We start from the raw sequence: 57671 nt of genomic DNA, 5'->3' as shown, positions 1-57671 counted from the left end.
AGCTGCTCAGAAGCATTGCGGGCTATTTCAAGGTTCAGCATTTGCTTTTTCTTATTCCTATCGGGGCCTTCGCCATTTACGACAGCGTTTTTTCGGCGTTCTCCTCTGTTCTGGCCATGTTGTGGGAGATGTATCCGGATGTTCCCCGCGCGGGGATCCAGATGATCCTCGCCGTGCCTTCGCTCGCCAGCATCCCCACCACCTTGTTGGCGGGGATTCTGACATCGTTTGTGCACAAGAAGACCATCGCGGAGATCGCCCTGGCGTTTCTGCTGGTCGGCGGACTTGCTCCGGCGGCGATCGCGGAGCCTCACATCGGCTTGCTGTTTGCGAGCAGCGCCCTTATCGGCATCGGGCAGGGGTTGCTGCATCCCCTTGCGAGCATGCTGGTATGCCAGTATTGGGAAAGCAAGAGCGAGCGCAGTCGTGTGCTCGGTTTCAAGCAGGCGATCAACTACCTCGGCGCCGCCGCCGTTTCCCTTCTGGTCGGTTTTCTAGCCCTCATCCAATGGAATTTCGCGTACCTGATATACATAGGCGTTATCCCCGTTCTGATTATCACGGCTACGCATCTGCCGAAAGGCCAGTTAGAGGAGCGCCTGATCAAGCGTCGGCATCTGTCCTCGGGGGTAAGAAAGCTGCTTACTCCCGCCTTGGCCTACGCATGCTTCATCTTTTGCGCGGTGTCGCTTTTCAACTTCGCCTTCCAGTCGAACATCGCGATGCTCATCAACGAGAAGGGCTTCGGCAACGTGGTGGACACTGCGGCGATCACAGCGATACTCCAAATCGCCTCGTTTGCGGTCGGCGTTTTTTACGGGCAGATAGTCAAGTTGTTTCGCCGATATGTGCTTCTGCCCGGGTTGGCCTTGCTTACGGTGGGTTTTCTGATGGTTGCGCTTGCGCCCGATATGCTGGCGGTTCTCGTCGGGGGGACGATTTTCGGCATAGGGGCGGGGATCCAGTATGTCACCACGCTGTACAGCACGTCGAAATCGGTAGATCAGAACGTCGTGTCCATGGCGCTTTCGCTTGTGCTGGCGTTGACGTCGCTCGGCTTCTCCGTCTCTCCTCTCGTCATCGAGGGCGTGAAGGATTTGCTGTTCGGCGCGGGAGGCGGGGCCGATCTGTCGATGATCGTCGCCGGTGCGGGATGCGCTGTGCTGTTCGTTATCGAATGCGTTCACTGTCGGTTCTTTGCGGGCGACGACCGCCTCGATGAGACCGTGCCCGACGAGCTGATGGATTGAGCTCGCCTCTGCCGCGCGGCCTGCTGCGAGCGCAGTGCCCTTCTGCGTGGCTCATCGGCCCCGCCTGCAGACGTGCGTTTCGAGTTACCTGTACGCCACCCGAAAGGAGCGATTGTGCCTGATTGCTACATGTGTTTGCCGACATGCGAGAACTGCAAGCCCAAGATGGTCGTGTGCGCGGAATGCGGTGCGCGTACGCTCATGGATCTCAAGGCCTGCCCGCTGTGCAAAGCCCCTATTACCGAAGAAGCGCGCGAGCGGGCGTGGGAAGAGTGGCGTTCTCGGCATGAATAAGAGCGGCTGCGCTGCGGGCGGGTCTGCGCGCGTCCGATGCGGTATCGAATACGGGAAGGAGCCGATCACATGTGCTATCCATGCGTGAATTGCGGAAAATGCGGAGCGAAGCTCCCGCCTGCTCAGATTCGCTGTNCAACCAAGCGGGAAAGTGAGAAAAGGGGGGGGCGAGGCCCCCGCCTGCTCAGATGCGCTGGCCGAAGTGCAAGACGGGGCTTACCGCCAAGCATCCCGTGTGCGAGAAGTGCGGTTGGCGCCTGCCGTTGCCGCCGGGCAGCGCCCCGGGTGCAACCGGCGCCGAGGGGCGATCCGCCCGGATGTGATTTTCGCTCCGACGGCTTCGGCGGTCGGCCTCTACCCGATATCCTTCAAGTAGGCAACCTTTGCATGATGCTCGATATCCGTTGAGACCACGCGTTCGACGGTTTCGAGGAATTGGTCGATGGAGCTCTTCTGGTAGTCGTCGCGGAGGACCAGATACGACGTGATGCGGGCGCGATCGTCGTCGATGGGGCGACTCATCATGTCGCGCTGCATGCTCAATAGAGGCGATGCGGCTACGGCGGGCGAAATGAGGAATATCGCTTTTTGGTCATGGGTGTTCATGAAAAACTCGTTGAGCGTTTCGCTTGAGTACGTTTGCAGGTTCGGTCTCATTCCCAGGGCCCTGTTGAAGAGGTCGAGGATGGCGAATCTCATGGGGTCGAAGCAGCGCGTGGAGGTCATGTTGATGGGCGTGTGCACAAGATCGTCTAGCATGAGCGTTTCCTTGGCGGCGAGGGGGTTGCTTTCGTGCATCCAGACGCTGAGCTGCTCTTGTATCACAGGGAAGAAGATCAGGCCCTTCTTCTCGCTTACCCTGCCGATCCTGTCCGTTCCATTGCAGTCGACGACCATCGCGATGTCGATCTTGCCCTCTTCGAGCAGCTCGATCGACTTCCTGCCTTTTTCCGAATAGTACTTGGTCATTACATAGGGGTTCTCGAGCTTGAGCCGCGATACCGATTTGAACAGGATTTCGCTCATCAGGTCGACGATGTAGGGTTCCTGGATGGTGAGCGCCTCGATGTTCTGCTTCGATATCTCGTGCACGCGCTTTACAGCGTCTTTGTACAGGTGGTGAATCTGGATGGCGTCTTTGAGAAACGCAGCGCCGGCAGCGGTCATTTCAAGGTCTTTGCTGCGTGTGATCAGGTCGACGTCGAGTTCTTGTTCGAGTTCGGAGATGTGCTTGCTCAGGGTGGGCTGCGACATGTTCAGGTTGTTCGCCGCGGTGGTGAAGTTCAAGTAGTGGGACAAGACGATGAACTCGTACAGGGATTCGATTTTCAATGCAGATTCCCCCTTTTTCGGATTGCTCCTTGTTTATCACATTGTATCACCTGAAGCGCTGCTCTTTCCCTGCGTCCGGCATCGCCCGACAACGAAACGGGGCCGGGCGCAATGCCCGGCCCCGCCGTTTTTTCTGGAGCCAGTGACAGGATTCGAACCTGCAACCCGCAGTTTACAAAACTGCTGCGCTACCGTTGCGCCACACTGGCACGTCTTAGGGACGCGAAAGCGTATTGTACGATAAACCGCAGAAAAGGAAAAGCAGAACTTAACGCGTCCCGCATTGCCTCATTCGTTCTACACCGTGCCCATTTCCCATGAGTTCATGTACTTGATCTGCTCGTCGGTGAGCGTGTCGATCGTAACGCCCAGGGTTTCGAGCTTGACTCTCGCGATCTCGTTGTCGATGTCCTCGGGTACGACGTAGCAGTCGGGCTTCATATCCTTCGCATGGGCGAGCATGTATTCGGCGCACAGGGCCTGGTTCGCGAAACTCATGTCCATGACCGACGCGGGGTGCCCTTCGGCGCCCGAGAGGTTCACGAGGCGGCCTTCGGCCAAAAGCACGATCGTGCGGCCGTCTTCGAGCGTGTACTCGTCGACCATCGGCTTGAGCTCCTGCTTCTTCGTTGCATGCTCCTCGAGCCACGGGATGTTGATCTCCGAATTGAAGTGGCCGGAGTTGCAGATGATCGCGCCGCTCTTCATGTTCTTGTAGCACGGCTCGTCGATCACGTTGAGGTTGCCGGTGACGGTCACCCAGATGTCGGCTATTTTTGCGGCCTCTTCTCGCGGCATGACGGAAAACCCGTCCATATGGGCTTCGAGCGCCGCGGTCGGGTCGATTTCGCACACGACGACGTTGCAGCCCATTCCCTTCGCCCGCATGGCGAGGCCCTTGCCGCACCAGCCGTATCCGGAGACGACGAACGTGCGCCCGGCGAGCAGGCGGTTCGTTAGGCGGACGATGCCATCGAGGGTTGATTGGCCCGTGCCGTAGCGGTTATCGAAGAAATGCTTGGTCTTCGCCTCGTTGACGGCGACGATGGGGTATTTGAGCGCTTCCTGCTTCGCCATGGCCTCGAGGCGGATTACGCCCGTCGTGGTTTCTTCGGTGCCGCCGATGATGGATGCAAGCGCGTCGGGACGGCTTTCGTGGATGCGTCCGACGACGTCTGCGCCATCGTCCATGGTGATCTGGGGCTTGGCGTCGATGATCGCATCGACGTGGTTGTAGTAGGTTTCAGTGTCCTCGCCCTTGATGGCGAAAACCGGTACGCCGTAGTGCTTGACGAGCGCGGCGGCGGTATCGTCCTGCGTCGAGAGCGGGTTCGATGCGCACAGATACACTTCGGCTCCTCCTGCGACGAGCGTGCGCACGAGGTTGGCGGTTTCTGTCGTGACGTGCAAGCAGGCGCCGATCCTCACGCCTTCGAGCGGACGTTCGCGCTCGAAACGTTCGCGGATGCTTGCCAACACGGGCATGTCGCGGTCTGCCCAGAGTATTCTTTCGAGTCCCGCGTCGGCCAGTTCGATGTCTTTGATGTCGTATTCCATGATTGTCCTCCTAAAACTACAACAGGGTAGCATATGGATTGAATCTCATGGTCGCCAATTATGGAGGCGGTGTGCAGAACCTCTGTTGAATACGGCGATTCGCGCGGGAAATTCGGAAGAAAAGGTAACGAAGGTGGCATCTTCGGGGACTTTTCAAGTCGAAGTGACTATAATTTGTCCAGCTTAAACACCCCTCACATGCTCCCTCTGGCGCAGAAGCCCTTGGAATACCGTGTGTCGGGAGAGGAAGGCAGGCGACGTATGGGACGGCGCCTAATAAAGGAGCTTAGGAAAAGTGTTCGACCAATTCTTTTCGCAGATATCGTTTGTTGACGTGTTCAACTTCTGCGTGTTCATTACGTTCAGCATCTGCTACACCTACCAGCTCTATTACGTGTTCGTGGTGCTGACCCGCAAGCCTCCCAAGCATGTGGCTGAAAAGAATCATCGGTTTGCCGTCATGATCTCGGCGCGCAACGAAAGCGCGGTCATCGGCGATCTCATCCACAGCATCAAGGTGCAGAACTACCCTCAAGAGCTCATCGATATATTCGTCATCGCCGACAACTGCGACGACGATACGGCCGAGGTTGCACAGGAAGCGGGTGCGACGGTTTTCAAGCGGTTCAACAACAAAGAAGTGGGGAAGGGCTATGCCCTCGACTACGGTTTCTCGTGCGTGCGCGACCGCTATGCCGATCGCGGCTACGAAGCTTATTTCGTGTTCGACGCCGATAACGTGCTCGACGTGAACTACTTCCGCGAGATGAACGCAACGTTCGATTCGGGCGCGAAGGCGTCGACGAGTTACCGCAATTCCAAGAACTACGATTCCAACTGGATTTCGGCGGGGTATGCCGTCTGGTTTTTGCGAGAGGCCAAGTTCTTGTCCCAAGCGCGCCTTACGCTCAACACGAGCTGCGCCATTTCGGGCACCGGTTTCTTCATCGCCGCCGACATAATCGAAAAGCACGGCGGCTGGAAATGGCATCTGCTCACCGAGGACATAGAGTTTTCGGCTCAAAGCATCCTCGATGGCATTCGCATCAGCTACTGCCCGACGGCGATTCTCTACGACGAGCAGCCCATCACGTTCCGTGACTCGTGGAACCAGCGTTTCCGCTGGGCAAAGGGTTTCTACCAGGTGTTCGCCCACTACGGCGCGCGCTTGGCGAAAGGCACCGTCACCAACCCCAAGGGCAAGCGTTTCGCCTGCTACGACATGCTCATGACCATTGCTCCGGGCATGCTGCTCACCATCGTGGCGGTCACGTTCAACGCAATCATCCTCGCTCTGTCGGCCGCGGGCCTCATGTCGACGGGCATCGCCATCGCATCTTCGGTATCTTCGATCTTCTTCTGCCTGTTCAACTACCTTGTGTTCATGTTCATGTTCGGCGTGCTTACCACGTTCGTGGAATGGGATTCCATCCATTCGACCACGGCGAAGAAGGTGCGCTATATGTTCACGTTCCCCATCTTCATGCTCACCTACATTCCTATCGCGCTCGTGGCTCTTGTGAAGAAGTGCCAGTGGACGCCGATTCGCCACAGCATTTCGGTGGATGTGGCGGAGCTTTCCGATGCTCACAGCCAGAAGAAGGGCGAGCGCATCTAGCCTTGCGGCGGGCATCCGCCCGCACGCTTAGCCAAACTCCTAGACGGCGGCTTCGGCCGCCGTTTCTGCGTTCGGTTCGTTTTCCAGGGCCCGGTTCACCAGACGCGGGCGAACGTGAGGCAGCTCACTTCGTTGCATCCAAGCGCGCCGAGCGCATCGGCTGCATCGGCGAGCGTCGCTCCCGTTGTGCAAACATCGTCGAGGAGCAGTACGCGGCTGGGGCTGCGCGCGCTTGCGAGCGGGGAAAAGCGCCCGATCATGTTTCGGGCACGGCCCTTCCTGCCAAGCGCCCGCTGATCGAGGCTTTTCGGGCGGGCGAGAAGCGGCTCGACGCCGATGCCGAGCCGCTCGGCCGTCGCCGTTGCCAAAAGCTCAGCGTGGTCGAACCCGCGCCGCCCGAGCGCCGAGCGCGTTGCCGGCACGAATGTTGCGACCGCAGGATCGCCGCCTGCTCGACGCAGCCATTCGGGCGGGACGAGCGGAGCCATGATGCTTGCCATGGATTCAGCCAGGCGGCGCTCGCCCCTGTCCTTGTACGCGGCAACGATGCGCGCCGCATCGGATCCGTACTCGATCGCGCTTCTGCATGCGCCGTACGGCAGGGAGCTCCTTCCGAGCGATCCGAGCATGACGGGATTGCATTCGGTGCAGAGGGTCGAGCCGAACGGCGCGCCGCATCGGGGGCACGCACGCCAGTAATCGATGAAGGGAGGCGATCGGCGACAGCGCTCGCACAGCACCGATCCCGGTTCGTCGCATACGGCGCAGCGGGTGGGCCAGAGCGTTTCGCATGCGGCGCGCGCCAGAAGCAGCCCGGCTGTTGCGGCAAGGCTCGCTCTTGCGGTTGTCTGCACTCGGTTCATATGCCCCAGCATAGCGGGTCCGCCTTGCACGGCGAAGGCTGCGGCTTCGCCGTGCCGCGACGCCGATCCGACGGGGTTTGCAGTGCGATCTTGCCCGGATGGAGTCTCGGTCTTGCGTCAAAACGATCTCGATCTTACGAGCGCATGCCTGATTGTTTGTCTTTCGGGGGCACACCCGATGCGAGTTGGGTGCGCGCGTACACCGAGAGGCTGAGCCGAGGCGTCGCACTGCGCATTTTAGATGCGTCCTCCTCGGCGCAGGGCATTTCTGCTACACTAGCAAGCACGCTTCTTTCGAGTCTGTAGTTGCGGGATTATTCCCTAGTCCACGGCAGATGCGGTCGAAAGGACCCACGTAAGTTATCGGGCGGCATGCCGCGCGGTAACGAGCATGGCGCATCCTAGATGTAAGCCGTACCGCCCGTTTTATGCGCGACATACGGTTGCCTCGGGCGAGAGGGTCATGGGTGCAAGCTCATCCCCGGTACGCGGGTGTGGGGGCAAAGACTAGGTCAGTCGAAGGAAGCGCACATGGCAATAACTAGATGGAGGCATAGCAGTGTTTAAGCGTCTAGGAACGCTCGTGCTCGGGTGCATGCTGGCCCTCGGCACGGCTTTTGCGCTGGCAGGTTGCGCGACCCAGGATTACAAGCCGTCGGAGAAGAATCCTTCGGTTTCCCCCGATACCATTATCGAGGAAGGCGTGCTCCGCGTAGGCGTCACCGCCGAGAACAACACCCCGTTCGCCGGTCAGGCATCGGGCAAGATCGTCGGACTCGACGTTGATATTGCCGCAGCTCTTGCCGACAATCTGGGTCTCAAGCTCGAGATCGTCGATGTGGGCACCGATGTCGATGCCGCGCTTGAGAACAAGCAGGTCGATATCGTCATGGGCGTCGACAAGACGAGCGCGCAGGTGAAATGCTGGCGTTCGGAGGTATATGTGGAAAGCGCCGTTGCGCTGTTTGCCGCACCGTCGACGACCGCGGTTCCCACGAAGGATTCCGCTCCCAAGATCGCTGCGCAGAGCTCCTCGATGAGCGCATGGGAAGTGACTAATCAATTCGGCGACGACGCTTTGAGCGCGACATCCGATCTGAAGGGCGCATTCGAAGCCGTCAGCTCGAATTCGGCGCAATACGCAGCTGCGGATGCGGTGATCGGTACATACGCCGCTCATACCTCGAACGTCGATGTCCATATCGTGGCGCTCATGCAGAATCCGAGCGGCTATTGCATCGGCGTGCTCGACACCAACACCGACCTCAAGACCACGATCAGCGATGCGCTTGCGAGCCTGACGGGCAACGGAATCATCTCGCTGGTCGAAAGCAAGTGGCTCGGTACGGCTGTCGACCTTTCGAACATTCCCCTGACGGCGGGCGCGGCTAACGCGAACGCCGCCGATACGACAACCGGTTCGACTGACGGGGCCGATGAACCCGCAGGCGACCAGGGCGATGCGGCCGACGCTTCGGCTGACGGCGGAGAGAGCGCCGATTCCGACCTCGAACCGGGATCCAATGCCGTGCAGCAACCGGAAGGAACGGGCGATTCCGCGTAAAGCGAAAGGCCTTTGCAGCTTCGGTAAGCCGTTTAGATCGATTGAAACGAGAAAAGCCCGCACTCGCGGGCTTTTTCATGCGGCGTGCCCGCTGTGAGAATCAACGGACACGCAAGCGCGCGGCCGACACCTGCCTGTGCGATAAAAATAGGCGCTGAACTGCTTCAGCGCCTATGATCGTACACTATGCGGCTTGTGCGCGCCTATGTGTGAATCAGCTCAAGAAGTCCTCTAAAATCTCCTGTTCAGCCTCTTCTTCGGTCAGGCCGAGGGTCATGAGCTTCGTGATCTGGTCGCCTGCGATCTTGCCGATGGCGGCTTCGTGCACGAGCATTGCGTCTTCGCTTGCGGCTTCGATGCCGGGGATGGCCGTGACTTTCGCCTTGCCCATGATGATGGCGTCGCACTGCACGTGCCCGCGGCATTCGGCGTTGCCGATGACGAGCGGGTTGAACACCTGCACCGAGTTGTCCTGCGCAACGCTGCGCGAGATGACCTGCACGCTCGAACCTTCGCCGTTTAGCTCGACCTTCATGTTCGAGGTGGCGATCTGATCGTCGTGGGTCAAAAGCTTTTCGGTCAGCACGAGCTTGGCGTCGCGTGCGAGCTCGGCGTTCGTGTCGCGTACCGTGGATGTGACACCGCGCAGCTGGGTGAGCTCCATCTCGCAGCTCGAACCGTCTTCCATGTACACGTTCGTGACGGGGTTCAAGATGCGATCTCCCGTGCCCTTGCCTTCTCCGTAATGCTTTTCAACGTAGCGGACGTGGGAGTTCTTGCCACAGTAGAAGCTGTGTATTCCGTCGTGTTCGGATGCCTCGTGGCTTTCGTTGTGGATGCCGCAGCCCGCGATGATGGTCACGTCGCAGTCATCGCCGATGTAGAACGTGTTGTACACGACGTCTTTAAGGCCCGCCTGCGTAACGATGACCGGGATGTAGACGGTCTCGCCTTTGGTGCCCGCCTTGATGTGGATATCGATGCCGGGATTGTCGGTTTTTGTGGCTATCTCGATGTTGGCCGATGAGTGGCGCTCGACGAGTTGGCCGTCTTTGCGGATGTTGAAGGCGCCTTTCGGCATGCCGTGGATGTTCGCTATTTCCGCCAGCAGCCCCTCGTCGATGGGGGATAAATCGACTGCCATGGTTACTCCTTACAGTTGCAGGTTTTGCAGACGGCGGGTTAGCACGTCGTCGGGATTTCGGTCAGATGCAGCTCGGGCGGCTGCGTGAAGTTGCAGATGGGGTTGTCTTTCGCCATGAGGCCGAGCTGGGGGATCAGCTCGGTGGCGGGGCCTTGCGCCTCCACGCGGCCTTCCTTGATCCATACGATGTCGTCGGCAAGCTGAATGATGCGCTCCTGATGCGAGATGATCACGATGGAACGGCCGTCGCGGGCCTCGTGTATGTCGCGGAACGTCTCGGTCAGCCTGTCGAAGCTCCACAGGTCGATGCCCGCCTCCGGCTCGTCGTAAATTGCGAGCTTGGGATCGCGCGCGAGGATCGTGGCGATCTCGATGCGCTTGACTTCGCCGCCCGAGAGGTTCTTATCGACTTCGCGGGTGAGGTAGTTGGCCGAGCAAAGGCCGACTTTGGACAAGTACTCGTTGCAGGACAGCATCGGAAGCTTCTTTCCCGCCGCGATATCGAGGAGCTTTTTCACCTTCATGCCCTTAAAGCGGGCGGGTTGCTGGAACCCGTAGCCGATGCCGAGCTTCGCGCGCTCGTCGATGGGCAGTTCGGTGATATCGGTCCCGTCGAAGACGATAGAACCCGATGTCGGCATCTCGACGCCCATGATGAGCTTGGCGAGCGTTGACTTGCCTCCGCCGTTGGGGCCGGTGATAACCGTGAACTTGTCATCTTCGATGGCGAGCGACAGGTTGTCGATTATGCGCCTCTTTTCGTTCGAGCCCTCCGAAACGGGGACTTCGAACACGAGGTCCTTGATCTCTAACATGCTATACTCCGTCTCTCGTGCGATTTGATACTCAATAAGTAACATTCAAGGCGCGTACCGTCAAGCATCAAACCGATCAATACTTTTCACTGGCTCATTCTACCGTTAAATGCCAGCGTGGGCACGTCTTTTTACCCGAGCAGGTCGATGACTTCGTAATCGGACGAAGAGCCTTCAATGATGCCGCGGTTGCCGAATGCGCAGCGCACGTCGTGACCGATCACGCGAGCGAGCTCTTCGCCGTGCCGACGCAGTTTGCCCGGGGTGGTTTCCAGCAGCTGCTCGCGGGTCTTTTCGCGGTATCCCGCCGGTCGTTCGCAGAAGAAATCGCCGTCCTGGCGCCGTGCCATGTCGCGCGGTTTGACAGGCGCGTCCATGCCCGCGACCGAGCTGATGATGTAGCCTCGCATCTCCGACTCGTCGGGGTCGAACGAGGCGAGCCATGCCGCCGCGCCGTCGAAGCGGGCTATCGTCTCGTCGAGGTTGGGATCGCGGTAGGAGTGGAACTGCATCGCGCCCGAGCGCAATGCCCGGAATCCGGCTCCGTAGGCACCGCCTTTTACGCGCACCTCGTTCCAGAGATAGTCGTAGGAGAGGGCTTTCGAGGCTACCTGCCAGCTTCCTTCGTAGGATATTCCCTCGAGCCGCGCATTGTAGCCCTTTGCGGCGAAGCATACGTCGGCGGGCACGATGAACGCCTCGTTCAAAACGCGCGGTTCGGGGACGACGAGGGCGTTCGGTTCGTCGGAGCGGTCGAGTTCGAGCGTGCCTGCGAGCTCCCAGAAGCGAGAGCGGTCTTCCGGGGCGCCCGTGAAGCTCACGATCGTTCCGTCGACGGCGAATATGCGCTGCGCTGTGCTGCGAAGCCTTTCGACCAACGCAGGAAACCGCGCGTCGAAATCGGCGAGGAGGCTTTTCAGGAACCGGTAGAAATCGACGCCGCTCAGCTGCTCGCGGATCAGGGCCGATTTCGATACGTAGGACGAACAGCGCAACAGCGCCGAGGAGTTGCCTGCGGTCGCGTATCCTTGTTCCATGCGGATTCTCGTCTGCGTGAGTATGTCGCGGATTTTTTCGGGGTTGTCGAAATTAGTCGAGCTCCTGATCTCGAGCGGAAGATCTACGGCGTGGGCGATGTTTTCGGAAAGCGAGCTGGTGGCTATCACGAATTTGGGAGAGATCGCATCGGCGTCCTGCTCGCTTGCGTACACATCGACGAAGAAACGCAGGCTTCCCAGGTAGGTTTGGGTGAGCTTGTCAAGTTCCTCTGCGCTGTGCCCGCGCGTATCGAGCTTGCCAAGCAGCATGGCCAAAAGCGTCGCGTAAGGCAAGTCTTCGAAAGAAAGCCTGCCCATATCGAAATAGGCGAACACGTAATCGATGCCCCGGGTGGGAACCTCGTGATACAAACACGGCAGGGGGGTGCTGTCGATGCGCTCCCAGGCGGGCTGTACGGGCGCTTCGGCAATATCGTCGAGCGTGAGCAGCGGCAGGGTCGCGAGCGCCTCGGGGGAATCGGGGTCTTCTTGGAGGCGGCGAAGCGCGGCCACCTCGTCCATCACCGATTCGATGTCGGCTTCGTCCATGGTTTCCCTCACGGCCGCAAGGCGCGCTTCCTCGCAGTTCTCGTCGAGGCTTTCCACCGGCTCGAGGATGGCGAGCGCCCTATGATCGTTTTCGAGGACGATTTCGCGCAACAGGTTTTCGAAGTAGCCTTCCGGGGCGCGGCGGCGCAATTCGGCGAACGCGTCTTCGAAGCGCAGGTAATCGGTTGCCATGGAGTCGTCGTAGAGCCACCCGGCCATCGCGCTCATGGCGAGCACCACGCCGTCGGCGGTTCCGAAATCGCGCTCGCGCAGCAGGAACTCGGCGCGAGCAAGCGATGCTTCGATGCGTTCGGGATCGAAGCCCTCGTCGACCAGCATGCGGGCCGTCTGCTCGACCGTTTCGCAAAACGCATCGGCGGTATCGGGCTTCGAGCCCTTTGTCATGACGAACAGCGCCGGTTGAAGCTGCGCGTCGATGAGATAGCCGTCTACGTCGTCGGCTATGCCGGCTTTGAGGAGGGCTTTCTTGAGCGGCGCTTCGTTCGATCCCATGAGCACGTCGGCGAGGATGTCGGTGGCGATAACGCGCAGCCGATCGCTTGCCCGTCCGATGACGTAGCCAAGGCCCATCGCAGCGTTTTCGGGCGCGGTCTCCATCTGCTTGACGATATCGAGATTCACGACGGGAGCCTGCAGCTCGAGCGGGTTGGGCGCTCCTGCGGGCTTCTGCTCTTCGGAGAGATAGCGTTCGTCGAGGAATGCGAGCATGCGGTCGATGTTCATATCGCCGTACAGCACGATGTAGCTGTTGTCGAGGCGGTAGTGACGGGCATGCTCGTCGAGGAACTGCTCGTAGGTGAGCTCGGGTATGACTGCGGGATCGCCGCCCGATTCGTGCGCGTAGGCGGTGTCGGGGAACAGCGCCGCGGAAAGCGCGTTGTAGAGCACCGAATCGGGATCGGAAAGGGCGCCCTTCATCTCGTTGTACACGACGCCGTTGTAGCGCAGCGGCTCGTCGGGCCCGTCGATCTCGTAGTGCCATCCCTCCTGCTCGAAGATGGCGCGCTTCTCGTAGATCGCGGGGTGGAGAACGGCATCCATATAGACGTCCATGAGGTTCAGAAGGTCCTGCTCGTTGGTGCTCGCCACCGGGTACATCGTTTTATCCGAGAACGTCATGGCGTTCAGAAACGTTTGCATGGAGCTTTTGATGAGGTTGACGAAGGGCTCTTTGACGGGGAATTTGTCAGAGCCGCACAGCACCGAGTGCTCGAGGATGTGAAAGACCCCCGTGCTGTCTGCGGGGGGAGTTTTGAACGCGATCGAGAACGCTTTGTTTTCGTCGTCGTTCTCCAGAAAGAGAAGCCTGGCCCCGCTTGCCGTGTGGCGCAGCGTATAGGCGCGGCCGTCGATTTCTTCCAGGTTTTCAGCGGATTCGACTCTGAATCCGTGCAGGGTCATGCCGATTTCGAGATTCAAGGCAAGCCGCCTTTCTGTGTGTGGCGCGGCGTGCGGAAGATGCTTGCGGCATCGATGTTTCCTCGTCGGTGCAAGCATCCGGCAACCGTGCGTATCCGTTTCGTGTATCGCCGCTTATGATACCGCTAAACCGGACGCGCGGCAGCGCGAGTAGCCGATGATCGCGAGAACCGTAGGGAATCGGTTACCGGGGGCGTCGGTTGGGGCTGGGTGGAACTTGCGTCCGAAAGCCGAGCCGCTGCAGCTTGCGGCTTCAAACGAGTGCGTGCGCACCCGGGCTTCCCATGGCCGGCGGCGCTGAGCGCGACCTACCGTGCGGTTCGGGCCGCCATCGCCTTCGCTGCGAGTGCCGTTTGCGCAATGCCGATGACCAGGTAGAAAACCGAGGCGACATTCGGGAGGTACAGCATTTCGAACGCGCACCAGCCGATGAGGAGGATTCCCGCGGCCAGCGCCCAGGCGCAGGCCGCGGCTTTACGCGAGGAAAACAGCGCGGTGGCGACGATGTTCGCTATGCCGTTCACGAGCAGCAGGGCGAGTCCCGGCCAGAAGAGGTTTTCGATCATGAAGCCGGGCAGGGGCAGCGCCTGCAGTGCAGGCACGAGATCCGATAGCCCCATGGGCGCATCGTCTGCCCAGATCATCATGATCATGCCGAATATGGCGGCGCATGCGCCGTTGAGGGCGCAGATAATGCGGAGCGCGATCTCCTGCTTTCGGTCGCAGGTCATTCGCCTGCTCCTCTCACGCAGTCGCGCAGCGGTGCGATGAAGGCTCTTTCGGTACCGTCGAATCCGGCTTTCATCTCTCGGTCCATCACGGCTATTCCGGGGTCGCTCTCGGCGAGCTTTTCGGTGCGGGAAAAGAACACCTTCATCATGGTGCGGTCGAGCGCCCCGAGCTTGTCCATCGAGAAGCCCCCGCGCATGTAAAACCAGGGAAGGTCGGGGTATTCGGCTTCGGGAAACGTCCGCCGCACCGCTTCTTCGATCTCGGCGGACGAGCCGCCTTGCTCGGGCATGGGGCTCGCCCCGGTGGCGAACAGCACGAACCGTTTCTCGGGGTGCGCGGCGATCTGCCGCTTGAGCCATTTCGCACCTGGAATCGATGCGGCATGAAACCAGCTTCCGAATATTACGGTATCGAAATCCGCCAGATCGACGGCGTTTCGGTTCTTGTAGGCTATGGCATCGCATCCGATGTCTTCGGCGATCCATCGGGCGTAGCGTTCGGTGTGGCCGGTTTGCGAACAGTAAATGACAACGGGTTTCATGGAAGCTCCTTTGCGGTTGCGTGCGAGAGGTAGAACGATTCGAGATGCGCTTCGATCAGGGGTCGGGCTAGATCCCATGACGTCCCATCGTGCAGCATGAGGAACACGGGCCCGTAGAATTCAAGGGCGAGAAGATGGGCGTCGGCCCGATCGAACTCCCCGGTTCCCATCAAGTAGGCGAAAACGGTTTCCTGCAGCCTGATGGGCTGTTCGGCGAAAATGAGGCGGTAGGCGCGCGTCGTCTGCTGGTTTTCGAACTGATTGATCACGAGCAGCTTGCGCAGGCGCACCATATACGGATCGCAGAAAAGAAACTCGAACGTTGCGAGCACCTTCTCGCGCAACTGGTCGAAGGGGATGCTGCCGTAGCCGCTCGCATCGTCGGTCGTGAGGAACAGGGCCCCTCGGCTCCGAAACCCTTCGCCCATGCTCTCGAGCGCCCGTTCGATAATGGAATCGAATATCGCCTGCTTGCTGGGGTAGTGGCTGTACAGCGATGCATCTTTTATCCCGACGGCTGCGGCGATGTCGCGTACGGTCGTGGCTCGGAATCCCTGTTCCGAGAAAAGCCGCATGGCCTCGTCGAGAATGACGGTTTTTGTATCACGGGAGCGTTCCTTTCGCATGAAGCGTCTCCTTTTGCGGATTTTGGGCGGCATCGCGCGTCTCTGCAATCGCCGTGGGCGCCGATGCCAGCGGCGAGTTCAAGCTAGCGTTCGCTAGCCACAATACTAGCAAATGCTAGCTTTGTAAAGAGGAAGGTTGATGGCTTTGCCGGAGCTTCTCGACTCCATGGGGCGCATGGTTCGAAAAAACCGCGATCGCCCGGCTCGTTCGGCAAGCCGACCGACTGGAAGCGATGCATATCGGATGGAATGTTGCTTGCGCTTATCGGAAAGTTGTGTATACTAGCCCCAACCCGAATGAAAGGTTCGCATGTACCAGGCCAAGAACAACAGCTTCATGATGAACGCGCAGAGCGCGTCTATGAACTGTGCTTGGTGGTGGAACGGAACGCAATAATTCGGGTTATCGACAGCTTCTGTTCTCGCTTACATACAAAAACGAACAGCTCTCGGTGATCCGGGAGCTTTTTTGTTGCCCGAAAGCCGAAGCTGAACTCGAAACGAAGCAGGCGAGCGGGCGCGCAAGGCCGAAACCGAAGCGCAGGTACGCAAGAGTTGAAAGAGAAAGGAACCGCAATGGAAAACGCAGTGCCGCACCGTCTGTACCTCAAAGAAGATCAGATTCCGACGCAGTGGTACAACCTGCGCGCCGACATGCCCGAGCCGCCCGATCCCATCCGCCTCCCGAACGGGGAGATCGCCGAGCCCGAGCAGCTCGCGCCGGTCTTCTGCGACGAACTCGTGCGCCAGGAGCTCGACGATGAGACGGCCTACTACGACATCCCCGAACCCGTGCGGGAAATGTACAAGATCTATCGGCCCTCGCCGCTGTGCCGCGCCTACAACCTCGAGCGCGCGCTTGGCACGCCGGCCAAGATCTACTACAAGTTCGAGGGCAACAACACGAGCGGCTCGCACAAGCTCAACTCGGCTATCGCCCAGGCTTATTATGCAAAGGCGCAAGAGCTCACCGATATCACGACCGAGACCGGGGCGGGCCAGTGGGGCACTGCACTCGCAGAGGCGGCCGACCACTTCGGGCTCAACCTCGATGTGTTCATGGTGAAGTGCTCCTACGAGCAGAAGCCCTTCCGTCGCAACATCATGGAAACGTTCAGCGCCAACGTGACGCCGTCGCCTTCCGATACCACCGAGATCGGCAAGAAGATGCTCGCCGAGAACCCCGATTCTTCCGGGTCGCTCGGCACCGCCATCTCGGAAGCGGTCGAGCGGGCGCTCAACGTGCCCGAAAACAAAGGACGCTACACGCTCGGCTCCGTTCTGAACCAGGTGGTGCTCCACCAGAGCATCATCGGGCTCGAATCGTACGAGGCGTTCAAGGAGCTCGGCGAGTACCCCGACATCGTGATCGGATGCGCGGGCGGCGGTTCGAACCTCGGCGGCCTGATCGCGCCGTTCATGCGAGACAAGATCAAAGGCATCCATCCCGATACGCGGTTCATCGCCGTCGAGCCCGCGAGCTGCCCGTCGCTTACGCGTGGCCGCTACGCCTACGATTTCGCCGACACGGGCAAGACGTGTCCGCTCGCTAAAATGTACACGCTCGGCAGCGGTTTTCTTCCAAGCCCCGACCATGCGGGAGGCCTGCGCTACCATGGCATGAGCCCGATCGTCTCGAAGCTCAAAGCAGACGGTTACCTCGATGCGGTTGCCGTGAAGCAGACCGACATCTTCGCCGCAGCGGTCGAATTCGCCCGCCTTGAAACCATCCTTCCCGCACCAGAGAGCGCACATGCGATCTTCCAGGCTATGGAGGAGGCCAAGCGCTGCGCCGAGACGGGGGAGGAAAAGACGATCCTCTTCGGACTCACGGGCACCGGCTACTTCGACATGGTGGCCTACGATGCGTACAACCGAGGCGAGATGACCGACCATATTCCCACCGATGAGGAACTCGAGGTGGGGTTCGCTTCCATCCCGAGCATCCCCGGGGTGCAGTAGATCCGTCGGCCTGCCGCGGGTCATTCTGCGGCAGGCCGACGAAACAACCAGGTGCGGAAGCGAAAAGCCTGCGATTTGCACGAAAATTGCCAGATTCATACATCCAGGGGGTTCGGGAGCGTTCCCGAGCCCTTGCATTGCGCACGATGCGGACCGTTTTCCCAGTTCGCGAATAACGCAGGCGTTTTGCGGGGCGGAAACGGGCGCGAAGGGGATCTCCGACGTCGTTCGAAATGTATGAATCTGGCAATAAATGTGCACATGGCACGCGATGGCGGTCGCGCCGGCCGAAAGCGGGCCGACTCGCAGGCAACGGGGCCGTACCGTTTGCTCTCGGCATCTGGCTTCTCGTTTTGCCCGTCGCTATACTGTCTTTGCAGACAAGACCTTCATTGATTTCGGAGAGCTGCGGAAGGGGTGGGCCGATGGCGGCGTCAACGGCTGCTTTTGCCGATATCGTATTCTGCGCGCTTCTCATAGGGGCGTGGTGGTGGAACAGGCGGCAGAGGTGACCGCCGCTCTGTTTCGCGTCGAAGACATGACCGTGTCGTACCCGCGTGCTTCCGGGCGCGCGAGGCTCTTCGCAGGGTTGGGCTTCGCCCTTGACGAGGCGACCATCTACGATCTTGTCGGTCCTTCCGGCTCGGGCAAGTCGACGCTTCTTCGCGCGTGTGCCCTCATGATCGAGCGTGAAAGCGGACGCTTGTATCTTGGAGGCGAATCGAGCAGCGATATGCCGGTGACCCAGTGGCGCAAACGCGTCTGCCTGGTTCCCCAGAAGCCCTCGCTCGTATCCGGTACGGTGCGCGATAACCTCGTGCTTCCATGGACGCTGAAGGTTCGCGCAGACGAGAGCGCACCGCGCGACGGCGAGCTCGCCGATCTGCTCGCGAAGGCCGAGCTCGGCGACGTTGAGCTCGAGCGCGACGTCTCGCAGCTTTCGGGCGGACAGCTTGCCCGTATCGCACTGTTGCGCGCTTTCGCTGCCAAACCTGCGGTATTGCTGCTCGATGAGGTCGATGCGGCGCTCGACGCCGATTCCGCTTGCGCGATCGGACGGCTTGCCGCGACGCTCGTCGGTACGGGTATGACGTGTCTGCGCATTCGCCATCGCGCCGCTGACGGGTTCGCTGCAGGAACCTTCGAGCTCAAAGCGGGCTCGCTTTCGTACAGCGAGAACGCCGGGGGCGCTTTGCCGTGCGCCCGATCGGCTGAAAGGCCCGAGGGCACCGAAGTAGCGGAAGCGTCCGTTTCCGAGGGCGCCGAAACGGCGGCCGGTTCTTTCGGAGGCGGCGAGGGAGCCGTATCCGCAGGAGGTGCGCGATGAGCTCGGGCGTCGTGGAGATCGGGTATTTCGAGCTCTTCGCAGCGAGCGCGCTCATGCTCGTGGCGGGCCTCGTTTCTTACAAGCTCGAACTCGGGCAGACCAAGCGCATCGCCGTATCCACGGCGCGCTGCTTCATCCAGCTTCTTGCCGCGGGCTTCGTACTGAAATACCTGTTCGAGTGGCAGACATGGTGGCTCGTGCTGCTTGCGCTCGTATTCATGATTTCGGCTGCGACCCAGATCGCCACCTCGCGCGTCAAAAGCGAGATCAAGGGGCTTGTTCCTGCGGTGTTCATCTCCCTGTTCGTCTCTTCGGTGACGGTCGGGCTCATCGTGGTGGAAGGGGTCGTCCATGCAGAGCCATGGTACAATGCCCGCCAGCTCGTACCCATTGCGGGAATGATCATCGGCAACGCCATGTCTGCGATCGCCGTTGCCATCGACCGGCTGTTCTCCGATATGGATTCCCGCTCCGACGAGATGTTCACGCTCGTGGCTCTGGGAGCAACGGCGCGCGAGGCCGCGTTCCCTTCGATCAAGGCGGCTATCGGGGCGGGCATGACGCCGGTGCTTGCGACGATGTCGGCTGCGGGCATCGTGACGATCCCCGGCATGATGAGCGGTCAGCTGCTTGCCGGAGCCGATCCTCTTGCGGCAGCGAAATACCAGATCGTCGTCATGCTCATGCTGTCGGCTGCCAACACGATCGCCATCGTCATGGCTTGCTTCCTCACGTATCGCAGGCGGTTTAGCGCCGATGGATATTATTTGGACAAGGGCATTCGGGAATAGAATCAATCTATAATCGCTCTAAACGCGAAAGGGTGCCCATGGATCGTGAAGGAACATACTCTCTCATATCGGTGAACGCCGATGATGACGAGGAGATCGTCATCCAGACGGGCGTTGCCCGCGAATCGGCCGAGAAGCCGGGCGATGGCCTCCCGGAGAAAAGCGAATGCGAAGAAGGCCGCGTCGAAGGCGATGAGCCGGGGGCCGTCTTCGAGACGGAGCCCGAGGGCGAGGCCGCCGTCGCATCGCCGCCCCGAAAGCGGCGTGCGCCCCGCGCGGGCGAACAGCGTTATCGGGAAACGACGCAGGAGGATCTCGACAGCGTCGAACCGATGTCGAAAATGCAGAAGATCGTTTTGGGCTGCATAGTTCTGCTTATTGTCGGTTTCGTCGTCTACTACCTGTTCTTGCGGTAAAATAGCGCTGCCCTCGTGCGCTTCGGGCGCAGAATGCTAGGAAGGTTTACACGATGCCAAAACATGCACGAACCGATTCGAATACCGAAGAATTTCTTGAAGACGAATACCCCGATGCGGTCGAAAGCCTCGAGCCCGATGTGAGCGCTCCGATGCTGATCGGCGATCGGGAACCCGCTCAGGCGGGCATGGTGGTTGCCGAGCAGAAAGGCGGTCGCGGAAGACACGGCGATAAGAAGCTCAAACCCGAGCTCTCCGCTCAGCAGCGCAAATCGCGCCGTATGCGAAGGCTGCTCATCGTGGTTGTCGTATTGCTCGTGGCATTGATCGGCGCGCTCGGCTACTTCACGTGGATGCTGTTCCAGGAAAGCCAGAATCTGGCGACTCAGCAGGCGCAGCAGCAAAGCGACCAGGAGGTCGAGGCGCTGCAGGGAAGCGAGGCCCAGGACGCTTCGACGATTGCGACGAAGACCACCGAAGTCCCCGATTTGTCTCAGCTGATGGGGATGACGCAAGACGAGGCGGTTGCCGCCCTGAAGCGCGGTGCCACCGTTACCAGCGAGCGCCAGGTCAACGAAGAGGGCAACCCCGTCAAAAGCTCGCTCACCGTGGCCTTGACCGACGAACCCGCAGATTCGCGCCTCGGTACGCCGACGGTGTATCTGGGTCTCGACGAAGACGGCGCCATTGTCATGACGGGCTACTCCGCCGCGATGTCGGCCCTCGGGTTCGGAACGCTGAGTTTCGCCGATGCGGTCAAAAACGAGAACATCGTGGAAAAGACGCTCGGCGAAGCGGGAATCCAGGTTGAAGCCGGTTCGGCGAAGCTTCCCGAAGACAAATCGGAGTACTCTACGTACGCATCGGATGGAACGACGCTCGTGCAGGAGAAATGCTCGTTCTCGGGCACCGTCGTGATCGACGAAGTCGAATACAACTGGTCTGCCGTGCTCATGTACGATTACAAGCTCGCGAACGCTTCGGGCAATCTCGCCGATACGATTCGCCAGATCTACATTTACCTTGAAACCCCGGGGGCGGAGATCGAGGAGCCCGCGGAAGGCGAAGCAGATGCGGAGACGCAGGCGTAGCGACGGCGCGGGCGCGGCGCGTCTGCGGGCGCGGGCCGACGAAGGGCATGTGCAACGCATGCGCCCATCTTGCATAAGTGCCTTAATGCTGATTGACCTCGCATGATAGAGCGTGTTAGAGTTCTCGGTACCAGTACTTTCGTCTACAGGAGGTTCGCGGTGATAGACAAGCGCACGGTATCCGCCATGTTGTTGGAAAGCGCCGATCTGCTCGCTTCCGAGAGCGATCTTTTGAGCGAGATCGACTCGAAGTTCGGCGATGGGGATCATGGCATCACCATGTTGAAGATCGCCAAGCTGATCGAGCAGGAAGTTGCCGCATGGGATGACGAGTCCATCGGAAGCTTCCTCGACGGACTCGGCTGCAAGGCCATGGAGGTGCGCGGCGGTTCGGCCGGACCTCTATACGGCACGCTCATCAGCGGTCTGGGCTTCGAATTGTCCGACGATGAGGACGAGCTGGGACCCGATGCGGTGAAGCGCATGTTTTCCGGATGCCTTTCGGAGATGCAGGACATCACGACGGCCCAAGTGGGCGATAAGACCATGATGGATGCGCTCATTCCCGCGTGCGAGGCTGCAAAGGCGGCGGCCGATGATATCGAGGCGATCCTCGAGGCGGCTGACGATGCGGCTGCGGGCGGCGCGAGGGATTCCGAGCGCTACCAATCGAAGTTCGGCCGCGCGAAAAGCTACAAGGAGGAGACCATCGGCACTCCCGATGCGGGGGCGATATCGACTTCTCTGTTCATCCGCGGGCTGCACGAGGGTTATCTGAAGGCCCTGCAATCGCACTAGAGCATTTGGCATTATCCTGCCGCCCGACGGGCGGCAGGTTCGTTTCGGGCGCATGTGCCCGGCTAAGGCATCCGTACGAAGGAGGAGCATCATGAAGATGAAGAAATTCATCAACGATCCCGACGATCTCACCGCCGAATTGCTCGAGGGTCTGGCGATGGCCAATTCCGACATTCTCGAGCTCGGCGAGCAGAACATGGTAATCAACAAGAAGCTCGCCGATGCCGACCGCGTGACCATCGTCACGCAGGGCGGAAGCGGCCATGAGCCTGCGATCGAGGGCTTCGTGGGCGAGGGCATGGTCGACATCGATGTGGTGGGCGACGTGTTCGCCGCTCCCGGGCCGCAGGCTTGCGTCGATGCCATCAAACTGGCCGACAAGGGCAAGGGCGTGCTCTACATCGTGCTCAACCATGCAGGCGACATGCTCACCGGCAACATGACCATGAAGCAGGTGAAGAAACTCGGCCTCAATGCCGTGAAGGTCGTCACCCAAGAAGACGTGTCCAACGCGCCGCGCGAGAACGCCGACGACCGCCGCGGCCTTGTCGGCTGCATTCCCACCTACAAGATCGCCGGCGCGGCGGCGGCGGAGGGCAAGAGCCTCGAAGAGGTTGCCGCCATCGCCCAGCGCTTCGCCGACAATATGGCGACGCTTGCGGTAGCCGTGCGCGGCGCGACGCATCCGCAGACGGGAACCCTGCTGGCCGATCTTGGCGATGACGAGATGGAAATCGGCATGGGCCAGCATGGCGAAGAGGGCGGCGGCCGCCAGCCTATGAAGTCGGCGGATGAAACGGCTGCCATTATGGTGAACGCGCTTGTCGCCGATATCGGCATCGAGGACGGCGAGAAGGTCATGCTCATAATCAACGGATCGGGTGCGACGACGCTCATGGAGCAGCTCATCGTATATCGCGCCGCCGTGAAGGAGCTCGAGAAGAAGAACATCGAAGTGGTGGCCAATTTCGTCGGCGAGATGCTTACCGTGCAGGAGCAGGCGGGTTTCCAAATGTTCATGGCCCGCATGGACGACGAGCTTCTGCGCCTGTGGAACGCACCCTGCAACACGCCTTACCTCAAGAAGTAGGCCGCCATGCTCGCTTCCATGAAAGAGGTTCTTGCTTGGGCCGAGCGAAAAGGGTGCGCGGCTGCGGCGTTCGATACGCCCAACCTCGAGCTGCTGCTTGCCGCCATCGGCGCCGCGGAGGCCCGCAGGGAGCCGGTGATCATCCAGCATGCCCAACTGCACGAGCATGAGACCCCGATCGACCTGATAGGCCCCATCATGGTGATGTGCGCCGAAAAGGCGAGCGTTCCGGTGTGCGTGATGCTCGATCACGGCGAAGATATGGAGTACGTGAAGCGCGCCGTCGGTTTGGGCTTTACGGCGATCATGTACGACGGCAGCCAAGACCCGTTCGACGAGAACGTGCGGGTAACGCGCGAGGTGACAGACCTCTGCCACGGGCGCGGGATCGATGTGGAGGCCGAAATCGGGTTCACGACGGGGCATGAGGGCCTCGAAAACTCGGACGACGATCGCGAGAACGTCTACACCGACCCGGACGATGCCGTGCGGTTCGTAGAGCTGACCGGCATCGATGCGCTCGCCGCTTCCGTAGGCACCGTCCATGGTTTCTACAAAGCAGCGCCGAAGCTCGATTTCGACCGCATCGCCGAGCTCAGGCGCCGTTGCGGCGTGCCGCTTGTCATGCATGGGGGATCGGGCCTTTCCGCCGAAGATACGAGGCGGGCGATCGAATGCGGCATTCGCAAGATCAACTATTTCAGCTACATGAGCAACGCGGGGGTTCGCGCGGTCGAAGCGCTTATCGCCGAATCGCATCCGAAGTACTTCCATTCGCTTGCGAACGCGGCTGCCGAGGCGATGCAGGCAGATGCCGAAGCCGCCATGGAACTGTTTTCGATGAAGTGACGAGCCCGGCGGCTTGCGAGTCGCCGGGAAGCTGGAGCCTTCGCCCTTCGGGGTTCGACGGGCTCCCGGATCGGCGCCGTAGCGCGCCGCTGCGAAAGGAGAGCGATCATGCCAACCGCAACTTACATGCATGTCGGTATCCCGATCACCGAGAAGAAGCCGAACATGACGTACAACGAGGACATGAAGTTCTGGGTATCGAACGTCGATGATTACGACTACAAGATAGAGTACCTCAAATTCGAGGAGGGCACCCCGTTTCCCGAGGAGCTTCATCGCCGCTGGCATGTGGCCTACGCGGTCGACGACCTCGATCATTACGTCGATGACGCCGACCGCGTCATCTGCGGACCCATGGATGCGGGTCCGGGCGTGCGCCTTGCCTTCGTCGAGAAGGACGGTGCGGTGATCGAGTTGTACGAGGACAAGAACTAGCTGCTTTGGCGTCAAAGCCGAAGCGCTGCCGAGGCGCCCGCGGCGATCGCGGGCGCCTCGGTTCGTTCGAGCCGCGCCTTGCGAGGCTCGAAGCGGTTTGCGAATCTACAGTGCGGCGGCGTTCTTGCCGGCCTTTCTTCCGAAATGGGCATTTGAGGCCATGGCCGTGCCCGATCCGGGATAGAACGGGCCAACCCAGCCTCCGGTGCAGAGGCCTGCGGCAAACAGGTGGGGGATCTGCGACCCGTCGGGACGCAGTACGTGCGCTTCGGTGTCGATGCGCAGACCGCCGCACGGTCCCATGATCTCGGGACGCATGCGGTTTGCGTAATAGGTCGCTCCCTCGATGCGCTCGAATCCGCTGATGCGGCCGTACTGGGTGTCCTCGCCGGCAGGCACCACTGTATCGTTCCAGTACTGGATGGTGTTGGCGAGGCCCGCTGCGTCGACGCCGATCTCGGCCGCCAGCTCCTCGATCGAAGGAGCGGCGATAACGGTTCCCGCCGCAACGGCCTCATTGATGGTGGTCGCATCCCATGCGCGGCAGTTCTCGAGATTGCTTTCCGCCCATACGGCGTAGCAGGGATGCCCCGTCGAACGTTCCATTTGGAACTGCATGCGCGTCTTGTAGGCGTAGTGGGCGTCTTCGCACACGTAGCGCATGCCCGCCTTGTTGACGAAGATGAGCCCCCAAACGTCTTTGCCCGAGGTGAGCTTCAGGTCGAGGATGGCATCCATGCCGCTGCCGAGGTTGCGGATGTCGGCGCCGATCTCCATGCCCATGCGAATGCCGTCACCGGTGTTGGTGGGAGCGCTCAGGCAATCGGCAAGTTCCATCGCCCAAACCTGCTGCGGGCAGAACTGGCGGGCCATCTCGGTGTTGTGATCGATGTTGCTCGTGGCGATGACGACGCCCCTGTTCGCTTTGATGGTCTCGGCTCCCTTTTTCGTTTCGGCTTCGACTCCGATAACCGTGCCGTCCGAATCGGTGATAAGGCGGGTCGCTTCGATGTTGGTTTCGATGACGGCGCCGTTCCCTTCCGCCTTCGCCTTCATGGCGGCGATGAGGCCCGCTCCCTCGCCGTCGGGACGATGGATGCGCACCGCGTAGTATTCGTCGGCATACGGTACGTGCGACTGGCCCGAGAAATCGCCGATCGTGATGCCGAGATCCTCAACGTACCAGCGGATGACTTCGGGGCATCCGAAGGCGAGGTCCTTGACGAGTTCTTCGTCGACCCACTCTTCGCCGAGCGCCATGTACCATTTGAAGTGGTTTTCGGGAGTGTCGTCTTGGTATTCGGTGAACTTCTTCTGATACTCGGTTCCCGCAGCCTGCGTGATGCCGGCGGAAAGCGCCGTCGTGCCGCCGATGACGCCTCCTTTTTCGAGCACGAGGGTGTCGGCCCCGGCACCCGCCGCTTCGATGGCCGCCGAAAGACCCGATCCGCCGCTGCCGATGACGATGACGTCAACCTCGCGATCCCATGATTCGGGAGCGGCCGAAGCTTGGCCGCTCGCTTCGCCTTCCGCTTTCGGCGCGCATCCGGCAAGGCCGAAAGCGGCGAGTCCTGCTGCGCTTGCGGCTGCTCCCTTGAGAAAGTCGCGCCGTGCCAGAGAGGTTGGTTTCGAGATTTCCATGATGATTCCCTTCCTATGTTGTTCTGATCCGATCGTCCGGCCGTCCGACGCGGTTGTGCGAGGGGCAGGTGCTTTCGTTTGCGTCGGACGGCTTCGAACCGAGGACACCGTACAGCCGCGTTGCTGCGCACGGTTGTTTAAACGTGTTTAAACGTTGTACGGGATGTTTAAAACGGGTATCATCCGTGCAGTGCATGCGTCGGATCGAGCGCTTGGGGAGTTTGGGCCTGTGGATCGCTGTCTTGGAAAGCTGTTTGCGTTTCTTGGGAAAAACGCGCTGATCTTCTATGCCGGCATCGGCATGGGCATCTACCGATGCGCCCACGAATGGCCGCTTTGGTTCAACGCGACGGTGACGCAGGTAGGTGTTTCCCCGCTGTTTGTCGGCGACTTTTTCTTTCTGCTTGTCGACATCGGGAAAGCGGTGGGCTTGGCTGTGTATCTTGTCCTCTGCTATCGGTTCGACAGGCATCGTTCGAGCGGGGCCTTGCTCGTGCTGCCGAGCGTGCTTATCGCGGCAGGGTGCTTGGTGCCGCTTTCGGTGGTTTTGGGGTTTGCGTCGGGCGATGGCGTGGTGCTTGGGAGCCTTGTCCTCATCGGCGCGGGTGCCGGTATGCTTTTCGGGCAGTGGATCGAATTCTGCGGGTATCTTCCTCCCGTGAAGGTGATCCAGGTTTTCGCGGTATCTTTCGCCGTGCGGTTCGCGCTGCTGCCCGTCATCACGGGAGTCGATGAGCTTTTGAGCACGCTCGTGATCATCTGCTTGGCGGGTCTGTCGTTTGTGCAGGTATCGTTTTGCTTCAGCAAGATCGCCGTTGCCGAGGATCGGCCGCGCGAAGGACTCGGAGCGAAGGGCCTTTCCGGGTACGGGATGCTGTTTTTGTTCGTATGCGTGTTCGCGTTCGCCTACGGGGTGGGCGGAAGCGCCACCCAGCTCTCCCATTCCACGCATGAGACGGGGTTGGGCAATCTGCTGCCCTCGCTTGTTATTTTGATTCTCGCGTTCAAGATGGGGGATCGCTTCGATCGCACGATCCTCTACGCGATTGCACTCCCTCTGATGACGGTCGGCCTCATCGGCGTCGAGTTCTTGGGGGTATCCCTTTCGCTCTCGCAGGTGATGGTCAGCGCCGCATATTCGGCATTCGACCTTTTGGTGTATACCATGGTGTGCTCGAATGCGTATCGGAGCAGGACATCGGCGATGCTTCCCGGATCCTGCATCCGCATTTTGGCATTGATCGCAGCCGATCTCGCGATCATCCTCATGCGTTTGAACGTGTCATGGAATCGTGGAATACTCGTGACGGCGACCATCTTGGCGACGCTTGCCGTAGGTATTGCGGTATTCGCGCCCCTGCTGGGAAGCCAGCGCGAATTCTCGCGTTTTCTGTCCGAGGGCGAATCATCGGAGCGCGAGCGGCTTGACGGCATTGCCGAGGCTGCAGGTCTTTCCGTGCGCGAGACCACGGTGTTCAGGCTTCTGGTGATGGGGAAAAGCGCAACTGAGATCAGCGAGGAGCTGTTCATATCGAACGGTGCCGTGAGAGCCCATTCAAGCAGGATCTACGATAAGTTCGGCGTGCATTCGCGCAAGGATTTCGACGCGCTGTTCTCAGAGCGGTGACGGACCGTTTCGTCCGCCACCGCCTGCGTTCTGCGCTCGATGCGGCTATCGTTTCCTGCGGGCCAGCGTTGCCGCCCCGGTAACCCCGGCGAGGGCTGTGAGGGCTGCGAGGGCGAAGGCGAGCAAGGCAATCGGGTCGTTCGTTTTCGCGAGGTCGTTTGCGTCTGTCGCGTCGGCGGGGTCCTTCTCGATCGGGATGGTGGTCGCCTCGTCGGTTTCGATGGCGGTTGCACGGAAGTACATGCCGCCGGGTTCGATGTAGGAGGTCGCCATCGCGTACGGCTTGCCGTTGCAGGATGTCGCGGCGGGCTGCAGAGCGCGTGCATCCGACGAGCGTTTGGCGTGCGGCGTGAACTTCGTATCCCCGGTATGCAGCAGGTAGGTGTCTGCTTTGCCGTCTTCGGAGAGCGGGCCGACCATGGCGATGCCTCCCTTGACGGCGGCGAACGCGCACTTCGTGTCGCCGTCGGCGAATGCGGGGAAGGCGTCGGCAAGCTCGGTGCCCTGACCGTTTTCAACGGCTTCGAACGTGCCGTCTTGCGTATCGTAGACGTAGAGCACGCCGTCGCTCGCTATTGCTTGCGGGTTGACGTGGGGGATGGCGAGCGTTGCGAAGCTGTCGAGTGCGCCGCTTTCTGGGTCGTAGGATAAAACGCTGCTCGCCTTCGCGATCTCTTCGAGAAGGGCGTCTTCATCTTCGCTTGCAGGAGCATCGCCTCCGACGAGCACGACGGCGTCGCCCACACTTGCGATGGTGGATCCGTCTGCTATGCCGGCTGCGGGAAGCGCGGTCCACGAGCCGTCCGCAGGATCGTAGGCGTATACGCGAACCTCCGCTTTGACGGCCTCGGCGGGGTTCTCGTATCCCCACGTGCGCGGCACGCCGTCGGAGAGGATCTCCATGGTCGTGCCCTTCACCAAGAGTTTTCCGCTCCATTGGGTTGCGGAGGCGTTTGCGAGGGGTTCGGGCAGCGACGCTGCTTTCGTCCAGGTTCCGCCTTCCGTATCGTAGCGCCACATGCTCTGTACGAACGGGGCGTTTTCGATGAGCTCGAAGCGGGGCAGGGAATAGACGCCGCCTTCCAGGGCGACGAGGATGCCGTTGGTTTCACCGTCGACGAGCGCGGTCTGGCTGTAGGGATCGTCGTCGGCGGGAAGGGGAAGCGCGTCTTCGTAAACCGTATCGCCGGGGCTTATGAAGCAGGTGTGGGTTGAAGAAGCTCCTTCGGCAGTGGTTACCTGCACTTCGACGATGCCCGAAAGTACGGGCTCTGCCGTGATCTCGATGGCGGTATCGGTCCAGCTGCCAACGGAGGCCTTGTAAGCGAGCGGGCCGTCGCCAAGCCCTGCGGCTTCTATCGCGACGGCTCCTTCTGCACTGCCGAAATACGAACCCCGCACGGTAGCGGCGGTTCCCTTTGCTTCCACGCCGGCGATTACGGGTTCGTAGGCGTCGGCGGAAGGTGTGCCGTCGATGGAAAGGTCGATGACGCCGCCCGAGGAAACGGCATCGGACAGTGCGGGGTTCGCGCGCACGCTCGCCTTGACGCGGGCCGCACGCTCGGCAGCGCTGTCGTCGGGGTGCTTGGCTGCAAGCACGGCGGTCGACCCGGCAACGGAGGGCGTTGCCATGGACGTTCCGTTCTTGTAGCCGTAGGGCACCTGCTGCGTGCCGATGCCGAGCGAGTCGATCCAGACGGGCAGCGTGCCCGCCGATACGAGGTAGACGCGCATCTCGAAATCGTCGAAGTCGATGGAGGCATCGGTCGGAAGCGAATCGGCGAAAGCGTCCCATGTTTGCCCGACTCCGAGCGCCGAAAGGTAGGAACCGCCCGATTCGGAAAGGGAGAGCCACTGGGCGTTTCCGTCGGCATCCTTGCTCGTCGTCTTGATTTCGATCTCCTGCACGGTCAGAGCCGCGTTGGTGCTGTAGAGCGAAAAGCCGATCCACGCGTCGGTTCCCGCTGCGGGTTCGGCTATGGGTCCGGTCGCCTTGAGTTCGATTCCGAACAGGCTGCTCGACTTGCCGAATGCGGCAATAGGTTCGAGTTCGGCGTAAAGGCTTCCCGATCCCGTGAAATAGGTCGAGGTGTCGATGGCGCCCGTGCCAAGCGGCTCGGTCGTGCCGTCAGCATGCAGGGCGCTTGCCTCAAACGCGCTTGCCGCGCCGTCGAAGCCTTCGTAGACAAGGTTCTCGCTGGGATCGACCATGTCGGGGAAGTAAGAGGAATGGGTTTGCGGTACGGTGGAGAGGATGCCGCCTGCGGGCGCGGCGAGGCTGACCGTCGCCTTGCCGTAGTTGCTGTGCGACCACAACTCGTCGGAGGTATTGGTTCCCGCCACGGAGACGGCGTAGGGGTTGTCTTTCAGGATGCCGCCCGAGACGACGTTGCCGTCAATGTCGAGGCCGTCGTTGCCAGCGCCGAACACCGATACGATCCCGCATGATTCCCCGAGATCGCGCACTGCGGCATCGAGCGCGCGGCTCGACTGGTACAGCATCCAGGAGTTGCTCGTCACCTGCACGTCGATTCCCTGTTCGAGCTTGGCCTTCTTGATGAACGCGTAGGCGTTGAGCTGGTCGACGAGCGAAGAGGTGGACGCACCGTTCTTGATGACCATGAGCTTCGCGTCGGATGCGACCCCGCTTGTCCCGCTGCCGTTCCACTCGGCGGCTATGATGCCCGCGCAATGCGTGCCGTGCCCGATGTCGTCGGTGACGTCGGCCGGGTCGACGGCGGGGTTGGCTACCGATTCGGAGTTGAACCCGAACTCGCCGCAGCCGAGGGCTTTCTGCTTTTGGACGTCGAACCGGTAGATCGAGTTCACCAGATCGGGGTGGGTCGTGTCGATGCCGCCGTCGAGGATCGCCACGATGACGTCTTCGCCGTCCATGTTGCCGCCCGCTTGGTTCCAAAGCGGGGCGTTGATGCTCGCGTTCGCGCTTGAACCGGGGGTTTTCATGGTGTTGCCGCCCGCGAAAGCCCACTGGAACCGCGAAAGATCGGGAACCGCCGATGGGGTGGCAGAACCCTGCGCCGCCCGAGACGCTGTTTCGGCGTTTGCGACGGCGGCAGGCGCCGCCTCGTCGAAGCCGATCTCATCATCCGCTTTAAGGTCGGCGAGCTCGATGTCGGTGTAGTTGGGCTCGGCGGAGATGACCGTCGGATCGTCTGCGAGCGCATAGAGCAGCTCCTCGGTGCTCAGCGTGTCGCTGCGCACGACGGAGATGCTGCCGATCGAAGCGCTGCCAAGCGCGTTGCGCGCAGCAGCGTCGCCTCGGTCGGCCTCGATCGCTTGGGCGTCGATCTCCATGATCGGCTCGACCGCATCGGCTGCTCCGTCTGCTTCGAGGGCAACCGCTTCGACGGCATCGCCGCTCGTTACGACAACGGCTTCGCCTTCCGCGTACGATCCTGCGGCGAGCATGTCCGGAATGTCGTCGGTCCAGCTTTCGGGCGCAGCCGTTGCTTCGCCTGCCGAAAGGACGGGAAGCAGGCCGAGTGCCAAAGCGAAGGCGAGGCATGCGTTGAGCGCAGCCCGCCTTCTTCCCATCGCGGTGTTTGAAGCCTCGAAACGCGGTGTCGCGTGCGAGCTGGGACTTTGCGGTGTTCTTTGCATCGAACAGCCCTTTCTAGAACCAGTGGAAATGTATGCACCACAATAAGGTTCAAGCAACAACAGAGGAGCAACAAGGATCGTTTCGTTCGGTCCTAGGACGATTTCGGCGCATGCCGAGGCGGCCTGCCTTCTGCCTTTCGGAATGTAACGATTTTGGGATGCGGGCCTTGCGATTGCGGCCCTTGGCGCGGCGGCCGCCTCGCGGCGGTTCCTGCGATAAGGCAAACAGCCGTGCCGTATCGGCATAAACCCGATACGGCACGGCTTTCAGGTTAATGCGTCGCGAAAGTTGGGGGAGTGCAGCCAAGCCGAACCAAGCTGCCTTTTGCACGGGAGGCGATAAGATTTTCTTGCATAGCGCGAAAACCGTGCTATACTATGCAGGCTGTTTACTCAAGCGGGAAGGAATTCCCCACCTGATTCGGCGCTTCGGCTGCTGATGGGTTGCCTGAATATATGCCGCGCAAGCGGATATGATATGCAAGCAAGCCCGTGGCCGAGTTCCGCGGGTTTTTATTTGCGCGCAAGCGCAAGAACGAGGAGGTGAGCGCGATAGCTGCTCAGGAGCCACGGCTCAACGAAGAGATTACTGCCAGAGAGTGCCGTCTGATCGGCTACGACGGTGAGCAACTCGGAATCTATGCGGTTTCCGAGGCTCAGCGGATCGCCGATGAGCAGGGCTACGATCTCGTCGAGATCGCTCCGAATGCGGAACCGCCTGTGTGCCGCATCATGGATTACGGGAAGTTCAAGTACGATCAGGCTATCAAGGCCAAGCAGGCCCGTAAGAACCAGAGCAAGATCGAGACGAAGGAAATGAAATTCCGTCCCAAGATCGATGTGGGAGATTACACGACCAAGAAGAAACACGTGCTGCGTTTCCTCGATGCGGGCAACAAGGTGAAGATCACCATCATGTTCCGCGGTCGTGAAATGGCCCATCCCGAACAGGGGTTGACGATCTTGGAGCGTTTGGCGGATGACTTGAAAGATCAAGCGGTCATTGAAAGCCAGCCCAAGATGGAGGGCCGCAACATGCACATGCTCATCTCGCCTTTGCCCGCTGCGGCGAAGAAAAAGAAAGAAGCAGAGAAACAAGAAGATGGAAAGGACGAGTAATGCCTAAGATGAAGTCCCACCGCGGCACCGCTAAGCGATTCCGCGTTACCGGTTCCGGCAAGATCATGCGCTCCAAGCAGGGTTCGAACCATATCCTGGAGAAGAAGAGCCAGAAACGCAAGCGCAATTTCCGCCATGAAACCGAGGTTTCCGAGGCCGACAAGAAGGTCGTGTCCCGCAACCTCGGACTCCGCTAGTCGATTAGGAAGGGTTTGAACAATGCCTCGTGTAAAGCGTGCAGTCAACGCTCATAAGAAACGCCGTACCGTCCTCAACCGCGCAAAAGGCTACTACGGTGCGAAGTCCCGCTCCTATCGTGCCGCCAAGGAGCAGGTGCAGCATTCGCTCCAGTACATGTATCGCGATCGCCGCAATAAGAAGCGCGAGATTCGCCGTCTGTGGATTACCCGTATCAACGCTGCGGCCCGTATCAACGGCCTGTCTTATTCCGTGCTGATGAACGGTCTCAAGAAGGCCGGCGTGCAGCTCGACCGCAAGGTTCTCGCCGACATGGCCGTCAACGATCCTGCTGCGTTCGCAGCGGTGACCGAGGTTGCTAAAAAAGCCCTGTAGGCTTTCCTCAGATAAAAGAACAAGAGCGCTTCCGAAGAATCGGAAGCGCTCTTGTTGTATGCGGAACTTCATTGCCGAAGACAGGGAGTTCCGCGTTCTCGCAGGTGCAAAGACTCTTTACACTTCCATGCAGTTCGGCGTTTCCTCGTCGTAGTCGCACCATTCATCGGAGCTGATGAGCGTTTGGGCGAGGTAGGCTTCGGTTGCGGCGCGCGCGGTGCCGACCACCCCGAAGACCACCTCGATGCTCGCTTCGGTCAGCGCATGGATGGACGCTCGTTCCATGCATCCCGCAATGACCACGTCAACTTCGAGTTCCACCAACAGCGATGCGAGACTGCCGTAAGGCAGCCGCGGACTGGGCATATTCTGACATTCGGCGATTATGCCGCAGTCGATCGTGTAGATGGTAAAACTGGTGCAGTGTTCGAAATAAGGCGAAACGTCAAGGCCCTCGCTCGCAACCGCAATCCTCATGGCGTTCCTTTCATGGCAACCTTGTAACGGTTACAATACGTGATTCTAGGTATTGGGTGTTCCTTCTTCCGCCAAACGGGAAGAAATAGTAAGCTTGCGGCATGAAGAAACTGACTGATTCATACTTTGACGTCGTGGTGATCGGGGCGGGAGTCGCCGGATCCTGCACGGCGCGCGAGCTTGCCCGCTATGATGTTTCCGTAGCGGTGCTCGAGGCGGACGGCGATATCGCAAGCGGTGCAACGAGGGCCAATTCGGGCATCGTCCACGCGGGCTACGATCCCGAACCCGGCACGCTCAAGGCGCTCTATAACGCACGGGGCTCCGCTCTCTATCCCGCGTATGCGAAAGAACTCGGGTTCGCCTACATTAACAACGGATCGATCGTGCTCGCGTTTTCCGATGAGGAGCTGGGCACGGTACGCGAGCTGGTGCGGCGGGCCGAACGCAACGGGATCGATGGTGTGCGCGAGCTTTCCCGGGCAGAACTCAGAGAACGCGAACCGCATGTGTCACGCGCTGCGGTCGGAGCGCTCTTCGCGCCGACCGGGGCGATCTGCGATCCCTACGAGGTTGCATTCTCTGCGGCGGAAAACGCTGCCTCAAACGGAGTGGAATTCTTTTTCAACGAAGGCGTGCGCACGATTCGTCCTATTGATGATGTGCGGGGCAAAGCGCGTTTCGAACTGGTCGCGGAATCGGGCGCGCGGGTCAGGGCTGCTGCGGTTGTAAACGCAGCAGGTGCTTTCGCCGATGAGATAAACAACCAAATCAGCTCCTCGAAGCTGCGCATCACGCCGCGGCGGGGCGAGTATTGCCTGTTCGATACCGATATGGGCGATACGTTTGCCAGTACGATGTTCCAGGCGCCCTCGACGGCGGGCAAAGGCGTGCTCATGACGCCGACCGTGCACGGCAATCTGCTTGTCGGTCCCAATGCCGTGGCGCAGTCGAGCAAACGGGATGTGTCGACGACGGCCGAAGGTTTGGCGTTCGTCCTCGAGGCGGCGAAGAAAACGTGGCCCGAACTCTCGACGCGCGGGATGATCACGAATTTCGCAGGATTGCGGGCAAGCGGCGAGAGCGGCGATTTCGTCTTGGGCGAGCCGTCCGATGCGCCCGGATTCTTCAACATCGCCTGCTTCGATTCGCCCGGGCTCACCTCCGCTCCCGCCGTTGCGATCGATATCGCACGGGCCGTTGCGGAGCGTCTCGGGGCGCCGATGAACGAATCGTTCGATCCCATGCGCGCCGCCGAGAAGCCTTTTGCGCTCATGAGCGATGACGAGCGGGCACGTGCGATCGAAGCGGACGGGCGCTACGGCCATGTGGTGTGCCGTTGCTGCGAGGTGACCGAGGCGGAGATCGCCGACGCCTTCCGAAGCCCGTTGCCGGTGAACTCGCTCGATACCCTGAAATGGCGCACGCGTGCGATGATGGGGCGCTGCCATGGGGGCTTCTGCTCTCCCGAGATCGTTAGGATCATGGCGCGTGAGACGAATACGCCGCCCGAGCGCATCGATAAGCGGATCGCAGGGTCGTTCGTAGTCGAATCGTCCCGTCCCGATTACACCGAACTGTGCAAGCGCGACCATGCGGTTGCCTGCGGGTCCGGCGGGGGGGTTGCGGAATCCGCAGACAACGCGGCATTCGACGTTGCCGTCGTGGGGGGCGGAGCTGCAGGAATCGCCGCAGCCCGCTCGGCGCTCGCCAACGGCGCCCGCCGCGTTGCGCTCATCGACCGCGAAGCGAAGCTCGGCGGCATTCTCAAGCAGTGCATCCATAACGGATTCGGCCTGCACCGCTTCGGCGAGGAACTGACCGGTCCCGAATACGCGCAGCGCGAGATAGCGGNACAAGCGGGCATTCGCGGTTGCGGTCGGGGGGGGCGGGGCTGCGGGAATCGCCGCCGCCGGCTGGGCGCCGGCAACCGGCGCCCGCCGCGTTGCGCTCATCGACCGCGAAGCGAAGCTCGGCGGCATTCTCAAGCAGTGCATCCATAACGGATTCGGCCTGCACCGCTTCGGCGAGGAACTGACCGGTCCCGAATACGCGCAGCGCGAGATAGCGGCGCTCGAGAAAAGCGGGGCGACCGTGTTCGGCGGCATGTCGGTGCTTGCCGTGCGTGCGGGCGGGGGCGCTTCCCATGAGGTGATCGCCGTGAGCGAGGGCGGGCTGCGGACCATCCGTGCCGATTCCGTCGTTTTGGCTACGGGTTCGCGGGAGCGCGGCCTCGGCGCCCTCAACGTGTCGGGCACGCGGCCTTCGGGCGTGTTTTCAGCGGGCAGCGCTCAGAACTTCATGAACCTGCAGGGGTGTCTGCCGGGAAAGAACGTCGTCATTCTGGGGTCGGGCGATATCGGGCTTATCATGGCGCGCAGGCTCGTTTCCCAAGGGGCGCGAGTCCTTGGCGTGTACGAGCTCATGCCGTATCCCTCGGGCCTGCGGCGAAACATCGTTCAGTGCCTCGACGATTACGGCATACCTTTGCATCTGGGCTGCACCGTTACACGGCTCGAGGGCGAAGGGCGTTTGAGCGCGGTCTTCGTTTCGGATGTCGATCCTGAAACGAACGAGCCGATTGCGGGAACCGAGCGTCGAGTGGCGTGCGATACGCTGTTGCTTTCGGTGGGGCTGCTACCTGAAAACGAGGTGGCCAAGACCGCAGGCATCGCGCTTGACCCGGTGACGGGCGGCGCTTTGGTCGATAACGATCTCGAAACCGACGTGGCGGGCTTGTTCGCCTGCGGCAACGCGCTCCATGTCCACGATCTCGTCGATCATGCTTCCGCAGAGGGCGAAATCGCCGGGCGCGCGGCGGCTCTGTTCGGCATGCGCCCGCACGGGGGCGACGGCGCGGCATCCGTTCTTGCGGGCGAGAACGTGCGTTACGTGGTTCCTCAGCGCATATCGCCGAATACCGATGCGGATGATACCGTCACCCTCTCGTTTCGGGTTACGGGAACGATCCATAAGCCGCGGTTCCATGTCGAGGGCATCGACGGCGCAGGCGAGGTGCATCCCATCAAAACCGCGAAGACCATGGTGGCCGTTCCCGCCGAGATGGTCCAGGTGAAGCTCAAGGGGGTAGACGTTGCCCCGTATTCCGCCGTTCGCGTTCGGGCGGAGGGCGTCGGGGGCGCCGAGGGTGCTCGCCCCTCGCCGGGGAGCGTTCCTCGCAAGGCGAATGGTTCCGATGGGGGAGGTGCCGAATAGATGCAGTTTGCCACCGAGGTCAAAACCTATACCTGCATCTGCTGTCCTCTCGGATGCCAGCTCGAGGTGTCTTTCGATGAGGAAGGCGCATTATCGGAGGTTTCGGGCTACACGTGCGCGCGAGGTCGGGAATACGCGCTGGAAGAGGCGGTGAGGCCCGTGCGCATGGTGACGGCGATCGTATGCGCCGAGGGCAGCCTCGAGCCGCTGAGCGTCAAGACAGCGGCACCCGTGCCCAAGGAATCTCTCGCCGATGTGCTTGCGGCGATTCGCGAACTTCGTCCGAAGGCTCCCGTCAGCGCTGGATCGGTGCTCGTGGAAGACGTGTGCGGCACGGGCGTCGCCGTCGTCGCGACGAAAGACATCCCCTGACGCGGAAGCGAGACCGCTCGTGAAAAGCGCGGCGCATCCGGCTTCCGTGCTCGGTGATTTGAGCTAAGCTTTGCTTGCGCGCGAGGGCACGCAGAGCTTAGCGAAAGACGGGAGCGTTTCGATGGCTGACGAACAAAACAGGGATGGGGGAAAGGCCGCCCGCATCGCGGGAACGGCCCTTGCCGCCGTGGGGACGCTTGCGGTCATCGTTTTGGCCACGGTCGTTCTTTTTCTGACGCTTGCGGCGCTCTTGAGGTCTGAATGGCTTTTCGCGGCGGTCGGCGCCGTTGCGTTCGTTTTGATCCTCTTCCTGCTGGGGCGGCTTATTCGCGTCGCCGCGAACCAGAATAAGGACCCGCTCGATTAGCTTCGCGGTTTCCGTAGGCGCGTTGCCGTTGCTTGGCTCTCGGCTGAACCGGGCGCCTTCGGCATCCGTAAAGCCGATCGGCTTTACGTCGTCGTGCGAGGCGCGGCCGACCCTAGCGGCTTCTCCTCTTCGCCACCGCCGCTCGATGTGCACGGCCCGGCCGCATATCCGATCCCGATTTCCTCTGGGACGCCTGCGAGGGTTTCGAAGCTTGCTGCGGCCTGCCCGTCGACTTCTTCTGCGCGGGTTTCGACTGCGAAGGTTTCGGCTGTGCCGGCTTTGCCTTCGGCGATTTCGCAACCCTGTTGTTGGTTTTCACCGGCGCTTGGTTGGGCGTGCGGGATTTTTTGCGGCTCCCTTTGCCCGAGCGCGACGCTTCGGCGGCGGAATCGGCTGCCGTGCGCGCTGCTTTCCTCTGCTGCGTTTTGGCGTATTCGGCGGCAGCGGCGGCAAGCTCGGGATCCTGTTTGCCGGCAGCCCTCGTCGCGCGGGCTGCGGCGGCTGCTTCGGCTTCTTCCAGATCGAAGCTTTCAAGCTCCATCTCGGGGATCGTTTGTTTGGTAAGCTTCTCGATGTCCTTGAGCCAGGGCTTTTGCTCGGGACTGACGAACGATACGGCGAAACCCGTTTCGCCGGCGCGGCCCGTGCGGCCGATTCGGTGGACGTAGTCTTCGGGCTGGTTGGGCAGATCGTAGTTGATGACGTAATCGACCTCGGTCACATCGATGCCTCGGGCGAGCACGTCGGTTGCAACGAGCACGTTGGTCTTGCCCTTGGCGAAGTTCTCAAGCGCACGTTTGCGCTGGGCTTGAGAACGGTCGGAGTGAATCGCCTCGACCGCATAGCCCGCACGGCGCAAACGCCTTGTGCAGGAATCGGCGCGGGAGCGCGTACGGGCGAACACGATCACGCGATTCGATCCCTTTTCTTCGAGTACCGCTTTGAGCAGGTCGGCCTTTGTGGTTTGCGTGGCGGGGATGACGAACTGGTCGACGGTATCGGCCGTTTCCCCCCGATGCGCGATTTCCACGTATGCGGGATCATGCAGCAGCGAGCCGACGCTTTTGGTTATCTGATCGTCGATGGTCGCCGAGAACAACAGGGTCTGTCGTTTGCTCGGACACGCGGCGATGATCTTCTTCATCTGCGGCCAGAACCCCATGTCGAGCATGCGGTCGGCCTCGTCGAGCACGAGCACTTCGACATTCGAGAGGCGTACCGCATCGCGTTCCATGAGGTCGATCAGACGGCCCGGCGTTGCAATGAGGATATCGACGCCGTGCTTGAGCTGTTTGATTTGGGGATCGAGCGACAGTCCTCCCACGACGGTCAGGATGCGATGATGGGTTGACGTTGCGATGGCGCGGCACACCTCGCCGATCTGATCGGCGAGTTCGCGCGTGGGGCTTACAACGAGCATCAGAGGCCCTTGGCCTCGTTGGATGCGGCCGAGCCGATCCATGGTGGGAAGCGAGAACGCCGCAGTTTTTCCCGTGCCGGTTTTCGCGGCGGCGATGATATCGCGTCCTTCGAGGACAAGCGGGATAGCCTGCTGCTGTACGGGAGTGGGCTCTTCGTAGCCGAGTCTCTCGACGGCGGCAAGGGTCTTCTCGGATAGGCCGAGTTCGTGAAATGATGTTGTCATAATCTCCGGAAATCTATGGTCAGCAGGCGCCGCGGACGAACCGGGCGTTCATGTCTTACAGGTCGCTCGCCGTTGTCAGGCGATTGCGCCGTATGGCGCACATCAGTTCATTATCGCGCATAGAAGCCGATGGGGGCAAGGATTTCTTCATTGTCAACACAAAGGAGCCGTTGGAGCGCGGGGGCGGGGCGGTGTCGGGCGGCTGAGCCTGCGTCTTGCACGGACTGATGTCGCGCAAGTGCGAGCGGCCTTCGCACGGGACCCTCAGCGAATGTGGGCCGGCTTCTTGCCCCAGTAAATCCAGAGGAAGCGCTTGCGGTGTTCGACGAGTTCGCGGGCACCGGCCTTCTCGATGAGGCGAAACGCCGCACGGGCGATTTCGAGGGCCGCCTCGGGGCGTCTGATGATGCCGCCGTTGATGAGCATGGCTTGGGTGCTTTGCGGGTACTTCGCTATATGGCGCAGGCTTTCGAGCAGCTCGCGGGCCGTGGTTACGTGCATGGCGGCTCCGACGGCGGTGAGCATCTGCACGTTCGCCTTCTCCTGGCCGTAGGCGCGCCCGAGCAGGATCATGGGGACTTGCGCGCAGAGGCATTCGGTGACGGTGAGTCCTCCTGATTTGCAGATGACCAGATCGCTTGCCGCCATGAGTGCGGCCATGCCGTCGACGTAGTCGAGGACGGTGGTGTTTTCGAGTCCGAGTTCGGCGCACTGCTGGCGCATGTGCTCGGCGTAGTGACGATCGCTTCCCGCGATGAACACGAAATGCATGCCGGGATAGGTGTGCAGATAGGGAAGTATCTTATCGAGCGTCTCCCTGAAATGAACGTAGGGACGCGGCAGGTAGGCGCCGGCGAGGGCAAGCACGACCATCTTGTCTTCGGGAAGGCCGAGCTTCTTGCGTGTTTCGTATTTGTCGTAGGTTTTGCGGAAATCGTCGCGTGTGGGGATGCCTGTGATGAGGATGCTGTCATCGGGTACTTTGCGGGGTCTGAGCGTTTCAGCCATCGATTCGGTGGCGACGCAGAACAGATCGCTCGTTCGGTGCGGCCACAGGCCCTCGGTCTCGTAATCGGTCGGCACGCTGAGGATGGGGTAGTGCTGGCCGGTTATCATCCTTGCTCCCACGGCGACGTTGGCTGCAGTGATGTGCGTGCAGATGATGGCGAGCGGTTTCTTCTCGCGCACGTGTTCGGTGAACTTCGGGAAATTGACGTGCGACCAGATGGTCCCGCCGCCCCAGAGCAGCCTGCCTGTGAGCGTGTAGCGCCACGTGAGATCGTAGAGCGGGCGGGTGGCCCCGGTGAACAAACTCGCTGCCTTGTCGCCGTCGAAGATCACTCGTCCGAAGTCGAGGATATCGAGCACCTCGACTTCGAGGTCCTCGGGAACGTCTAGGCCCTGCAAAAGCTCGGGATCGTCGGTTTCGCGAAGGATTTCAAGCGCTTGGGCCGTTGCGTTCGCTGCGCTGCGATGCCCCGATCCTACCGAGGCATGCATGACGATGATGGTGGGATGGCTCTCCGTCTGCCCTTCGTCTGAAACATCCGATGCGTCGGCGGTTTCGGGAACCGTCGATTCGGCAGGGCTATCGGAGGCTGGGAGGATGTGTTCGTCGTTTTCCATGCGGAATATCATAGCAGAGATGGCCGCAGCTTCGCATTGAGGGAGGGAAACGCGAAGCTGCGGCCGTATGATTCACATGTCTCGAACCGATGGGACGAAACATGTGACGGGATGGATGGGGATTCGGGTGCTTTTAGAGTTCGGCGACCGCCCTGCCCACGAGATATCCTTCGGTGTAGCAACGGCCAAGCGAGAGGCCCGGGATGGTCATGGGGTAGTCGACGCCGCCGTAGAACTCGCCCGAGCAGTTGCCGATGGCGTAGAGTCCTTCGATCGCGCTTCCTTCGGGGGTGAGGCACTGGTGGTTCTCGTCGACCTGCACGCCCGAGCACAGCGCCGATACGCGCAACCAGCGATGGATGCCGTAGAACGGGGGCGTATCGATGGGTTGGAGGTACTGCGACGGTTTCCCGAAATCTTCGTCGGCGCCTGCGGCGACGAGCTCGTTGTAGCGCTCGATCGTTTTCACGAACGCCGCAGTATCGGTTATCTCAAGCTTTTCGGCAAGCTCTTCGAGCGTATCGGCTTTGAACGTGCGGATGAGGTCTTTGAACACGCCGTCGCGGCTCTCTACATCTTCTTCGGGCATGTAGAGCGCGAGCTCCTCGGGGGAATAGAGCTTTCCGGGCCAATCGGCGGCCTGGGTCATGTAGTTGGCGTCGAACACCTGAGAGTACCAGCCCTGGTCTTCTTCGGAGCGCAGGTAGTTGTTGAGAAGCGACATCTCCACGACTTCGTTGACGAAGCGGGTTCCGTCGTTCTTTACGGCGAGGAAGGGCATGTCGCACATCGAAGCGGGACCCGCATCGAAATCGTGGAGCATCTTCGTGTGGTTGATGTGCTCCATGGCGCCGCCCGCCCAGATGATCATCTTGTGGCCGTCGCCGGTCTTGTTCATCTGCTTGCGCGTGAAGTTTGCGAGGTCGGGCAGGTAATACGAGCTCATCTCTTCGTCGTTTTGGTAATCGCCGGTTGCGATGATGACGCCCTTTTTGGCATTGAACTGGATGTAGCCGTTTGCTCCCTTGGCGATGACGCCGGTGACCGCTTCGCCGTCTTTAACGAGCTGCTCGGCTGGAGTCGAATAGAAGATCTCGACGCCTTCCTTTTCGGCCGTCTCGGCAAGCGCCCGCATGGCATCTCCCGCCGTCAGGGGTTTGGGGCCTGCAAACGACGTGACGAACTCCATGGTCCAGCCGTTTTTGGCGATGGTGGCCGCCTGCTGCTGGCTTCCTTGATCGACGATCGGCCCGCCGCTTTCAGCCGAGCGCTCGATAACCCATTTCACCGCTTCGCCGCCGTGCTGGGCCCAGAGTTCGAGGAGCTCGCGCTTGGTGCGGTGCTGCCCTTCTTCGATGAGAACCGAAACGAGGTTCTGCACGTCTGCCGGGTCGCTCTTTGAAAGATCGACGCCCGAACCGGTATTGCCTTGGGAGATGGCGGTCGCCTCTTTCTGGATGAGCGCAACCTTGGCTCCCGCTTCCGCTGCGGAAAGCGCGGCGGGAACGCCTGCGGCTCCAGCGCCCACGACGACGACGTCGAAATCCTTCGTTTCGGCAATGTCGGTGATCGGGGCGGGCGTTTGCAGGAAGCTCGGCAGTCCCGAACGCGTGTGGCCGGCGGCCGTCGTCGTGCTCTCGGCTGCGCTCGTTGCGCCGTCGGAACCCGTTGGGCCGGTGCTGGGGCTGCAGGCGGAAAGCGCGCTTGCTCCCATGACGCCTGCTGCGGCGATGCCTCCGATCTTGAACAGATCGCGACGCGTAACTCCCGAACGGTTGGATCCTCCCATGGTCTCCTCCTTGAATCGTGAAGCACGAAGCTCGTGCTGGTGGTGATGTGCGGCGCCGTTGCGCCCTTGGGCAGAACTCTACGCGGATCGGGCAAAGCCGTCATTCGTCCGTTGGGAAAAATGGGGGATGATTTCGATAACCCCCTCGCATCACCCTATGATGAACAGGTAAAACAAGAGAATCTATGAGATTTGTACGCGGCGGGCGGTTGGTTCGCGCAGCGCTTTCCGATACAATGGCAGCGACGAGAGGACGGCTGAGGCGTTGATCGACGGGATGGGATCGTGACAGAGCAGAGAGCCGAGAGGCAAGATGTTGCAGAAGACGGGCCCGCACTCGCCCGGGGCGGGCTGATCGATCGGCTGCCCCACATACCGTTGTTCTTTCTCGGGCTCGGGGTGTATCGCGCTTGGATAGAGGTCGTGTTCGTGGGATCGTTCGTCGAGTTTCCCACGGCGCAGTACGCGGGTCACAACGTGTTCGACATAGCCATGATCGTCACTCTGTTCGCGTGCGCCTTCGCTTCGAAAAGGCTCGGGGCGTTCTTCAGCAGGCGATCGCTGCATTGGTGCGCCGGAGTGGCGCTCGTCGCTTCTACTCTCGGTGTTTTCTCATCGATGTACGCACCCGACCTCGCCCCCGTCGTTGCGACCCCTGCGGCTGTCCTCGGGGGATTCGGCATCGCGCTCGTCATCCTGTTCTGGTCCGAGCTGTACGGGTGCTTGAACCCCGTCAGGGTCGCCCTGTACTATTCCGCCTCGATCATCGTTGCGGCGGTCGTTCTGTACATCTGCAGGGGGTTTCTGTATCCGTGGCTGTTCGCTGCAGCCCTTTCGATGCCCCCCGTCTCGCTCGTGTGCCTGGCTTTGGGGTTCCGCTCACTGCCCGAAAGCGAGCTTCCCCGCGCCCTTGGGGGCAAATTCTCGTTTCCGTGGAAGCCCGTGCTTTTGATGGCCATCTATGCGTTTGCCTACGGGCTCAAGGAGTCCTCGATGTACGCGGGGCCCTTCGGCCCGCACTCGGCATTCGGAACCGTGGCGGTGGCGCTTGCGGTGTTTGCGGGCATCGTCGCACGCGGCGGCCGTTTCGATTTCGGGGCGATCTACCGCATTGCCTTGCCGCTTATGGTGGCGGCGTTTCTCGTGTTGCCGAGCCTCGGCTTCCTCAGTAACGCAGCAGCTGATTTTTGCGTAACCGCTTCTTACACGGCGTTTTCCATCCTTATCATGCTGATCCTTGCGAACATGAGCTATCGCTACGGGATATCGGCGATCTGGCTGTTCGGCATCGAGCGCGGCGTGCGCGCGCTGTTCAGCCTGCTCGGCAGAGAGACCGAGACGGCGTTGGGGTCGCTTGAGATCGCGGGCGTGTCTTCGGAATTCGTCCTCAACGCGATCGTGATCCTGCTTGTTGTGGCGCTTACGATGATCCTCTTCTCCGAAAAGGAGCTGTCGAGCAGATGGGGCGTGACCTTTCTCGGGGGCTTGGATGCCGAAGGCGATAGCGCCATCGTCAAGAAGCAGGAGCTTGCGAACCGCTGCCACGAGGCTGCCAAGCGATACCAGCTTTCGCAGCGCGAAGAGGAAGTTCTTTTGCTGCTTGCGCAGCGCAAGACGGTAGGCTCCATCGAAAAGGAACTTTTCATCGCGAACGGCACCGCCAAAACGCATATTCGCCATATCTATCGCAAGCTCGATATCCATTCGCGCGACGAACTCATAGAACTGCTCGGCTTGTACTCCTGACGACGTACGGATTCTTACGAAAAGGTGACGGGCGAAAAATCGCAGGTTCGCTGCCCTTGCGTGCAGCTAGACTACGTAATCGCAATGAACGGGGCGCGCCGCGTAAACTCGGGCTCGTGCATGCGGCGCGCGTTCGCGCTCGGTCGGATACGGGTGCGGTCGGATCGGCGGCTGCCTGCCAACGCCGTTTTGCCCGTACAGAGCGAAACCATGCTCGGCAACGATGGATTCGGCAACGCCGGCCGCCGCGACACGACTTTGAGAAGGCATCATGTTTCAGAAGTTCGGACAGAAGTTTCAGCAGTTTATGATCGGGCGTAACGGCCCGGACGACCTTTCGCGCTTTGCGCTGTTCGCGGCCTTCCTGTTCATGCTTGCGAGCGTGTTCGTGAGCGACGCAGCTGCGAGTCAGGTGCTCATCGTCATCGCCTTCGCCGGCATCGCCTACTGCTATTTTCGCGTGTTCTCGCGAAAAACGGGGAATCGCTACAAGGAAAACCGCATCTACGTTGGCGTTCGCACCAAGGTCACTGCGCCACTTCGCCACGGGTACGCGCGTTTCAAGGAATGGAAGGCCTACCACAAGACGCATCGCATCTATACGTGCAAGCAGTGCGGTCAGAGCCTGCGCGTTCCGAAGGGCAAGGGCACGGTGAGGGTGTCGTGCCCCAAGTGCAAAAACTCGTTTACCACCAAATCGTAAGGCGGCGTTTCTTTCTCGGGTCCCGTGCGCGCGGCTTCCGAGCAGGGCGGCTCCTTTCTGGCATTTCGGGAGATTTCGGGTCCCGTCCCCTGATTTTCTGAACTGCCGATATTTTCTCTTGCATTCCCGATGGGGCTTTGTAATAATGTTCAAGCTGCTTTTTCGGGATAGAAACCGAATGCGAGCACGTCCCCATAGTCTAGAGGTTAGGACGCGGCCCTTTCAAGGCTGAGACACGGGTTCGATTCCCGTTGGGGGCACCATCGAAATCTGCGGGCGCCTTCGGGCGCCCGTTCTGCTTTTCCGGGGCTTCGGGCGAGAGGTCCTCTCGTTCGACTCGCTGCTTTTAACCTAGGCCATCCTGCCGATGAGGAACCCGATGACCGTGCACAGCATGGCGAATGCTCCCGAGATGAGCACGAGCAGGTAGTCGCGTCTTTGCTGGCGGCGCAGTTCGCGTTCTCTGCGGGCTTTTTCCGTAAAGAAAGAGTAGCCGGCCGAGGTTATCGTCACAACGGGCTCGGTTGTGCCGTCGGGGGCGGTTTGAGGCATGAGGGCGAGGGCGCCCAGCGATACGAGTTCTCCTTGCAGCTGGTTATCGGGTCGGTAGGGGAATGCGCACCTGCGGCCTCGGCCCTCGGCTGTCGCGCTCTTGGCGCGCTCGAACTCGATGAGACGGATGAGCTCCATTTCCTGCTGTATGTTCAAATGGATCTGGGCCATGAGCGGTCGCATGCTCCTTTTCTGCTTCGTTTCGCTCGATGCGCGAATGCGCTCGCGTTGCCGTTTCGTTCATTGTGCCACAGCATGTCGCCAAGTTGTTTGCAATTTTACCGACCTGTCAGGTTGGTGCGGGGCGAGGTGATCCCGGCGTGGGGCAGCGATGGTTGAACGGAGGCCGGACGCCTGCTTTGCGATCGGCCGGCAACGCGCGTTTGCGAAAGGGCGGTCGTCGAGATCGCGGGTTCGCGGATGCAAGCGCGGATGCAAGTGCGGATGCGGCCTCTTCTAGGTGCGGGCGCAAACGCGGATGCGGCTTCTTTCGCCCGCGGCCTTCCTCGGAGAAAACCGCCTGAAAATGGCGGTCAAGCTAAGCTTCTGTCGAGAATTCGGGCCGAAACGGGCCTCTTCGCCGGCTTTCTTGGGGTTCTGGTTTTTGCGACCTGCGCAAACGCTGATTGAGATGCTCTTCGGACGCGACAAAGGTGGCAGAAGCTTGCCTTGACCGCCATTTCGGATGGCTTTTTTGAAATGGAAGATCATACTTGGCCGCGGTGAAGAGGGCTCTTTGGGGAAAATCGCGTTGCGGGCGGCGAGTGCATACGGCGCCGCGCGCTTATTTTGCGAGGCCGCCCTTTCGTTGCCGACCGGCTCCTTGCAACAGATTGGGCAGCTGCGAAATGACGACGCCGACGAGGATGACGACGACGCCCGCTGCCTGCAGCAGGCTGATGGGCTCTTGCAGGATGAATACCGAAATGAGTATCGCCGCAGGCAGTTCCGACGATGCCATGATGGTCGATATGCCTGCCGGCAGGTGGGGGGTTCCGATGCCGAAGAGGATGACCGGGGCGAACAGCCCGAAAAAGCCGAGCACGAGGCCGTATTTCCAGATTCCCGCTTGGATGGCACCCGAAACGAAGTAATCGGGGCAGGCGATGAGCGCGAGAATGGAGGCTCCGCAGCATACGATGAGCCCCCTTTGAATGGAAGGCATCGACGTTTCGATTTTGCCCGAAAGATAAACGAATGCGGCGCAGCTGATCGCCGAAAGGAGTCCGCATGCGATGCCGAGCGGATTCAGATCGGGATTCAAATCGGCTTCGAAAATGCCGCTTGCGAGGAAGGTTCCCCCGAGGATGGTAAGCGCGGCGGCGATTTCGGCGGGCTTCGGGGCTCGGCGCGTAGTTGCGATCTGGATGACCATGCCGATCCAGGTGAATTGGAACAAAAGCGTTATGGCGACCGATACGGGAAGCATCGTGAGCGAATAGTTGTACAGCAGGCAGGTCGTGCAGGTCGTCATGCCCAGACCGAGCAGCCGTATCACGCTGCGGGGCGTGAGCTTGACGCCTTTCTTGCCGAGAAGGGACCGCACGATAAACACCGCGGCGAAGATGAACAGGCCGAAGCACGCTTGGCTTGCGGCTGTTTGCGTCCAGGCGAACCCCTCGCGGTACGCGAACTTGACCGTCGTGGCCATGACGCCGTAGCTGGCTCCTGCCAGAAAGACGATGAGGGCGTATTTCAGGGGACTTGCACGCATGGCAGACATTCTACTGCACGTTTGCGCTTCGGCGCGAAAAAACTTGCCGCACCAAGCAATGTACGCTGCCGTGCGGGCATCGGCATGTCGACGCGAACGGCGGATGGCGGTTGGAAGCCCGTGTTTGACCGTACTGCTGTGAAACCAATAGTTATTGCGTACATCGAGTGCCTTTTGCCGCCGTGGAAAACGCACCCAAAAATTCATTTTCCTCGCTCTTGAAGGAGAAAGATAGACCTAACTTTTGACCTGCGGGTTTGATACCATCGATCCAGCGACGGCGGAAAAAACAGTGCGGAAGCGGACATCGGGAATCCAACCGCACCCGCCGCCGCATCGACGCGGCCGGCATGCGGCGAATCTGACAGCGCGGCTGCGCCCTAGCCCTTCCGCCGCCTCTTCTCCTCGTAGACCCTCGTCACCTCGAGCTCGTAGGCCTTGCGGTTGCCCTTGACCACCGTGTCGAGGATGAGCCCGCACGAGAAGCTCAGGAGCCCCGCGAACACGAAGGCCACGGCGAGCAGCGCCGAGGGCAGCTTGGGCACGAGGCCCGTCTGCGCGAACTCCACGATCACGGGCACCCCGAAGAACAGCCCGAGGGCGCACAGGGCGAGCGCCACCCACGAGAACAGCGCGAGCGGGCGGTAGTCCTTGAACAGCGAGGCGATGGTGAGCAGCACCTTCGTCCCGTCGGAGAAGGTGTCGAGCTTGCTCTCCGAGCCCTCGGGCCGGTCGCGGTAGGCCACGGGCACCTCCGCGATCCTCCAGCGCTTGTCGACCGCGTGGATGGAGAGCTCCGTCTCTATCTCGAAGGCGGGGGAGAGCACGGGCATCGTCTTGGCGAACGCGTAGTTGAAGGCGCGGTAGCCGGTCATGACGTCGGAGAACTCGAAGCCGTAGATCGCCTTGATGAGGCGGCGCACGAGGTCGTTGCCGAAGCCGTGGAAGGCCCGGTCGTTCTCCTCGCCGTAGGTGCCGTTGGAGAGCCGGTCGCCGACGGCCATGTCGGCCTCGTCGGCGACGAGGGGCGCGAGCAGCTCGCGGGCGGCCTCGGCGGGGTAGGTGTCGTCGCCGTCGACCATGACGTAGTAGTCGGCGTCCACGTCGCGCAGCATCTGGCGCACGACGTTGCCCTTGCCCTGGCGCGGCTCGCGCCTCACGACGGCCCCGCGCGCCCGCGCGATGTCCGCCGTGCCGTCGGAGGAGTTGTTGTCGTACACGTAGACGGTCGCCTCGGGCAGCTCGCGCCTGANCCTCACGACGGCCCCGCGCGCCCGCGCGATGTCCGCCGTGCCGTCGGAGGAGTTGTTGTCGTACACGTAGACGGTCGCCTCGGGCAGCTCGCGCCTGAAGTCGTCGACGACCTTGGCGATGGTGACCGCCTCGTTGTAGCACGGTATCAGGACCGCGATGCTGGGCTCGTCGGCTGCGGCGGTGTCTCTCACGTCTCTCCGTTCCCTTCCGTTCTCTTCCCCGGCGGGTTTTCAATGTGGTTTTATCGGAACCATTGTACACAAAACACTTTGCTTGCGAGTTCTCAACGGGCGTTTCGGCATGGAAACGGCCGCAAAATCAGAACTGGCAGGAAATAGGTCGCATGTTACAATATTTCGATTTCTAAGGCCGTGGGTGCGGCCCGACCGGCGATCGGGGTTGTGCATGGAAAAGACCATCAGACAAGAAGACAGGCGAAGGTTCGCGGCAGTCGCCGTGGTTTTGGCGGCGGCGTTCGCCCTCATCCTCGTGTTCACGACGATTACGGCGAACGGCGCAACCGACGAGACCATCGAAGAGATCAACGTCATGTACCTCGAGGAGCTGAACTCCCAGACGATCGCGTACTTCGATGCGGGAATGAGCAGCAGGACAAGCCAGATGGACACCATCGCCTCATCGCTTGCCCGCATGGATCTCGACGAAGCGTCGCTGAGAGAATACATCGTCGAACAGAAGGAAAACTGCGGATTCGAAACGTTTTACCTGGTGGATAATCAGGGAAGATGCTTTTCGGCCGACGGGTACCTCGAGGTCGATTACGATCGAAGCCGAATCGTCGAACTTGTGGGAGGCGGCCCTTCGGTGCTCGCGGCCTCCGATGTTCCCTTCGATGTATCCGACATCGTCTGCACCGATTCCATCGAGCCGGTGGAGTTCAACGGCACCGAACTCATAGGCGCCATCGCATCGTTCGATACGTCGGTGCTTGGCGAAGAGCTCGTCTTGGGCCGCAATGTCGGCAACTCGCACGCGAGCATCATTGCGGAGGACGGCACCTACATCCTCTATTCTCCCGCGAAATACCAGGCACCCGAAGACGATACCATCTTCGATCTTTTCGGCGAGCATGCGGTGCTCGGGGACGGGCGCACGCTCGACGACATACGCCGGGCGCTCGACGGTAAAACCGTGTTCGTCACGCAGCTCGTGTTCGATGGGATGCACGAGTACCTTTATCTGGCTCCCATACCGGGAACCGATTGGTTTCTGTACACCGCCGTTCCTTACAACGTCATAGACGAGCAGGTGAGTTCGCTCGGATCGACCCTTACGCGCAACGTTGCGTTGCTGACGATAGGCGTGCTGGCCGTGCTGGCCGTGACCGCCCTGTTCTCTTACATTCTTATGAGGGAGAACGAAAAGCGGCTGCGCGCCGAAAAAGACCGCGCCGAGAGGGCCTTCTCGCAGGCGCAGCATGCCAATATGGCGAAGAGCGATTTTCTGTCCCGCATGTCGCATGAGATCCGAACCCCCCTCAACGGCATCATAGGCATGACCGATATCGCCGCCCATCACCTCGACGATGGATCGAAGATCGGCGAATGCCTGCAGAAGATCACGCTCTCGTCGAACCATCTGCTGTCGCTCATCAACGATATCCTCGACATGTCGAAAATCGAAAGCGGCAAACTTGAGATCAAGCGAGAGCGGTTCGATTTCAAAAGGCTCGTGGAGTCCATCACGGCTGTTTTCCACGTGCAGGCGCGCGAGCGCGGCATCGAGTACGAGACGATCCTGCTCGGCGAGATCGACGAGGTGATCGTCGCCGATTCGCTGCGCATCAACCAGATCGTCTACAACCTCCTTTCGAATGCGCTGAAATTCACGCCCGAGGGCGGGCGCGTGCAGCTTCGCATAACGAAGGTCGACAAGTGCGACGAGAGGATGTGGATGCGCTTCGAGGTTGTCGATACGGGATGCGGCATCGCGTCCGAAAACCTCGAGAAAGTGTTTCGCTCGTTCGAACAGGAAACCGCCGATGTTTCCCGCAAGTACGGCGGTACGGGTCTCGGCCTGGCCATCACCAAGCGCCTGGCCGAAACCATGGGCGGGAATGTTCGCGTGGAAAGCGAGTGCGGGGTTGGGAGCACGTTTTCGGTCGAGCTTCCCTACATCCTTTCCGATGCACCCGATGCGATGATAGCCAGCTTCGGAAACGTGCGCGTGCTCGTGGTCGACGATGAGGAGGTGACGTGCGAGCATGTGACGATGATGCTCGGGAAGCTCGGCATAGAATCCGACTCGTCGACAAGCGGGGAGCGCGCGGTCGCCATGGCCGAGGAGGCCCAAAGGCAGGGAGAGCCGTACGGCGTGTGCTTCATCGACTGGAAGATGCCCGGCATCGACGGGATCGAAACCGCACGGCGCATCCGCGCCATCGAGGGCGGCGAGAAGGCTTCCGTTGTGCTGATCACCGCATACGACGTTGGGGAGGTCGAGGCGGCTGCCGAACGGGTGGGCGCTACCGAGGTCATAGGAAAGCCGCTGTTCGAATCTTCGATCATCGCGGCGCTCGAACATGTTCGCGACGATCGCGATGCCGGGCGGGGAAGCGATGCTGCGCCCGCCGATGCGGAAAGCCCGGTTGCCGCCGACGAGAGGCGGTATGATTTTACGGGCAAAACCATATTGGTCGTCGAAGACAACGAGCTCAATCTCGAAATCGCCGCCGAGCTCATGTCCATGACGGGAGCTGCGGTCGAAACGGCGAGAAACGGCCGTGAAGCGGTGGAGTCCTTCGCGGCGTCGGCGACGAACCGTTTCGACCTTGTTCTCATGGACGTTCAGATGCCGGTGATGGACGGATACGAGGCGACCCGGACGATCAGGGCCATGGACCGCCCCGATGCCGAAACGGTGCCGATTTTCGCGATGACGGCGAACGCGTTTGCCGAGGACGTCCGCGAAAGCCTGGCATGTGGAATGAATACCCATATCAGCAAACCCCTTGATATCCAGAGCGTTTATGACAAAATGAATGAGCTTTTCGGACGGACGGAAGGATCGGACAGCTCGGCACCATGAAAAGGCTTATCGCGCAGATTATGAAGTTCGGCGTGGTCGGGGTCATCGCATTTGTCATCGACTATGGCTTGCTGATATTTTTGACCGAGGTCTTCGGCATCGACTACCTCGTCAGCGCAACGATTTCGTTTACGGTTTCGGTGATCTTCAACTACCTGGCTTCGATGCGATACGTGTTCGCTCACAAGCAGGGGCTCAGCCGCCGCCGCGAGTTCGCGATCTTCGTCGTTTTATCGGTAATCGGTTTGGCCATCAACAACGTGTGCCTGTGGCTCGGCGTGGACATGTTCGGCGTGGACTACCGCATATCCAAGATAGTCGTGACCGCCATCGTGATGGTTTGGAACTTCGTGACGCGCAAGATTTTCCTTGATGCGGGCACCGATCAGTAGCGTACCCTGATACGCCGGCGTAGGTTTTTGGTATAGTATAGGGCTTCGTTGTGCGTGATCGATGGCGTGGCTGAGGGAGCTGCGGCGGTAGGGGTTGTATGTGGGATACATTCTTTTTGGCGGCTCTGGTGGGCTTTTTGTTTTTGTACGCCCCCGGGTATGCGGTGCTGCGGGCGTTTCGTCTGTCGCGCATCATCGCGGCTGTCTGCGCACCTCTCGTAACCGTCGTCGCCTATAGCCTGCTTGCCGCTGCATACGAGAAGATCGGCGTGTCGTGTTCGTGGGAAACGCTGGTTTTCCCGCTGCTCGGCTTCGGCGTCGCGCTGTTTGTGATTCTTCGGCTGGCCGTTCGCGTTCGGGAGATTCCCTTCGGCGCCGATCCTGCCGGATCGCACGCCGTTTCGACGCGCGATCGTTTGCGCGAGGCGCTTTTTCCGTGCTTGTACGCCGCTGTCGGCATAATCGTAACAAGCTGCATCTTCATCGGAACTTTCGACGACGCGTGTTCGTTCGTTCAGGAGTTCGATAACGTGCATCATCTCAACACGGTTCGCGCCTTCATCGATTCGGGGATCTGGTCTTCGCTGACAAGCACGCTTTACCCTGAAAACGTAACCGCATTCCAGCCCCCGTTTTCGGGATCGGCCTTCTATCCCTCGGCGTGGCATTGCATCGCTTCGCTGATAGTGGATGCGCTCGGCGTACCGGTGGCGCTCGGCGCCAACGCGGCGAACTTCCTCTTCTGCGCGCTTGTGTTTCCGCTCAATCTGTATCTGTTCATGAAGCGGCTGTTCTTCGGGAAGCAGGGGGTTTTGTTTTTCGGAGCCTTTGTTTCGCTTGCCTTCGTCGTGTTCCCCTGGAAGCTGCTTGCCTGGGGACCTTTGTTTCCGAATCTTGCGGCGTTTTCGCTTCTTCCCTCGATCCTGTTCTGCTTCGTGACGATCTTTACGCTTGGAATCGATAGGCGTTTGCGCATCGCCTCGGCGTGCCTGTTTGCAGTCGGCTTGGTCGGTCTGGCGTTCACGCAGCCCAACGCGGTATTCTCGGCGGGCGTCTTGCTGGTTCCCTTTTGCGTGGATAGGATCGTCTGCTGCTGCCGGCGCATCGCCCAACGAAGCGGCTCGGGCTGGGCGGTGCGCTGTGCGCTTCTTCTCGGTCTGTTCGTCGTTGGCGTTGCGGCGCTTTGGTTCGCGTTGTTCAACGCATCGTTCATGAGCGGGGTCGTGGCGTATTCTTGGCCGTCGTTTGCAAGCGTGCCCCAGGCGATTGCAAACGTCTTGCTGCTCTCGTCGCAGGAAACGGTTGCGCAGGCCGTGCTCGGCGCTTTCGTTGCGACGGGGTTCGTGTACGCTCTGACGGTTCGGGAGTATCGGTGGATTGCGGTTTCGTATGCGCTTGCAAGCGTGCTTTACGTGGTGACGGCTTCGTTCGACGGTCCGGTCAAACAGCTGCTCACAGGTTTTTGGTATACCGATGCGATGAGGCTCATGGCGAATATGACGATCGTGGCCGTGCCCTTGGCGAGCGCCGGTTTGTACGTGGTCGCGACGGCGATCGCGCGCGGGTTGAAAAAGGCTTTCGGGACATCGCGTGCGCGCAGGGCGGCTTCATGCGCCGTCGCCTGCATCGTCGCTGCGGCGTTCGTGGGCGTGAACTTCTATCCGGGCTACACTCAACCGGGACAGCAAGGTCCGACGTCGGCTTTCAGTTCGTCGAATAATTTTTTGAACGTCGCCTACAGCCTTTCGGGTCCGAAGATGTACGGCATCGAGGAGATCGCGTTTGTCGAGAAGGTGAAGAGCGCCGTGGAACCCGGAGCCCTGATTTTGAACGAGCCGAACGACGGATCGGTGTTTGCTTACGGGGCCAACAATGCAAACGTGTACTATCGCTACGTATCGGGATGGGATGGTCCGTCCGAATCCGAGGAGAGCAAGGTCATTCGACGCAGCCTCGATGTGGTCGCACTCGATCCGAACGTGGCGGATGCGGTTCGCGCGATAGGGGCGGAGTATCTGTTGCAGCTCGATCAGAACGGCAAGCACGACGGAAACCACTTTTTGTTTTCATACGAGGCGAACGATTGGTTCGGCATCGATCGCATCGACGACGATACGCCTGGGTTCGAGATCGTGTTGAGCGAGGGCGATATGCGGCTCTACCGGATACATCCGCTGTCCGAATGATGCTTCCCCGATCGCGCGGGGAGCAATACAATAGGTAATACGGCACAATGGTGCCGCCTCCGGCATTGGCCAGCAGCTGTATTGTCCGAACGAGCGGTGGGACGGTCTTTCATGCGCGGCATACGTTCTTTTGCATCATTCATCCTTGCGGCGACGCTCGCTTTCGGGCTCATGGTGCCCGTTTCGGGCGCATGGGCCGATGAGGCGGCGCCCGGCGATGCGGCTGGATCCGCTCATCTTGAGCAGGGTCTTTCCGATGAGGCCGCTCTGCTCGAGCGGATGGAAGGCGCCGGGGATTCGTCGGGCGAGCCTTCGGCCCCTTTCGTCGAGCTGCTGTCTGACGAGGAGATCGGCGAAATATCCGAGGATGGCGAGGGCAGCGAGTACGTCGAGGGGGAGGTGCTTGTCGTTCTCGATTCGGCTGGCGCTCCGGAAGAAGTCGAGGAAGGACTTGCCGATTCGGGCGTGACGCCCGTCGAACCTCTTGACGAGGCGTCGGTCGAAGGCAGGGACGTCGTTGCGGTTTCGGTTGCGGACGGCATGACGGTTGCCCAGAAGATAGACGAGCTCATGGAATCGGATGAAATCGCCCACGCTCAGCCGAACTATCTGTATGCGATGGACGACGAGTACATCCCCAACGATCCGGTGTTTCAGCAGACGAGGAACAACTGGTGGCATCTCGACGATATCGGCGCGTTTTCCGCCTGGAGCATCGCGAAAGCCGGCAAGACCGTTCGCGTTGCCACAATCGACAGCGGCGTGAAGATCGACCATCCCGACCTGGTAAACAACCTCGATCTCGGCAGCGCTTACAACACCGTGACCGAAGAGCGGGGAGCGTCGGCTGCGATCGACAAGTATGGGCATGGAACCCATGTGGCGGGGTTGATCGCCGCCGAGGCGAACAACGGAATCGGCGTGGCGGGCTCGTCGTTCAACGCGGAACTGGTGCCCGTCAACGTTCTCCATACGACGGGGCCGTATGCGGGCAAGAGCACGACGGCCGACTTCATCAAGGCGATGGACTACATCATCTCGCTCAACGAAAGCGATCCGAGCCGTGCGATACGCGTCGTCAACATCTCTATGGGGACGTACGGCTACGATCCGTTGCTCGGTGCGAGCATGTCGGTTGCCGAATCCCGCAATGTCGTCGTGGTCGGCGCGGGGGGCAACGAGGGGGACACATCGAAAGGGTCGCAGCCGTCGTATCCTGCTGATTTTTCGAGCGTCGTATCCGTGACGTGGTACAACGTGAACGGAGCGATCGATTACCGCTCCGACTACGGTGCGGGGAAGAACATCGCGGCCCCTGGCACGAACATATACAGCACGCTCTACACGAGCGCAACTCCCTACGGCATGAAATCGGGGTCTTCCATGGCCGCGCCGACCGTTTCTGGCGTTTGCGCGCTCATGTTGTCGGTCAACCCCCATCTTTCGGCTAGCGAAGTTAGGGACATCCTGTACGCGACCGCCGTCGATGCAGGTGCACCAGGATGGGACATGTATTACGGGGCGGGCAAGATCGACGCTTCGGCTGCCGTCATGAGCGCGCTCGGCGTGTCGCCAGAGCAACCGAAAACCCTGACGTCGACCGAGCTATCGGGAGCCGATCGCGTGGCTACGAGCGTCGCCATTGCGAGGGAAGAGTACCCGAGCGGCCCTGCGGGCGTCATCATCGTGCGATCTGACAATTTTCCCGACGCGCTGGCCGCGTCGTCGCTCGCCGGAGCATTGGGTTATCCCATAATCATGAGCGATTCGGCTTCGCTTTCCCCGGCTGTGTCGAATTATATGAAGAGCACTCCTTCCATCAGGCAGGCGGTGCTCATCGGAGATCGGAACTCGCTTTCGGCGCGCGTGCAATCCAGCGTGTCGGGCCTTGTCGCCTCGTGCGTTCGCATCGGGGGTGTGGACCGTTTCGATACCGCCGATCGCATTCGCGCTACGCTGTCGCAGCTGGGAGCGACGAGTTCGACGGCGATAGTCGCTCGCAGCGACAACTATCCCGATGCCCTTTCGATATCTCCTTACTGCGCCGCCTCCCGTTCGGGGTTGTTCCTCATCGCACCGAACGCGGCGCCGAGCGCTTCGATGGTTGCGGAGCTGTCGAGGTACGACCGCGTCGTTATCGTGGGAAGCGTTCATTCCGTTTCGGGCAAGGTTGAAAGCGCGTTGAGGGGCACTTCGACGGAGGTCGTCAGACTCGCCGGCGGCGTGAACAACGGATACTCGGACGATCGCTACGGCACGTCGGCGGCGATCGCGCGTTGGATCGTGTCGGGCGATTCGGGATACTACGCGTTTTCGTACGATAACGCCGCTTTTGCGACGGGATCGAAGTTTCCCGATGCTCTGGCGGGCGGACCGCTGTGCGCGGTGAAGCGCTCGGTGCTGCTCCTCGTCGATCCGAACGCGTATTCGGCGGTTGACGCCGCCGCGTCTTCGGGGCAGGTGAGTCATGTGTATTGGCTCGGATCCACCGAGACGCTCAGCGCATCGGTTCGCCAGGCGGTTTTGGACAGGCTCGCTTGAGGCGATTTTCCGAACGGACCGAGGGCTTTCTGTGTCGAAGAGGATAATGCGCTAGAATAGGCCGATGTTCGTTGTTTCGTCGAAGGGCAATGCATGTCGTTTCCGAAGGTAATCGTATCGATGACCTCGTATCCTGCGAGGTTCGAGGCAGCTGCAAAGGCGCTTGAGCCGCTGTTTCGGCAATCTGTCTCTCCCGATAGCGTTCAGCTGTGGCTTGCCGAGGACGAGGTTTCCTCGAAGAACGATCTTCCGGGGTCGCTTGCCGATCTCGAGCGGGTTGGCTTGGAGATCAAATGGTGCAAACGAAGCTTGAAGCCCCATAACAAGTACTTTTGGGCCATGCAGGAAAACCCCGACGATATCATCGTCACGATAGACGACGACATCGTCTACTCGCTTTCTCTGCTCCAGGATCTTCTCGAGGCCCACTACCGGCATCCCGGGGCGGTAATAGCCCGTCGGACCCATCTTGTAACTCGAAACGGCGAAGGCGCGATCGCGCCTTATCAGGATTGGGTGCTCGAACAGGCGGGCATCCGAGGCGTCCCTCGCCACGATCTCTTGGCAACCGGCGTCGGCGGCGTTTTGTATCCTCCCGGCATATTCGACGAGGATGTGTTCGGCGAGCAGGATGTCAGAGATACATCGCTTATGGCGGACGATCTGTGGCTTTTGATTCATGAGCTCAGGCTTGGCGTGCCTGTGGTCAGCACGGATGTGCATGCGGGCTTGACGTATGTGGATGGCACGCAGGAGGACGGCTTGTACCTTGAAAACCTCGTGAAAGGCCGCAACAACGAAATACTCGGAACGCTTTTCGAGCGGTACCCCGAATCGGAGAACCTGCTGCACCAAGCTATCTCGGAACGCGAATCCCAAACGGCTTCGGCGGTGGATGACCGCGAAGGCGCCGGCATTGCGCGGCGCGCGGCGCGCCGCCTGCTGGGGCGGTGACGCCGATGGCTACCGTCGTCCTTCTGTCCGGCGGATCGGGAACCCGTTTGTGGCCCCTGTCGAACGAAGCGCGCTCGAAGCAGTTCCTCAAGGTTCTGCGCGACAAGGAGGGCAACTCCCAATCGATGGTGCAAAGGGTCGTCTCCCAGATTCGCGCTGCAACGCCGAAGACGGAAATCCTCGTAGCTACGAGCGCTTCGCAGGTATCGTCGATCCAGGCTCAGGTGGAAGGCCAGTACGGCATAGCCGTGGAGCCGAGTCGCCGCGATACGGCTCCGGCGATCATGCTCGCCGGCTCGTTTCTCCATTCGGTCCGCGGCTTGTCCGATGACGAACCCGTTGTGGTGATGCCCATCGATTCGTATGTTGAGGATAGCTACTTCGAGC

47 protein-coding genes and 2 tRNA genes (2 of these 49 only partly in view) are annotated in these 57671 nt (G+C 60.6%); 30 read left to right on the top strand and 19 right to left on the bottom strand.

The genetic code is table 11. The annotated features are described in order from the left end of the window. Together C1719_RS10460 and C1719_RS10455 are read left to right on the top strand one after the other, a co-directional pair. A protein-coding gene (locus tag C1719_RS10460; protein WP_180963564.1) for an MFS transporter crosses the window boundary here: on the top strand, positions 1 to 1250 show its 3' portion. The gene continues 7 nt to the left of window position 1, outside the view; only the last 1250 of its 1257 coding nucleotides appear in the window; its start codon lies off the left edge, out of view; it ends in the stop codon at positions 1248 to 1250. A gap of 114 nt (positions 1251 to 1364) precedes the next feature. After that, complete coding sequence (locus tag C1719_RS10455; RefSeq protein WP_102375049.1) at positions 1365 to 1544, top strand: hypothetical protein; 180 nt, start codon at positions 1365 to 1367, stop codon at positions 1542 to 1544. Positions 1545 to 1898: 354 nt separating this feature from the next. On the opposite strand, the gene C1719_RS10450 is transcribed toward C1719_RS10455, so the two are convergent. From C1719_RS10450 to ahcY, 3 genes are all read right to left on the bottom strand, one after another. Then, the gene (locus C1719_RS10450; RefSeq protein WP_102375048.1) at positions 1899 to 2876 is read right to left on the bottom strand and encodes a LysR family transcriptional regulator; all 978 of its coding nucleotides are present in this window, start codon (positions 2874 to 2876) and stop codon (positions 1899 to 1901) included. A gap of 134 nt (positions 2877 to 3010) precedes the next feature. Further along, positions 3011 to 3085, bottom strand: a tRNA-Thr gene (locus C1719_RS10445). An 88-nt stretch (positions 3086 to 3173) separates the two neighbouring features. Continuing rightward, on the bottom strand, positions 3174 to 4433 hold the full coding sequence (gene ahcY, locus C1719_RS10440; RefSeq protein ID WP_102375047.1) for an adenosylhomocysteinase: 1260 nt from the start codon (positions 4431 to 4433) through the stop codon (positions 3174 to 3176). 295 nt (positions 4434 to 4728) lie between these two features. Here ahcY and C1719_RS10435 point away from each other — a divergent pair, with 295 nt between their 5' ends. Then, positions 4729 to 6051: a glycosyltransferase family 2 protein gene (locus tag C1719_RS10435; protein ID WP_102375046.1), complete on the top strand. Its 1323-nt coding sequence runs from the start codon at positions 4729 to 4731 to the stop codon at positions 6049 to 6051. A gap of 95 nt (positions 6052 to 6146) precedes the next feature. Here C1719_RS10435 and C1719_RS10430 read toward each other — a convergent pair whose 3' ends face one another. Then, a complete protein-coding gene (locus C1719_RS10430; RefSeq protein ID WP_245874498.1) occupies positions 6147 to 6926 on the bottom strand; it encodes a ComFC family protein in 780 nt (259 codons plus the stop codon). A 547-nt stretch (positions 6927 to 7473) separates the two neighbouring features. Here C1719_RS10430 and C1719_RS10425 point away from each other — a divergent pair. Continuing rightward, entirely contained in the window at positions 7474 to 8478 is a 1005-nt protein-coding gene (locus C1719_RS10425) for a substrate-binding periplasmic protein (protein WP_245874497.1), read from the top strand. A gap of 214 nt (positions 8479 to 8692) precedes the next feature. On the opposite strand, the gene C1719_RS10420 is transcribed toward C1719_RS10425, so the two are convergent. The 6 genes from C1719_RS10420 to C1719_RS10395 all read right to left on the bottom strand — a co-directional run bounded on the left by C1719_RS10420 (position 8693) and on the right by C1719_RS10395 (position 15362). Continuing rightward, positions 8693 to 9622, bottom strand: coding sequence for a SufB/SufD family protein (locus C1719_RS10420; protein ID WP_102375044.1), 930 nt, complete (start codon positions 9620 to 9622; stop codon positions 8693 to 8695). 38 nt (positions 9623 to 9660) lie between these two features. Continuing rightward, entirely contained in the window at positions 9661 to 10437 is a 777-nt protein-coding gene (locus C1719_RS10415) for an ABC transporter ATP-binding protein (RefSeq protein WP_102375043.1), read from the bottom strand. A 131-nt stretch (positions 10438 to 10568) separates the two neighbouring features. Further along, on the bottom strand, positions 10569 to 13463 hold the full coding sequence (locus C1719_RS10410; RefSeq protein ID WP_245874496.1) for an insulinase family protein: 2895 nt from the start codon (positions 13461 to 13463) through the stop codon (positions 10569 to 10571). Between the two features lie 308 nt (positions 13464 to 13771). Then, complete coding sequence (locus C1719_RS10405) at positions 13772 to 14194, bottom strand: hypothetical protein (RefSeq protein ID WP_102375042.1); 423 nt, start codon at positions 14192 to 14194, stop codon at positions 13772 to 13774. Next, complete coding sequence (locus tag C1719_RS10400; protein WP_180963563.1) at positions 14191 to 14736, bottom strand: flavodoxin domain-containing protein; 546 nt, start codon at positions 14734 to 14736, stop codon at positions 14191 to 14193. Before C1719_RS10400 ends, C1719_RS10405 begins: the two co-directional genes overlap by 4 nt. Next, on the bottom strand, positions 14733 to 15362 hold the full coding sequence (locus tag C1719_RS10395) for a TetR/AcrR family transcriptional regulator (protein WP_102376033.1): 630 nt from the start codon (positions 15360 to 15362) through the stop codon (positions 14733 to 14735). Before C1719_RS10395 ends, C1719_RS10400 begins: the two co-directional genes overlap by 4 nt. A gap of 576 nt (positions 15363 to 15938) precedes the next feature. Here C1719_RS10395 and C1719_RS10390 point away from each other — a divergent pair. The 9 genes from C1719_RS10390 (at position 15939) to C1719_RS10350 (ending at position 24121) form a co-directional block, all read left to right on the top strand. After that, on the top strand, positions 15939 to 17324 hold the full coding sequence (locus C1719_RS10390) for a TrpB-like pyridoxal phosphate-dependent enzyme (RefSeq protein ID WP_102375040.1): 1386 nt from the start codon (positions 15939 to 15941) through the stop codon (positions 17322 to 17324). 490 nt (positions 17325 to 17814) lie between these two features. After that, a complete protein-coding gene (locus C1719_RS10385) occupies positions 17815 to 18651 on the top strand; it encodes an ABC transporter ATP-binding protein (protein ID WP_180963562.1) in 837 nt (278 codons plus the stop codon). Next, on the top strand, positions 18648 to 19442 hold the full coding sequence (locus tag C1719_RS10380; RefSeq protein WP_102375038.1) for an ABC transporter permease: 795 nt from the start codon (positions 18648 to 18650) through the stop codon (positions 19440 to 19442). The genes C1719_RS10385 and C1719_RS10380 overlap by 4 nt, the downstream gene beginning before the upstream one ends. 38 nt (positions 19443 to 19480) lie before the next feature. Beyond that, the gene (locus tag C1719_RS10375; protein WP_102375037.1) at positions 19481 to 19858 is read left to right on the top strand and encodes a hypothetical protein; all 378 of its coding nucleotides are present in this window, start codon (positions 19481 to 19483) and stop codon (positions 19856 to 19858) included. A gap of 53 nt (positions 19859 to 19911) precedes the next feature. Further along, positions 19912 to 20949, top strand: a complete 1038-nt coding sequence (locus C1719_RS10370) for a histone-lysine N-methyltransferase (RefSeq protein ID WP_102375036.1) — start codon at positions 19912 to 19914, stop codon at positions 20947 to 20949. A 159-nt stretch (positions 20950 to 21108) separates the two neighbouring features. After that, positions 21109 to 21747: a DAK2 domain-containing protein gene (locus C1719_RS10365; RefSeq protein ID WP_219717849.1), complete on the top strand. Its 639-nt coding sequence runs from the start codon at positions 21109 to 21111 to the stop codon at positions 21745 to 21747. A 91-nt stretch (positions 21748 to 21838) separates the two neighbouring features. Further along, positions 21839 to 22837, top strand: a complete 999-nt coding sequence (locus C1719_RS10360) for a dihydroxyacetone kinase subunit DhaK (RefSeq protein ID WP_102375034.1) — start codon at positions 21839 to 21841, stop codon at positions 22835 to 22837. 6 nt (positions 22838 to 22843) lie between these two features. After that, positions 22844 to 23686 carry a class II fructose-bisphosphate aldolase gene (locus C1719_RS10355; protein WP_102375033.1) on the top strand — a complete coding sequence of 281 codons (843 nt, stop codon included), beginning with the start codon at positions 22844 to 22846 and terminating at the stop codon, positions 23684 to 23686. Positions 23687 to 23794: 108 nt separating this feature from the next. After that, complete coding sequence (locus tag C1719_RS10350; protein ID WP_102375032.1) at positions 23795 to 24121, top strand: VOC family protein; 327 nt, start codon at positions 23795 to 23797, stop codon at positions 24119 to 24121. 105 nt (positions 24122 to 24226) lie between these two features. Here the strand turns inward: C1719_RS10350 and C1719_RS10345 are convergent, their stop codons facing one another. After that, positions 24227 to 25762 (bottom strand): FAD-dependent oxidoreductase, encoded by a 1536-nt coding sequence (locus tag C1719_RS10345; protein WP_102375031.1) that lies wholly within the window; start codon positions 25760 to 25762, stop codon positions 24227 to 24229. Positions 25763 to 25991: 229 nt separating this feature from the next. Here C1719_RS10345 and C1719_RS10340 point away from each other — a divergent pair, with 229 nt between their 5' ends. Continuing rightward, a complete protein-coding gene (locus tag C1719_RS10340) occupies positions 25992 to 27389 on the top strand; it encodes a helix-turn-helix transcriptional regulator (protein ID WP_180963561.1) in 1398 nt (465 codons plus the stop codon). Between the two features lie 45 nt (positions 27390 to 27434). Here the strand turns inward: C1719_RS10340 and C1719_RS10335 are convergent, their stop codons facing one another. Then, complete coding sequence (locus C1719_RS10335; RefSeq protein WP_180963560.1) at positions 27435 to 30944, bottom strand: S8 family serine peptidase; 3510 nt, start codon at positions 30942 to 30944, stop codon at positions 27435 to 27437. Between the two features lie 609 nt (positions 30945 to 31553). On the opposite strand from C1719_RS10335, the gene infC reads away from it, so the two are divergent. From infC to rplT, 3 genes are read left to right on the top strand one after another with little or no spacing between them, the layout of a single operon-like run. After that, positions 31554 to 32129, top strand: coding sequence for a translation initiation factor IF-3 (gene infC, locus C1719_RS10330; protein ID WP_180963683.1), 576 nt, complete (start codon positions 31554 to 31556; stop codon positions 32127 to 32129). Beyond that, a complete protein-coding gene (gene rpmI, locus C1719_RS10325) occupies positions 32129 to 32326 on the top strand; it encodes a 50S ribosomal protein L35 (RefSeq protein ID WP_102375027.1) in 198 nt (65 codons plus the stop codon). Before infC ends, rpmI begins: the two co-directional genes overlap by 1 nt. A gap of 22 nt (positions 32327 to 32348) precedes the next feature. Then, positions 32349 to 32702 (top strand): 50S ribosomal protein L20, encoded by a 354-nt coding sequence (rplT, locus tag C1719_RS10320; protein WP_102375026.1) that lies wholly within the window; start codon positions 32349 to 32351, stop codon positions 32700 to 32702. Positions 32703 to 32819: 117 nt separating this feature from the next. Here rplT and C1719_RS10315 read toward each other — a convergent pair whose 3' ends face one another. Continuing rightward, positions 32820 to 33179: a NifB/NifX family molybdenum-iron cluster-binding protein gene (locus C1719_RS10315; RefSeq protein WP_102375025.1), complete on the bottom strand. Its 360-nt coding sequence runs from the start codon at positions 33177 to 33179 to the stop codon at positions 32820 to 32822. Between the two features lie 101 nt (positions 33180 to 33280). Between C1719_RS10315 and C1719_RS10310 the strand changes: the two genes are divergently transcribed. From C1719_RS10310 to C1719_RS10295, 4 genes are all read left to right on the top strand, one after another. Further along, positions 33281 to 35182 (top strand): NAD(P)/FAD-dependent oxidoreductase, encoded by a 1902-nt coding sequence (locus C1719_RS10310; RefSeq protein ID WP_245874495.1) that lies wholly within the window; start codon positions 33281 to 33283, stop codon positions 35180 to 35182. Continuing rightward, positions 35082 to 36395, top strand: a complete 1314-nt coding sequence (locus tag C1719_RS10305; protein WP_102375024.1) for an NAD(P)/FAD-dependent oxidoreductase — start codon at positions 35082 to 35084, stop codon at positions 36393 to 36395. Before C1719_RS10310 ends, C1719_RS10305 begins: the two co-directional genes overlap by 101 nt. Next, positions 36396 to 36767 (top strand): DUF1667 domain-containing protein, encoded by a 372-nt coding sequence (locus C1719_RS10300; RefSeq protein ID WP_102375023.1) that lies wholly within the window; start codon positions 36396 to 36398, stop codon positions 36765 to 36767. Between the two features lie 121 nt (positions 36768 to 36888). Continuing rightward, positions 36889 to 37134 carry a hypothetical protein gene (locus C1719_RS10295; RefSeq protein WP_102375022.1) on the top strand — a complete coding sequence of 82 codons (246 nt, stop codon included), beginning with the start codon at positions 36889 to 36891 and terminating at the stop codon, positions 37132 to 37134. Positions 37135 to 37246: 112 nt separating this feature from the next. On the opposite strand, the gene C1719_RS10290 is transcribed toward C1719_RS10295, so the two are convergent. The 3 genes from C1719_RS10290 to C1719_RS10280 all read right to left on the bottom strand — a co-directional run bounded on the left by C1719_RS10290 (position 37247) and on the right by C1719_RS10280 (position 42194). After that, positions 37247 to 38779 carry a DEAD/DEAH box helicase gene (locus C1719_RS10290; RefSeq protein ID WP_102375021.1) on the bottom strand — a complete coding sequence of 511 codons (1533 nt, stop codon included), beginning with the start codon at positions 38777 to 38779 and terminating at the stop codon, positions 37247 to 37249. A gap of 264 nt (positions 38780 to 39043) precedes the next feature. After that, positions 39044 to 40405 carry a glycosyltransferase gene (locus C1719_RS10285; RefSeq protein ID WP_102376032.1) on the bottom strand — a complete coding sequence of 454 codons (1362 nt, stop codon included), beginning with the start codon at positions 40403 to 40405 and terminating at the stop codon, positions 39044 to 39046. Positions 40406 to 40538: 133 nt separating this feature from the next. Then, positions 40539 to 42194, bottom strand: coding sequence for an FAD-dependent oxidoreductase (locus tag C1719_RS10280; protein ID WP_102375020.1), 1656 nt, complete (start codon positions 42192 to 42194; stop codon positions 40539 to 40541). Between the two features lie 285 nt (positions 42195 to 42479). Between C1719_RS10280 and C1719_RS10275 the strand changes: the two genes are divergently transcribed. The 3 genes from C1719_RS10275 to C1719_RS10260 all read left to right on the top strand — a co-directional run bounded on the left by C1719_RS10275 (position 42480) and on the right by C1719_RS10260 (position 44906). Then, on the top strand, positions 42480 to 43940 hold the full coding sequence (locus C1719_RS10275) for a helix-turn-helix transcriptional regulator (RefSeq protein ID WP_245874490.1): 1461 nt from the start codon (positions 42480 to 42482) through the stop codon (positions 43938 to 43940). A 271-nt stretch (positions 43941 to 44211) separates the two neighbouring features. Beyond that, a complete protein-coding gene (locus C1719_RS10265) occupies positions 44212 to 44643 on the top strand; it encodes a hypothetical protein (protein WP_102375017.1) in 432 nt (143 codons plus the stop codon). Between the two features lie 188 nt (positions 44644 to 44831). Beyond that, positions 44832 to 44906 (top strand) — tRNA-Glu (locus C1719_RS10260). Positions 44907 to 44994: 88 nt separating this feature from the next. Here C1719_RS10260 and C1719_RS10255 read toward each other — a convergent pair. The 3 genes from C1719_RS10255 to C1719_RS10240 form a co-directional block, all read right to left on the bottom strand. Then, positions 44995 to 45366, bottom strand: coding sequence for a hypothetical protein (locus C1719_RS10255; RefSeq protein WP_102375016.1), 372 nt, complete (start codon positions 45364 to 45366; stop codon positions 44995 to 44997). Between the two features lie 613 nt (positions 45367 to 45979). Further along, a complete protein-coding gene (locus C1719_RS10245) occupies positions 45980 to 46918 on the bottom strand; it encodes an EamA family transporter (RefSeq protein ID WP_102375014.1) in 939 nt (312 codons plus the stop codon). Positions 46919 to 47289: 371 nt separating this feature from the next. Further along, entirely contained in the window at positions 47290 to 48354 is a 1065-nt protein-coding gene (locus C1719_RS10240; RefSeq protein WP_245874487.1) for a glycosyltransferase family 2 protein, read from the bottom strand. 214 nt (positions 48355 to 48568) lie between these two features. On the opposite strand from C1719_RS10240, the gene C1719_RS10235 reads away from it, so the two are divergent. From C1719_RS10235 to C1719_RS10210, 6 genes are all read left to right on the top strand, one after another. Further along, entirely contained in the window at positions 48569 to 51211 is a 2643-nt protein-coding gene (locus tag C1719_RS10235; protein WP_219717847.1) for a hybrid sensor histidine kinase/response regulator, read from the top strand. Then, entirely contained in the window at positions 51208 to 51603 is a 396-nt protein-coding gene (locus C1719_RS10230; RefSeq protein ID WP_102375013.1) for a GtrA family protein, read from the top strand. Before C1719_RS10235 ends, C1719_RS10230 begins: the two co-directional genes overlap by 4 nt. Positions 51604 to 51701: 98 nt before the next feature. Further along, a complete protein-coding gene (locus C1719_RS10225; RefSeq protein WP_102375012.1) occupies positions 51702 to 53789 on the top strand; it encodes a DUF6541 family protein in 2088 nt (695 codons plus the stop codon). 111 nt (positions 53790 to 53900) lie between these two features. Beyond that, positions 53901 to 56330, top strand: coding sequence for a S8 family serine peptidase (locus tag C1719_RS10220; protein WP_102375011.1), 2430 nt, complete (start codon positions 53901 to 53903; stop codon positions 56328 to 56330). Between the two features lie 93 nt (positions 56331 to 56423). Further along, positions 56424 to 57284 (top strand): glycosyltransferase family 2 protein, encoded by an 861-nt coding sequence (locus tag C1719_RS10215; RefSeq protein WP_102375010.1) that lies wholly within the window; start codon positions 56424 to 56426, stop codon positions 57282 to 57284. Positions 57285 to 57289: 5 nt separating this feature from the next. Continuing rightward, a protein-coding gene (locus C1719_RS10210) for a sugar phosphate nucleotidyltransferase (RefSeq protein ID WP_102375009.1) crosses the window boundary here: on the top strand, positions 57290 to 57671 show its beginning. The gene runs 971 nt beyond the window's last position; only the first 382 of its 1353 coding nucleotides appear in the window; its start codon is at positions 57290 to 57292; its stop codon lies off the right edge, out of view.

It is taken from the genome of Raoultibacter massiliensis, from assembly GCF_900199545.1.
GTDB lineage: Bacteria > Actinomycetota > Coriobacteriia > Coriobacteriales > Eggerthellaceae > Raoultibacter > Raoultibacter massiliensis.
Note: the sequence above shows the minus strand (reverse complement) of the source record. Positions and strands in the feature narration are given on the sequence as shown.

Excerpts from the sequence above, each read along its gene's own strand:
- C1719_RS10360 (WP_102375034.1), top strand. The coding sequence starts at position 21,839 with ATGAAGATGAAGAAATTCATCAACGATCCCGACGATCTCACCGCCGAA.
- C1719_RS10295 (WP_102375022.1), top strand. The coding sequence starts at position 36,889 with ATGGCTGACGAACAAAACAGGGATGGGGGAAAGGCCGCCCGCATCGCG.
- C1719_RS10375 (WP_102375037.1), top strand. The coding sequence starts at position 19,481 with ATGGATCGTGAAGGAACATACTCTCTCATATCGGTGAACGCCGATGAT.
- C1719_RS10370 (WP_102375036.1), top strand. The coding sequence starts at position 19,912 with ATGCCAAAACATGCACGAACCGATTCGAATACCGAAGAATTTCTTGAA.
- rplT (WP_102375026.1), top strand. The coding sequence starts at position 32,349 with ATGCCTCGTGTAAAGCGTGCAGTCAACGCTCATAAGAAACGCCGTACC.
- C1719_RS10230 (WP_102375013.1), top strand. The coding sequence starts at position 51,208 with ATGAAAAGGCTTATCGCGCAGATTATGAAGTTCGGCGTGGTCGGGGTC.
- C1719_RS10415 (WP_102375043.1), bottom strand. The coding sequence starts at position 10,437 with ATGTTAGAGATCAAGGACCTCGTGTTCGAAGTCCCCGTTTCGGAGGGC.
- C1719_RS10355 (WP_102375033.1), top strand. The coding sequence starts at position 22,844 with ATGCTCGCTTCCATGAAAGAGGTTCTTGCTTGGGCCGAGCGAAAAGGG.
- C1719_RS10280 (WP_102375020.1), bottom strand. The coding sequence starts at position 42,194 with ATGGGAGGATCCAACCGTTCGGGAGTTACGCGTCGCGATCTGTTCAAG.
- C1719_RS10430 (WP_245874498.1), bottom strand. The coding sequence starts at position 6,926 with ATGCTGGGGCATATGAACCGAGTGCAGACAACCGCAAGAGCGAGCCTT.
- C1719_RS10225 (WP_102375012.1), top strand. The coding sequence starts at position 51,702 with ATGTGGGATACATTCTTTTTGGCGGCTCTGGTGGGCTTTTTGTTTTTG.
- C1719_RS10290 (WP_102375021.1), bottom strand. The coding sequence starts at position 38,779 with ATGACAACATCATTTCACGAACTCGGCCTATCCGAGAAGACCCTTGCC.
- C1719_RS10255 (WP_102375016.1), bottom strand. The coding sequence starts at position 45,366 with ATGGCCCAGATCCATTTGAACATACAGCAGGAAATGGAGCTCATCCGT.
- C1719_RS10220 (WP_102375011.1), top strand. The coding sequence starts at position 53,901 with ATGCGCGGCATACGTTCTTTTGCATCATTCATCCTTGCGGCGACGCTC.
- C1719_RS10215 (WP_102375010.1), top strand. The coding sequence starts at position 56,424 with ATGTCGTTTCCGAAGGTAATCGTATCGATGACCTCGTATCCTGCGAGG.
- C1719_RS10315 (WP_102375025.1), bottom strand. The coding sequence starts at position 33,179 with ATGAGGATTGCGGTTGCGAGCGAGGGCCTTGACGTTTCGCCTTATTTC.
- C1719_RS10335 (WP_180963560.1), bottom strand. The coding sequence starts at position 30,944 with ATGGGAAGAAGGCGGGCTGCGCTCAACGCATGCCTCGCCTTCGCTTTG.
- C1719_RS10345 (WP_102375031.1), bottom strand. The coding sequence starts at position 25,762 with ATGGAAATCTCGAAACCAACCTCTCTGGCACGGCGCGACTTTCTCAAG.
- C1719_RS10380 (WP_102375038.1), top strand. The coding sequence starts at position 18,648 with ATGAGCTCGGGCGTCGTGGAGATCGGGTATTTCGAGCTCTTCGCAGCG.
- C1719_RS10390 (WP_102375040.1), top strand. The coding sequence starts at position 15,939 with ATGGAAAACGCAGTGCCGCACCGTCTGTACCTCAAAGAAGATCAGATT.
- C1719_RS10235 (WP_219717847.1), top strand. The coding sequence starts at position 48,569 with ATGGAAAAGACCATCAGACAAGAAGACAGGCGAAGGTTCGCGGCAGTC.
- rpmI (WP_102375027.1), top strand. The coding sequence starts at position 32,129 with ATGCCTAAGATGAAGTCCCACCGCGGCACCGCTAAGCGATTCCGCGTT.
- C1719_RS10350 (WP_102375032.1), top strand. The coding sequence starts at position 23,795 with ATGCCAACCGCAACTTACATGCATGTCGGTATCCCGATCACCGAGAAG.
- C1719_RS10400 (WP_180963563.1), bottom strand. The coding sequence starts at position 14,736 with ATGAAACCCGTTGTCATTTACTGTTCGCAAACCGGCCACACCGAACGC.
- C1719_RS10245 (WP_102375014.1), bottom strand. The coding sequence starts at position 46,918 with ATGTCTGCCATGCGTGCAAGTCCCCTGAAATACGCCCTCATCGTCTTT.
- C1719_RS10265 (WP_102375017.1), top strand. The coding sequence starts at position 44,212 with ATGTTTCAGAAGTTCGGACAGAAGTTTCAGCAGTTTATGATCGGGCGT.
- C1719_RS10405 (WP_102375042.1), bottom strand. The coding sequence starts at position 14,194 with ATGACCTGCGACCGAAAGCAGGAGATCGCGCTCCGCATTATCTGCGCC.
- ahcY (WP_102375047.1), bottom strand. The coding sequence starts at position 4,433 with ATGGAATACGACATCAAAGACATCGAACTGGCCGACGCGGGACTCGAA.
- C1719_RS10285 (WP_102376032.1), bottom strand. The coding sequence starts at position 40,405 with ATGGAAAACGACGAACACATCCTCCCAGCCTCCGATAGCCCTGCCGAA.
- C1719_RS10300 (WP_102375023.1), top strand. The coding sequence starts at position 36,396 with ATGCAGTTTGCCACCGAGGTCAAAACCTATACCTGCATCTGCTGTCCT.
- C1719_RS10395 (WP_102376033.1), bottom strand. The coding sequence starts at position 15,362 with ATGCGAAAGGAACGCTCCCGTGATACAAAAACCGTCATTCTCGACGAG.
- C1719_RS10420 (WP_102375044.1), bottom strand. The coding sequence starts at position 9,622 with ATGGCAGTCGATTTATCCCCCATCGACGAGGGGCTGCTGGCGGAAATA.